We start from the raw sequence: 57,671 nt of genomic DNA, 5'->3' as shown, positions 1-57,671 counted from the left end.
CGGTGTTGTTGTTGATAGCCGACGTCAGCGCGGTCGACTGCTGCAGCAGCGTCTCGGACGTCTTGCCGAACTGTTGTGCGAGTGTGCGCAGCTGGGCGACGTCGGCGCCCCACAAGTTTCCTGCCATCGTGCATCCCCCTTAGACCTGCATCAGCCTAACCGGCTGCGGCCGGGACCTGGTGCATTCCGGCGTGAGTACCTCACCTGCACCAAGGTAGCCGGAGCCGCGGCAACCGGCGATGGGGTGATGTCCCCATCGCCCTCAGCCCGGGCAGGCGGAGCCGGCTATCCGCCGCTGCGCTCCGTGAGCAGCGCGTGCTTCCGCTTCCGGAGGGCGTAGAACGCCCCGAAGGCAAAGGCCTGGGTGACGACGATGAGCACGATGGCGCCGACGATCTTGTTGCCGCCCAGGATCATGGTCAGCCCCACGATCGCAGACAGCAGCGCCAGCAGCGGAAGCAGCATGTAGCCCAGGACAAAAAGGGTTTCGGGTTTCTGCAGCATTCTCTTAGCCCTCCGTCCGGCGCCACACGCTGATGCGGTAGCGGGTGCCGTCGTCGGCGGTTTCCCAGCCGTCGGCCGGCAGGCTCGCGCCCAGGGTCCAGTCGTAGCCCAGGTCCGGGGCGAACGTGTCGCCCTCCGTCGTGGCGTCGATCGTGGTGATCACGGCGACGTTGGCGAGATCCATGGACTGCGCGTAGATGTTGCCGCCGCCGATGATCCAGACCATCTCGTGGCCGGGCGCGAACTGGGACTCCAGCAGCGCGTCGTCCAGGGATTTGACCGCGATGGCGCCTTCCGCCGCCGGGGTCCCGCCCCACTCTTCCTGCCGGGTGATGACGATGTTCGTCCGGCCGGGCAGGGGGCGGTACTGGTCGGGAAAGGATTCCCAGGTCTTGCGGCCCATGATCACGGGGTGGCCTGCGGTGAGCCGGGTGAAGTGCCGCATGTCCTCGGGCAGGCGCCACGGCATCCCGCCGTCCCTGCCGATGACACCGGTGCTGGTCTGGGCCCAGACAACGCCGAGCCCGGTCAGGGTGGCGAGCGTGTCGGAGAAGTCGGCGGGCGGCGCGCCCTGGAGGTCGTCGTTGCTCATACGGCTATCGGGGCCTTAATCGTCGGGTGGTGCTGGTATCCGACCACCTCGAAGTCCTCGAGGGTGTAGTCGAAGATGGAGGCAGGCTTGCGGGTGATCCTCAGCTGCGGGGACTCGTAGGGCTCGCGGGCGAGCTGCTTGAGGACCTGGTCCATGTGGTTGTCATAGATGTGGACGTCGCCCCCGGTCCAGACGAATTCGCCCGGCTCCAGGCCGGTCTGCTGGGCGACCATGCAGGTCAGCAGGGCGTAGGAGGCGATGTTAAACGGCACGCCCAGGAAGGTGTCCGCGGAGCGCTGGTAGAGCTGGCAGGAGAGCTTGCCGTCGGCCACATAGAACTGGAAGAACGCGTGGCACGGCGGGAGGGCCATGTCCTTGAGCTCGGCGACGTTCCAGGCCGAGACGATGTGCCGGCGGGAGTCCGGGTTGCTCTTGAGGTTCTCGATGAGCTCGGCGATCTGGTCGATGTGGCCGCCGTCGGGCGTGGGCCAGGAGCGCCACTGGACGCCGTAGACCGGGCCGAGCTCGCCGTCGGCGTCGGCCCATTCGTTCCAGATGGTTACACCCTGGTCCTGCATCCATTTCACGTTCGTGTCCCCGCGGAGGAACCAGAGCAGCTCCACGGCGACGGACTTGAAGTGCACGCGTTTGGTGGTGACCAGGGGGAAGCTCTTGCTGAGGTCGAAGCGCAGTTGGCGGCCGAACACGCTCAGGGTCCCCGTCCCGGTCCGGTCTGATTTGTGCGTGCCGTGGTCCAGGACGTCGCGCAGCAGGTCTTCATAGGGGGTTGGAATGCTCACGGTCCCAGTCTACTGAGAAGTCGCCGCCGCTCCGTATCCGTCTTGCTGGCTGAGCTTCGTCCGCAGGATTGCCAGCAGCGCGGCGTCGTCGAAGCCGGCGCGCCGGCCCTCGGCAATGTAGTGCTCGACGGCGGCGGTCACCTCCGCGACGGCGGTGCCCGGCGCGGGAGCGCCGGCCAGGGCCCCGGCCTGCGTTTCGTTCGCCGGCGTCCCGGCGACCACGGTGCCGTTGCGCCGCCTGGTGTCGATCAGCCCCGACTGCTCCAGCTCCCGGAAGGCCCGGGCGACGGTCCCGGCCGCGATCCCGAGGTCCGCGGCAAGGCGCCGGACCGTTGGCAGGCGGGTGCCCGGCTCCAGTGCTCCGAGGGTGATCAGCGCGGAGATCTGAGCCCGGATCTGTTCGTAGGCCGGTATGGCCGAGTCCAGGTCCACGGAGATCCCGGCCGTCACGCGGAGACGTCCGTCCTCGGCAGGGGAGCCGGGGCGGGCCGGGCCGGGCCGCGCACCGGGATGACGGCGATGACCGTGGCCGCGACGCCCAGCACCGCGCCGGCCGCGATCGCCGGCCACCAGGTTGCCGCGGCCGGGTCGGTCTGCCCGAAGGCGGCCCGGCCCAACACGGCCGCCCAGGCGTTGCTCTGGGTCAGCAGCAGGACGCCGGCCTGGGCGGTGAGGGCGGCCGCCAGGGTCCGCACCACCCGGTGGACGGTGATGGCGCGCAGGGCGGGGTCCAGGCCGGCCGGGGCGTCGGCAACGCCCCGGCGGCGCCGGGCCAGGAGCAGCACCGGCAGGGCGACCGCACCCACTCCGGCCGTGAGCAGCCCGGCCGGCACCCAGCCCGGGCCCTCGGCGAGGCGGGCCTGCCCCAGTGCCGTGACAAGCAGGACGACGAGGAAGGCCAGCAGCGCCAGGACGGCCGTGGTCAGCAGGGCCGGGCTCACCGGTGGCCGGGGCCAGCCGCGCGGGGCTTCCGGAGTGCCGTAATTGTGCTGCAGCAGGAGCTCCCCGGCGGCAATGACGAGCAGGACCAATACGGCCATCAGCGCCACCAGGCCCGCAAAACCGTAGCCGGCGGCCGCGAGGGCCTGGGCGAGGAAGGCCCCGGTCAGCAGCGGCACCGCGGCCGCCAGCCCCAGCAGCGCCCCGAGGGAGGAGACGAGCCGGGCCGCCGGATGCTGCCGGCCGGCGGCGATCCCCGGTTCCGGTCGGTTCCGGGCGCCCAGTCCCGCGGTCGCAAGCCGCGGGGGCCGCCACCCCCACATGACGAGCAGGACCACGCCGCAGGCCAGGGCTTCCGGGTTCCCCCAGGACGTCATCCCCTGGGCCGGATCGGGCCGGGCCGCGAAGTTTCCGGCGACGGCCGCCAGCCCGGCGGCCACCGTGGAGACCGTCCGGAGCAGCCGGTTCATGGCGATGGTCCGCAGCACGCTGTTGTCGGCCGCGTCCAGGGACTCCAGCTGGCGGCGGCCGGCGATCAGCCACAACACCAGCCACGTCCCGCCGGCCAGCACCAGCAGGGCCCCTCCCAGCCAGAGGGCCACGTCCGGCCCGGGGATCCGGCCGTCACCGCCGCCGTTGAAGTGGCTGTATTCCCCGTCGCTGACCCGGGTGGGCGCCACGGCCGCGAATCCGGGGAGGGCGGCTGTGCGGGCGATGGCCGCGGCGGCGGTGAGGAAGATCGCGGCCGTGGTCAGGGCCAGCCTGCCCGGCAGGAAGTCCCGGATGCGCCGGACCGACAGCACGGCCTGCCGCCGCGTCCGCCGGGGACCGGGGTAACTCACCTGGCCGAGGGCGTGCACGGTCAGGCAGCCCAGGACCGGCCACGCCAGAGCCGGCAGGACCGTCCCGGCGCTGGTCAGGGCGCCGCCGGCGGACGGATTGGCCGGAATGATGCCCACGTTCATCGCCGCCTGGAGGGAGCTCGCCAGCCAGCCGATGACGCCGACCCACAGCGCGTGCTCCGACACCGACGCCGGCGAGGTCCCGGTCCGCGGTGCCCAGACCACCCAGCGCAACACCACGTAGACGGCGACGGCGGCGAGGAGAGGGCCGAGCAGCAGCAGCGGCGGCAGGCTGGACTGGAGCGGCATGAAATCCCCCAAAGATTCTGCGGCAATGTATCAAGTGTTTGATACAAACTATGGCCGGCAGGGTGGAGGGTCAAGGACCTCAGTCGTCGAACGGCCTGAACCGCTCGACCGCGACCACCTTGTTTTTGCTGTGGTGCGCCACATGGCACACGACGATCTCACCGGGGGCAAGGAACGGGTCAGAGTCCGGGAGCAGGGCGCGCAACCGGGACCCCATGTGCTTGCCGAGCTGGGCGAACACGGTGGGGAGGGCGGGGCGGTGCGTGCACAGGGCCACGGCCCGCTGCTTGTCGAAGAGGCCCTCGACGGCGGCGGCCGTCTTGTGCGGATGGCGGCCGTGCCGGTGCTCGGTCAGGGCTTCATTCAGCTTCACCTTCGCGTCGGACGCCTTGGCGTACGGGGCGATGGTGGCAACACACCTCAGCCACGGGCTGGAGACGATCCGCATGGGCTTCCAGGCCTGCAGCAGCCGTCCCACTGCCTGCGCCTGCCGCAACCCGGTGACGGCCAGGGGCCGGTCCCCTTCGGCTTTGGACCAGGAGGAGCGCGGCTTGGCCTTGGCATGGCGGACGATCACGAGCGGCCAGGTCTTCAGTTCGCCGCGGGCGTGGGCGGCCGCCAGGTGTTCCAGCGGGGCCACGTCGCTGGGGTTGCTCAGCAGGCGGGCCGCCTTCTCCGGCGAGCACCACATGACGCTGTCCACTTCCTTGCCGTCGGGCAGGAGGGGGGCCCCGTCGACGTCGACCGCCCAGTAGTGGACGACCTTCAGCCCGACGGGGACGTGATAGTGGATGGCCGGCAGCGGGATGCCCAGCGGTGCCTTGAGCCCGATTTCCTCCTCGACCTCGCGGGCGGCGCACTCGGGCAGCGTCTCGCCGGGGTCGATCTTGCCCTTGGGCCAGGACCAGTCGTCATAACGCGGGCGGTGGATCAGCAGGACCTCGAGTTGGTCCTTGTCGCCCGGGGCAACGCGCCACGGCACCGCCCCGGCAGCCACCACCGCAATGGCTTCGTCGGCGTGGTCTGTCTGGTCGGCAACCAGTGAATCGCTACTCAATGCCAGAGCCCCTACCGCAGACCGGCGGAACGCTGCCGCGAGCGGGAGTTGAGCAGCCAGGACTGGATGTCTTCGAGCTCCTGCCCGTCGTCGGTGACGTGGTGGCGGGTCCAGACCGCCTGGTTGTCCAGGTGCCAGCTGGCGGTGCCCGGATCCATGTAGCGGCGCAGCAGGTCCATGACATAGGTCGTGTCGTCCCCGCTGGTGAGCTGGACGAGGGCCTCCACGCGCCGGTCGAGGTTGCGGTGCATCATGTCCGCCGAACCGATGTAGACCACCGGGTCCCCGGCATTGGCGAAGGCGAAGACGCGGGAGTGCTCCAGGAACCGGCCCAGCACGGAGCGGACCGTGATGTTCTCGCTGAGCCCCGGCACGCCCGGTCGCAGGGAGCAGATGCCGCGGACGATGATGTCCACGGGAACGCCGGCCTGGGACGCCCGGTACAGGGAATCGATGATGGCTTCGTCCACCATCGAGTTGACCTTGATCTGGACCCGGGCGGTGAGGCCCGCCCGGGCGTTCCTGATCTCGGTTTCGATCCGGTCGATGAGTCCCGACCGCACCGACCGGGGGGCCACCAGCAGCCGCTTGAAGGTCGACTTCGGGGCGTAGCCGGACAGCTGGTTGAAGAGCTTCGAGAGGTCCTCGCCCACCTGCTCATTGGCCGTGAGGAGGCCCAGGTCCTCGTAGTAGCGGGCTGTGCGCGGGTGGTAGTTGCCGGTGCCGATGTGGCAGTAGCGGCGGAGGCCGTCCACTTCCTGGCGCACCACGAGGGAGAGCTTGCAGTGGGTCTTGAGGCCCACGATGCCGTAGACCACGTGGACGCCGGCCTGCTCCAGCTTCCGGGCCCAGGAGATGTTGGCCTGCTCGTCGAAGCGGGCCTTGATCTCGACCAGGGCCAGGACCTGCTTGCCGGCCTCGGCGGCGTCAATCAGGGCGTCGACGATCGGGGAGTCGCCCGAGGTGCGGTACAGCGTCTGCTTGATGGCCTGGACCTTCGGGTCCGAGGCCGCCTGCTCCAGGAACGCCTGCACCGAGGTGGAGAACGAGTCGTAGGGGTGGTGCAGCAGGATGTCCCGGCGCCGCATGGCCGCAAAGACGTTCGCCGCCTTCGACGTTTCGGACTCGTTGAGGTGCCGGGAGGTGTGCGGGACGTGCTTGGGGTAATGCAGGTCGGCGCGGTCGATACCGGCGATGACCGAGAGCCCGCGCAGATCCAGCGGAGCCGGGACCGAGTAGACCTCGGATTCCTCCACGCCCAGCTCGCGGATCAGCAGCGCCCGGATGTTCGGGTTGATGTCGTTGGTGACTTCGAGCCGGACCGGCGGGCCGAAGCGGCGGCGCAGCAGTTCCTTTTCGAGGGCCTGCAGCAGGTTCTCGGCGTCGTCCTCTTCGACCTCGAGGTCCTCGTTGCGGGTGACACGGAAGGTGTGGTGCTCCAGCACCTCCATCCCGGCGAAGAGCTGGTCCAGGTGGACGGCGATGACTTCCTCAAGGGCGATGAAGCGAGCCACCCGGCCCGGCACGGAGCCGGCGCGCGGGCCGTCGACCGAGATCAGCCGGGGGAGCTGGTCCGGGACCTTGAGGCGGGCGAAGAGTTCCTTGTCGCTGATCGGGTTGCGCACCACGACGGCGAGGTTCAGGGAGAGCCCCGAGATGTACGGGAAGGGGTGGGCCGGGTCCACGGCCAGCGGGGTCAGGATGGGGAAGACCTTCTCGGCGAACATGGCGCTGAGCTGGTCCTTGGCCTGGGAGTCGAGTTCGTCCCAGTGCATGAGGTGGATGTGCTCGTAGGCCAGCGCCGGGCGGATCTGCTCGGCGTAAACGCGGGCGTGACGCTGCTGCAGCCGGTGGGCCTCCTCGCCGATCTGCTCCAGGACCTGCACCGGGCTGAGCCCGGCGGGCGAGGGGACGGCCAGTCCGGTGGCGATCCGCCGCTTCAGCCCGGCGACCCGGACCATAAAGAACTCGTCCAGGTTGGACGCGAAGATGGACAGGAAGCTGACCCGTTCCAGCAGGTGCAGGTCCGGGTCTTCGGCGAGTTCCAGCACGCGGGCGTTGAAGGAGAGCCAGCTCAGTTCGCGGTCCAGGAAGCGGTCCGGGCTGAAGTCGCCCTCCGGCTCCAGGTTGGGCGCGAATTCCGGAATGTCGATCCGGTCCTGGGTGGCACGTGAGGCAGGCACTTCGGAAGAGCCGAACTGGGCGCGCGCGGGTCGGACTTTGTTGTTCGACGTGGCGGCCTCAGACGTGGCTGTCCGGGCGGAATCCCGTTGCATGGTCTCTCCTAATGCTGGCTCGATTTAGCTTCAACCTTACAAGCAATCAGCCTGCGAACAGCTTTCGCGGAGTCCAGATTTCCCCGGGCGGAGACAAGATGTCCGCCGACTGGATTAACGCCCCTCCAGCGGGGCATACATCACGTCGACGTCCCAGCGGGTGAAGCCCAGCTTCCGGTACAGCGAAACGGCCGGGGCGTTGTCCGCATCGACGTAGAGCATGACGGCGTGCAGGCCCTGGCGCTGCAGGTGCCGGATGCCGGCCACGGTCAGCGCTTTCCCCAGCCCGGTGCCCTGCGCCTGGGGCGTGACGCCCACGACGTACACCTCGCCGATCGCCGGGTGGTCCCCGTGCCGGGGGTGCACCTTGGTCCAGTGGAAGCCGAGGATCCGGCCCTTGGCATCGACGGCGAGCAGGAAACCGGCGGGATCGAACCACGGCTCGGCCATCCGGGCGGCCAGATCGGCGCGGGTCATGTTGCCCTGCTCGGCGTGGTGCGCGAAGGCGGCCCGGTTCGCGGCGAGCCAGGCGTCCTCATCCCGGCCCGGGACGAAGGCGCGCAACGTCACCCCGTCCGGCAGCGGGACGTCGGGCAGCTCCGCCGTCGAGCCGGCGAGCCGCATCTTCCACAGCTCCCGGACCGGGCCGTAGCCGTAGCGGGCGGCGAGGTCGGCCGCGGCCTCGTGGTTGCCGTGGGACCAGGCCTTCAGGCCGGCGAAGCCGCGGGTGGCTTGGAGTTCGCCGACCAGCCGGGTCGCCACGCCCTGGTTGCGGTAGCTGGGGTGGACGGCAATTTCCAGCACGCCGGTACCGTCCGGTTCCTCGATCACGACGGCGACGCCGGCCAGATCCTGCGCCGTCGCCGGGTCGGAGCTCTCGTCGGGCCAGTACAGGGCGAGGGTCAGCACCGCATGCGTGCCGGGGCCCCCGTCGGCGTCCGCGGTCCGGAGCGTCACAAGCGTCTGCTCGGACAGCGGCGGATTGCCATCGGATTCCTCCGCGGCGGCCGCGAGGGCTTTGACGTCCTTCAGGAGCTGCGGCTCCGCGGCTCCCCTGGCGGCGAGGACGGACCAGTTCTCAGGGTGCGCAGGACTCATGGTGCAAGGCTATACGCTGCCGCGCGGGCGGGGCCGATTTTGCTGATTCCGGAACTGTTACGTATAGTCGATATCTCGTCCGGCTGTTCGGTCCAGAACTTGTTTCTGGGTCCCGCTGGCCGGGCGGCGAGGGGGATCCACCACTGGGGTGGCCTCGATACGTTCGACCCGTATGTCCTCCACTGAAGAAACGGAAAGCCCCGGACTGATGTCCGGGGCTTTTCCGTGTTCCTGGCCGCCAGCCCCGAACTGCGGGGCGGGGGCAGATCAGGGCGGATCGGCGCCGCATGTGCGCCCTAATCTGCCCGCAGGCTTCGGAAATCCGCCTCGGCGTAAAGGCCGTCGGTGCGTCATGCAACCGGCTGCGGGCTCACCGAACGGGATGACGTCCGGGGCACTTTGACACGGACACGCCGCGGACACCGGGCCCAAGGGGCCGGAATCATGCCCAAAGTCGCCCCGGACGGCAAGCGGCGGGGTATGAAGGTCCCTTCGACACGGGGGTGATGGCCTATGCCGCCGCTCTGCGGGGCTGAAGTGCGGGCTGAGGTGCAGGGCGCGGTTGCCGGGTCAGGCTTCGGTGAGTTCTTCCTCCGGATGCCGGACCAGGGTCAGGCGGTAGCCCACGTTGCGGACCGTGCTGATCAGGTTCTCGTGGTCGGCGCCGAGTTTGGCCCGGAGGCGCCGGACGTGGACGTCGACCGTGCGGGTGCCGCCGTAGTAGTCGTAGCCCCAGACCTCGGTCAGCAGCTGCTGGCGGGTGAAGACCCGGCCGGGGTGCTGCGCCAGGTACTTGAGCAGTTCAAATTCCTTGAAGGTCAGGTTCAGCGGTGCGCCGTTGACCCGGGCGGTGTAGCTGGCCTCATCGATGACGACGCCGGCGGCCCGGATCTCGGTCGGCGCGTCGTCCTGGTCCGGCACGGCCCGGGCGACGCCCAGGCGGATGCGGGCCTCGACCTCGGCGGGTCCGGCGGATTCCAGCAGGATGTCGTCGACCGCCCACGCCGAGGATACGGCGGCCATGCCGCCCTCGGTCAGGATCAGCATGAGCGGGGCGCTCAGGCCGGTGGCCTTGAGCAACTGGGTCAGGGAGCGTGCGCCGACGAGGTCTTTGCGGGCGTCCAGCAGGACGATGTCGCAGGGGTCGGTCTCCAGCAGCGCCGTCGGCTCGGCGGGGAGAATATGGACCCGGTGGTTCAGTAGTTCCAGTGCAGGCAGGACGTCCACCGATGAGCCGGTGCTGTTCGTCAATAACAGGATGTGCGACATGTTTCCTCCAAGGGGTGTCCGCGCATCGTTGGGCGTCTGTAGCTGAGACCGAGTATACCCAAAGGCCCCTTGCCGGACATGCCCCGGTCACCCGCGTCCGGTTCTTTTGCGACACAAAACGGTCACATAGGGCAGGATTGATCCGTCGGGGCCTGCCGCCCCAGGACGCAAGATCAGGTCGAAGTGGGTCCGCAGTGAGCGAAAGTACAACGATGGCCGGAAGACGGATGACGCAAACACACATGTCTGGTAACCAGTGAGGGCTTGGTCCATCGGCGTCATCGGCCTGGCCGGACTCGCCGCGATCGTCGGCGCGTCCTACACCTCGCCGGAGGCACTCCTGGCGGTGGGGGTGCTGACCGCCGCCGCCGTCGGAATCGGCTGGCCGCACTTCCTGGGCATCCCCGCCAGGAAGACCCTCGCCGTGCTGATCGGCCTGCCGGGCGTGGGCGCCGCCATCGCCGCCACGTACGTTTCCGCCCCGGGTTTTCTGGACTGGACGCCGTCGTTCATGGCGGCAGGGGTGATGGCGATCTTCGTGATGCAGCTGATCCGCGGCACCGGCCAGTCGCAGCGCCTGGAGTCCATTCTCGGTTCCTCCGCCGGTGTCCTGTTGTCCTGCCTGGGCGCGGGGTGGATCGCGTGCGCCCGCTTCAACGGCGTCCGTGAGATGGTCCTGGTCGCCGCGATCAGCGCTGCGGTCGCCCTGCTGGCGGGCCTGATCCGCTGGCCGGACCGGGTGGTGGCGCCGCTGGGCGTCGTCGCCGCCGGCCTGGCCGGACCGCTCGCGGGACTGGTCTTCTCCGACATCGCCGTGATCCCGGCCGCGATCGCCGGCGTGGTGGTGGGCGCCGTGCTGGTGAGTTTCCGCCGGCTGGTCATCCTCCGCGGTGAATCGCTAAGCTTTGCGGCAGCCCTCGGAATCGGGCTGGGCCCGGTGTCCGCGGTCGGTTCGCTGGCGTACTTCATAGACAAACTACTCATCTTCTAAGGCGCTAGGATGGCATCATGTCCGTACTTGCATTTGAAATCTTCTTCCTTGTCCTCCTTGGCGTTGCCAGCCTGGCCATGGCCTGGTTTGCCGGCTTCGTGGTCTACCGCCTCTTCAAGGGCCAGAAGTAACAGCCAGAAATTACTAGCCGTCTTCGTTTCCAGAGGTAGCTGCTGTGCCGATTGAAATACCTACAGATCTGACCCCGGAAATCGTTCCGCTGTCCTGGCTCATTGGTGAGTGGGAGGGCCGAGGCCGGCTGGGGGCCGGGGAAGAGGATTCCGAGCACTTCCTGCAACACGTCTCCTTCACGCACAACGGCCTGCCGTACTTGCAGTACCGTGCCGAGAGCTGGCTGACCGACGACGACGGCACCAGGCTGCGTCCGCTGACCGTCGAAACCGGCTTCTGGGCCCTGGAGCGCAAGCAGCGCGAGGAAGACGGCGGCCCCGGGCTGATCCCGGCGGACATCGTTCCCGTGCTCAAGAGCGCCGACGAAGTCGAGGCCCTGCGCAACAAGGACGGCGGCTTCGACATCTCCGTGTCCATCTCCCACCCCGGCGGGATCTCCGAGCTGTACTACGGCCAGATCAAGGGCCCGCAGATCCAGCTCAGCACCGACATGGTGATGCGCGGCAGCCACTCCAAGGAATACACGGCCGCCACCCGGATCTTCGGACTCGTGGACGGCAACCTGCTCTGGCGCTGGGACGTTGCCACGGGCAAGGCTCCTGCCGGCGGCAGCGGCCTGGAAGCCCACGCATCCGCCATCCTCCACAAGGTCACCTGAGCGGTGCACGCTGCGCCGCACCGCCCGTGGTGAGCGCTCACTGATTTTCCTTTGTCCGTAGCGACCGCAGGGAGTACCACAGTGAATGCCACAGCCGCCATGCCTGGGAACACCGTCGATTTCAGCGACCTCAAGGCCGTCTATTTCAACGGCACCCTCAAGAAGTCCCCGGAGAAATCCAACACGCAAGGCCTGATCGACGTCAGCCGCCGGATCATGGACAAACACGGCGTCAGCACACGGGTCATCCGGACCGTGGACCACGACATCGCCAGCGGCGTCTACCCGGACATGCGCGAGCACGGCTGGGCCAGCGATGAATGGCCGGAGCTGTATCCGGCCGTCCGGGACGCCGACATCGTCATCGTGGCCGGACCGATCTGGCTGGGCGACAACTCCTCGCAGACCAAGAAGCTGATCGAACGCCTCTACGCGCACTCCGGCGAACTCAACGACAAGGGCCAGTGGGCGTTCTACCCCAAGGTGGGCGGCTGCCTCATCACCGGCAACGAGGACGGCATCAAGCATTGCGCCATGAACGTCCTGTACAGCCTCCAGCACATCGGCTTCACCATTCCGCCGCAGGCCGACGCCGGCTGGATCGGCGCCGTCGGGCCGGGCCCGAGCTACCTCGACGAAGGCTCCGGCGGTCCGGAGAGCGACTTCACCAACCGCAACACCACGTTCATGACGTGGAACCTGCTGCACCTGGCCCGGATGCTCAAGGACGCCGGCGGCATCCCGGCCTACGGCAACCTGCCGGAGGCCTGGAAGTCCGGGACAAGGTTTGACTTCGAGAATCCGGAATACCGCTAGCCCGTTAGGACTTCTACTTCATATGACTATCAAGAGCCCCCTGCTGTCGCGCCCTGGCGCCGTCGAAGCCGGCGGCGCTGACGCCGGCGTCGCCTCCCACTACGGCGAACCGCTGCGCGAACAGCGGGCGCTGGCCGCCGGCACCGCCGTCGTGGACCTGTCCCACCGCGGTGTCGTCACCGTCACCGGGCCGGACCGGCTGAGCTGGCTCAACACGCTGTCTTCCCAGCAGCTCACCGGCCTGGCGCCGGGGCAGTCCAGCGAACTGCTGCTGCTGAGCGTGCAGGGCCGGATCGAATTCGATGCGCGGGTGGTGGACGACGGCGCGACCACCTGGCTGATCGTCGAGACGGCCGAGGCCGCTCCGCTGGCCGAGTGGCTCAACAGGATGAAGTTCATGCTCCGCGTCGAGATCGCCGACGCCTCGGCGGACTGGGCCGTGCTGGGATCCACCCGCCGGGTGCCGGAATGGTCCGGCCTGCTGGTCTGGGAAGACCCCTGGCCGCATGTCGGCGCCGGCGGCTACTCCTATGCCGTGGTCGCGGAGGACGCCCACCCCGGGCTGGAACGGCCCTGGTTCGAATACCTCGTCCCGGCCGCCGGGCTGGAAGCCACGGTCGGCGACCGCCCGCTCGCCGGAATCTGGGCCGCCGAGGCGCTGCGCATCGCAGCCTGGCGGCCGCGCTGGGGTGCCGAAACCGACGACAAGACCATCCCGCACGAACTGGACCTGCTCCGCACCGCCGTGCACCTGAACAAGGGCTGCTACAAGGGCCAGGAAACCGTCGCCCGGGTCCACAACCTGGGCCACCCGCCGCGCCGGCTGGTGTTCCTGCAGCTCGACGGCTCCCAGCACACCATGCCCGCCGTCGGCAGCGAGGTCCGGTCCGGGGACCGGAAGGTCGGCACCGTGACCTCGGTGGCGCAGCACTACGAAATGGGGCCGGTGGCCCTGGCCGTGGTCAAGCGGTCGGTCGCGCCGCAGGAAGTCCTGACCGTCCTCGACGGCGAAGAGCCCTACACCGCGGCGCAGGAACTCATTGTGGCCCCCGACGCCGGCCAGGTCGTGGGCCGCCAGACCGGCTTCCTGCGGGGAACCCGATGACCGACACCACCCCGCCGGACGACGAGACGCTGGCCCTGGCGCACAAGCTCTTCGACGCCGCCCGCCAGGGGGACTCCCCGCTGCTCGCCGGCTACCTCGCCGCTGGAGCCCCGGCCACCCTGACCAACGAGGCGGGGGACACCCTGCTGATGCTCGCGGCCTACCACGGCCACGCCGACACCGTCCGGCTGATCCTGCAGCACGGCGGAGACGCCAACAGCGCCAACGACCGGGGCCAGACGCCGCTCGCCGGCGCCGTATTCAAGGGCTACACGGAGGTGGCGCAGGCGCTGCTGGAGGCCGGCGCGGACCCCGACGCCGGCACACCCTCCGCCCGCGCCGCCGCGCAGATGTTCGAACGCAAGGACATCCTGGCCCTGCTGGGCTGAGCCCGTCCAGGGCCTCGGCCGCGACGAACTCCTTAGAACTACGAGCGCCATTCTTTCAATCCGTAAGGAACCCATGGAAAACGTCGCCAGGCCGTGGCCGGCACTCTGGTCCCTGGTGATCGGTTTCTTCATGATCCTGATCGACACCACCATCGTGTCGGTGGCGAACCCCCGCATCATGGAAGGCCTCAACACCGACATCAACTCGGTGATCTGGGTCACCAGCGCCTACCTCCTCGCCTACGCCGTGCCGCTGCTGATCACCGGCCGGCTCGGGGACAGGTTCGGCCCCAAGAAGCTCTACCTCACCGGTCTGGTGGTCTTCACCGTCGCCTCGCTCTGGTGCGGACTCTCCGGCGACGTCCAGACGCTCATCATGGCCCGGGTGCTCCAGGGCTTCGGCGCGGCGATGATGACGCCCCAGACCATGGCGGTCATCACCCGGATCTTCCCCCCGGACCGGCGCGGCGCCGCGATGGGCATCTGGGGCGCGACGGCCGGCATGGCCACCCTGGTGGGGCCGATCCTCGGCGGTGTCCTGGTGGACGGGCTCGGCTGGGAATGGATCTTCTTCATCAACGTCCCGGTGGGCATCGTCGGCTTTGTCCTCGCGCTGCGCTTCGTCCCGGCGCTGAGCACCCACCCGCACAAGTTCGACATCCCCGGCGTGGTGCTCAGCGCCGTCGGGCTCTTCCTGCTGGTCTTCGGCATCCAGGAGGGCGAGACCTACAACTGGGGCACCATCACCGGACCCATCACGGTGTGGGGGCTGATCCTTACCGGCATCGCCGTGCTGGTGGTGTTTGTGGTGTGGCAGAAGGTGAACAGGGGCGAGCCGCTGCTGCCGCTGTCCCTGTTCAAGGACCGCAACTTCTCCCTCGCCAACATCGGCATCACCACCGTGGGCTTCACCGTCACCGCGTTCACGCTGCCGCTGATCTTCTACTTCCAGGTGGTCCGGGGCCTGACCCCGACGCAGTCGGCGCTGATGATGGTGCCGATGGCGCTGATCTCGGGCGGCCTGGCCCCGGTGGTGGGCAGGATCATCGACCGGGTCAACCCGAAGTTCATCACCGCGGCCGGCCTGGTCCTGATGTCCGTGGCGCTGTTCTGGAACGCCTTCCTGATGCACCCGGACACACCCATCTGGCTGTTCCTGCTGCCCAGCGCGGTGCTCGGCTTCGCCAACGCCGGCATCTGGGCGCCGCTGAGCACCACAGCGACCCGGAACCTCCCGCCCCGGCAGGCGGGGGCCGGCGCCGGGGTCTACAACACCACGCGCCAGATCGGGGCCGTCCTGGGCAGCGCCGCGATCGCGGTGCTGATCCAGGCGCGGCTCGCGGCGGAACTCCCGGCGGCCCCGGGAGGGGCCGGGGAGGCCGGTCCGATGTCGTTTGGCGGCGCCCTTCCCGGGGCTTTGCAGGAGGGCTTCTCGACGGCGATGGGCCAGTCCATGCTGCTGCCCGCCGCGGTCATCCTGCTCGGCGCGGCGGTGGCGCTGTTCTTCGCCAAGCCCCAGCCGATGCAGGGCTGGGCCATGGCCCCCAAGTCTGCGGCGACGGCCGCCGGCGCCCGGGATGCCGGGGCACCGTCCCGCTGACGCTGTACGGACGTCCGGCTCAGCGGCGGCCGGCTCAGCCCAGCAGGACGCTGGTCTGGATGCCGCCGGCGGTGAAGCCCAGGCTGCGGGCGATGGCCAGCGAGCCCTTGTTGCTGACGTCGGAGCGCCACTGCAGGGTCAGCCCGGAGGCGAGTGCCTCGTGCGCCGCGATGGAGGCAGCCAGGGAGCCCAGCCCCTGGCGGCGCCATTCCGGGGCCACCAGCACCCCCATCTGGGCCAGGATGCCCTCCCACTCGGCGTAGGCCCCGCACGCCACGGGGGTCCGGTGCCCGTTCTCCGCGTGCAGGATCGTGAAGCGGTGCTCCAGGCCCGAGAGGCCCACCTCGTTGACGTCATCCGGCGGGCAGGCGGCCTCCAGCTCGATCGCGTCCGGATGGCCGTGCGAGACGGTCAGCTCCTCCGCGGGCTGCCGCAGCGGCAGGTCGTCCGCGAAGAACAGTGCGGCGGCGCCGAGCCCGTGGCCGCCGTGGTCCCGGGTGATGGTCAGCAGGGTGACATGCTGCGCGAGTTCCTCGTCGGACAGCCCGACGGCGGCGTCCAGCGCCCACTGCGGGCCCACCAGGGCCGAGTTGCCGAACAGCCGGACGAACTGGACGGCGCGGGCCGTGTCATCGGCGCGGGTGATGCGGACCCCCGCGGCGGCCGCGAAGGCGCCGTCGTCGAGCCCCAGGCGGCGGGCCCACGCGAGCAGGATGATGTCGACCGAACCGGGCTCAAGTGTCATGACTCCACCCTACCCACGGGCGCGCCGGGCTCGGCGCGGAGGATCAGGAGCTCAGCCGAAGAGGACCGCGGCCTCGTCGTAGCGGTGCTTCGGGACGGTCTTGAGGTTGCCGAGCGCGGCGTCGAAGCCCACATGGACGATGTCGGTGCCGTTGAGGGACACCATGGTGCCCCAGCGTTGTTCCACGACGGAGTCAATGGCCGCCATGCCCAGGCGGGTCGCCAGCACCCGGTCGAATGCCGTGGGGACCCCGCCGCGCTGGATGTGGCCCAGGACGGTCGCCCGGGTTTCGATGCCCGTCATGGCTTCCAGCTCCGGGGCCAGCCGTTCGGAGATCCCGCCCAGCCGCGGACGGCCGAAGGTGTCCAGCCCGCGTTCGGAGTGCGGTGTTTCCTGGTTATCCGGAACGAACCCCTCCGCGACGACGACGAGCGGGGCGCGGCCGCGGTCGCGGGCCGAGGTGACCCATTCGGCGATCTGCTCCATCGAGGCTTTCTGCTCCGGGATCAGGATGGCGTGGGCGCCCGAGGCCATGCCGGCGTGCAGCGCGATCCAGCCCACGTGGCGGCCCATCACCTCGGCGATCATGCAGCGGTGGTGGGACTCTCCCGTGGTGCGCAGGCGGTCGATCGCCTCGGTGGCGATCTCGACGGCGGTGTCGAAGCCGAAGGTGTAGTCCGTCGCGTCGAGGTCGTTGTCGACGGTCTTGGGGACGCCGACGATCTTCAGGCCGGCGTCGGTGAGCCGCTTGGCCGCGGCCAGGGTCCCCTCGCCGCCGATGGCGATGAGTGCGTCGATGCCGAGCCGGTCCATGTTGGCCTTAATGACCTCGGGCCCGCCGTTGTTCTCAAACGGGTTGGTGCGGGAGGTGCCCAGGATGGTCCCGCCCTGCTTGGCGATGCCGCGGACCATGGTGCGGGGGATATCGATGATGTCGCCCTCGACAACGCCGCGCCAGCCGTCCAGGAATCCCACGAATTCGTGGCCATGGACGGCGATGCCCTTCAGGACGGCGCCACGGATGACGGCGTTCAGTCCGGGGCAGTCTCCGCCGCTGGTGAGGATTCCAATTTTCATGTTTCGGCTCAAATCCTGGCTCGAAGGGTTACAGGCAGAGCGCCACGCTGAGCTCACCTAGAGTCTAATGGGGCATGTGGGGCAGGACACAAACCATGACAACAACCAAGTGCCCCCGCCGGCGGCAGGGGCACTTGGGTTCACGCGGAGGGCCTCAGGGCCGGTTCGGGCGCTTCGCCAGGAACGACTCGAGGACGATGGCGTTCCGCTGGTCCGGCAGGAGCAGCCAGGCCACGAGATACAGCACGAAGGCCGGTCCGGGAAGCAGCGCGAAGAGCAGGAACGCGATCCGGACGAACGCGACGTCCACGTTCAGCTTGGCGGCGATCCCGCCGCAGACACCGCCCAACCAGCGCTGCGGACCACGTTTCAGGCCGAGGCCCCGGACGGTGCTAAAGAACTTTTCCATGGCTCAAGCCTTCCCTGTCGGTGCTGCTTTGTCACGTTTGTCGCGACCGCGGGCCGAGAGCAGCCCGCCGATCACGAGTGCCGCCCCGGCGCCGATCATCAGGCCGATCACCACGTAGGTGCCGTTGAGTGCCACGATGCCGAGCTGGGCGACGATGATGAGGACGGCGAGGGCCACCACGATCAGCCCCCAGACGATGGTGCCGACACGGGCCGGGGAATCCTCCGGCGGCTCCGGGGGAGCGGACCGCGCGGGAGCGGCAGGGCCGCGGTGTTCCGTGCTGCCGGTCGGTGCGTCATAGCTGCTCATGTCAGTTCCCTTCCCTGATAGTCACGTTGCTGAAAGTGCCGTCGATCTCCACGATCAGCGTCTCTCCCGGCTTGTCGGTGTTGTAGTAGCTTCGCTGGTTGGTCATGCCACCATGGTTCTCGGTGCCCTCATTGAGGTTGCCCATGGTCATGTCGGCGCGGATCTGCACCGGGACGTCATCCGGGATGACCACCGTGAGGTTGCTCGCCGTCGCGTTGACGGGGACCACGACGTCGGTCCGTAGCGGCGGATTGATCGCGAGCCTCGTCAGGTCCACGGTCCCGGTGCCGGCCGTGATGTCGAAACCGGCCCGGGCCTGCTCGACGCTCACCGGTGACCAGTCGGCGTTTTGGGGGCGGAAGCGGTCGGCGTTGGGAAGCAAGTTGAAGATGCCGCCAACAATCAGGGCGACCACGGCGAAGAACCCAAGGATCCCCGACGTGCGGCCCCGCAGGCCGGCGACGAGGATGCCGAGCCCCAGGACGACTGCGGCGCTGGCCCAGACGACGGCGTTGCTGGAGGTGCCGAGGTCGATCACGTTCGCGACGTCGAGGGCCTTGAGCCCGCCGCCCACCAGCAGGGCGAGGCCTGCGGTGACCGCGACGGCGGGGGCCCCGGGGCCGAAGTTCCGGTCCTTGGCCGGCGGGACGGGCCCGCCGCCCGGCACCGGCTGGTAGCCGCCCCCGGGGGGAGGCGTGGGGCCGGCAGGCGGAGGCGTGCCCCAGGCCGGGCCGGGCACCGTTGTCTCGCCGTAGCGGGGCAGCGTGGCCGACGCGCCGTAGCCGGTCGTGGCGAAGGGGGCCGTCGGTGCTGAGGGCGTTGCCGGGTTTGACCGGTCTGACCGGTCTGACCGGTCTGACGGGTAGGCCGGGGTGATCGGGTTCGGCGGATAGCCGGGGTTTGCCGGGCCGCCGGTCTGGGGGCTCGAGGACATGGACGTGACTCCGTTCCGGGACTTGTTGCGCTGTGTCAGGTAGTAGATGAGGTAGATGGCGCCGCCGACCCAGAAGACGGTCCAGATGAAGGCGCCGAAGCCATAGCGGTCCCAGCCCCAGACGCCCGTGCCCAGGCTGGGGAAGCCGATGATGGTGGTGATCAGGGCGCCGGTCATTCCGGACGACCAGCGGCCGGCGGCGGCCTCCTGGACGTGGATGCGGCCGTCGGGTTCGGGCAGGAGTGCCCAGGCGATGCCGTAGAGGAGGACGCCGACGCCGGCGAAGACTGCCAGGACGACCAGGATGCCGCGGACAATCAGCGGGTCGATGCCGAGGCGCTGGGCAATGCCGCTGGCGACGCCCCCCACCCAGCGCTCGCGGCCCCGGTAGACGCCCTGGCTGCGGGTCCAGTCGAAGAAATTCTGCGGCTGGCTGCCGGCCGGCGGGGGTGTCGCGCCGTAGTAGGACGGCGGGGGCGGTGGGGGCAGCGGAGGCGTCCCCGCGCCGCCGGAGCCTGCGGAAAAGTCCAGGGGGAGTGTGGCGGAGGTGTCCAGCGGAAGGGTGGCGGAGGTGTCGGCCGCGGGCCGCTGGTCCGCGGCGGAACCGCGGGGGGCCTCGGCGCCGGCGCCGGCCGGAAAGTCCAGGGGGAGGGTCGCGGAAGTATCCAGCGGAAGGGTGGCGGAGGTGTCTGCCGGCTGACCGGCCGGCCGAGCTGCGGATTCTCCGGCGGCCTGCCCTTCGGACGGCTCTGTATTTTGCCCGTCGGACGGCCCTGCTTTTGGCCCTGTAGTTTGCCCTTTATTGGTCCCTGCGGGCCGTCCGGCGTTGCCGCCCGAAGGGACGGTGCCTTCATCGGGGTGCTCAGTGTGCGGATTCATACTTCGATCCTCCCGTCCGCCGCGAATCCGCTCTACTGGGGACCACCCTGAACTGTCCCTGAGTCACCCCCGGTTAGGGCTGAAAACGGGTCCGGGGAACCCTGATCCATGTTTGGATTGAGTCATGACAACCGCCGCTTCCCGCCCGCCGCTGGTCCGCGGCAGCGACCGGGTGATTGCCGGGGTCTGTGCCGGCCTCGCCCGGCACCTGGGCTGGCCGGTGCGCATGGTTCGCCTGGGCATGGCGGTCGCCGCGCTCGCCGGGGGCGCCGGGGTCGCCTTCTACGCCTGGCTCTGGATCATGGTTCCCACCGCGGACGAAAGCGCCAAACGCAATGCCCGCCAGCCGGCGTCGCCGATTGCCCCGGCGGTCGCGCCGGCAGGGGCGGAACCCGCCGATTCCTGGTGGAGCAGTGTCACCGGCATGCGCTACGGCAAGGAGATCCTGCTCGGCGCGGGCCTGCTGCTGGCCGCCGGCATCCTGATCGCCCGCATGCTCGGTGTGGATGTTCCGCTCGGGACGCTCATCCCGGTAGCTGCCATCCTGGGCGGCGCGGCCATCGCCTGGATGCAGCTGGACGAGACGCGCCGGGCAGGCCTCGTGGACAAGACCAAGGCGGACCAGGCCGGCGGCTGGGCCCGCCTTGCGGCCGGGCTGGCCCTCGTCGTGAGCGGTGTCCTGATCATGGTGTCCGGCTCCGGGTCCTGGGAACAGACCTGGCTTGCCCTGCTGTCCTCGGTGGCGGTGCTCGGCGGCGTGGCCCTGGTCCTCCTGCCCTGGGGACTGAAATTCTGGCGCGACCTGGAGACGGAGCGGGCCGGCCGGGTCCGCGCGACCGAGCGGGCCGAGATCGCCGCCCACCTGCACGACTCCGTGCTGCAGACGCTGGCCCTGATCCAGCGCCGCGCCGGCAACGAGACCGACGTCGTCCGCCTGGCCCGGGCCCAGGAGCGCGAGCTGCGGGGCTGGCTGTACCGGGACCCGGGCAAGGAAGCCGGTCAGCTCTCCGAGGGCATCAAGACCGCGGCGGCGGAAGTGGAAGACTCCCTGGGCCACGCCGTCGAGGTCGTCACGGTGGGTGACTGCGCTATGACCGAACGCCACGAGGCACTGGTCCAGGCCGCCCGTGAGGCCATGCTGAACGCGGCCCGGCACGGCGGCGGCGCCGTATCGGTGTACCTGGAAGTCACCGACGGCGCAGCGGAGGTCTTCGTGAAGGACCGCGGTCCCGGCTTTGACCTGGATGCCGTCCCCGCCGACCGGCTGGGGGTCCGCGAGTCGATTGTCGGCCGGATGAACCGCCACGGCGGCACCGCCACCATCAACAGCACCCAGGACGGCACCGAGGTGCGGCTCAGGCTGCCCCTCTCAGCGGGAGCACCCGCCGGGGCTGCCGCCACGAACAGCAACGGAGAGGCAAGACTGTGAGCAGCACCGAAGCGGGGAGCCCGGCCCAGGGGATCCGGGTGGTGATCGTGGACGACCACGCCATCTTCCGGTCCGGCCTGAAGGCGGACCTGGACCCGGACATCGTCGTGGCGGGCGAGGCCGGCACGGTGGAGGACGCCGTGGCCGTGATCGCCGCCGTGCGTCCCGACGTCGTGCTCCTGGATGTGCACCTGCCGGGCGGGCTCGGCGGCGGCGGACGCGAAGTGCTGGCCGGCTCCGCGCCCTTGCTGGGCAGCACCCGGTTCCTGGCCCTCAGCGTCTCGGACGCGGCCGAGGACGTCGTGTCCGTGATCCGGGCCGGGGCCCGCGGCTACGTCACCAAGACCATTTCCGGGGCAGAAATTTCCGACGCCGTCCGCCGCGTCGCCGGCGGGGACGCCGTCTTCTCGCCCCGGCTGGCGGGATTTGTGCTGGACGCCTTCGGGACCGCCCCGGCGGACATTGCCGACGACGAGCTGGACCGGCTCTCCGCCCGCGAACTCGAGGTGATGCGGCTGATCGCCCGCGGCTACAGCTACAAGGAGGTCGCGAAGGAGCTGTTCATCTCGATCAAGACCGTCGAGACCCACGTCTCGGCGGTGCTGCGAAAACTCCAGCTCTCCAGCCGGCACGAACTCACCCGCTGGGCCGCCGAACGCCGCCTCCTCTAACCAAAGATGCGCTATCACCTAGGGTCCTTATCGCACGGGAATAAGGACCCTAAGTGATAGCGCATCGGGGGTTTGGGCTGCTACTTTGCCTTGCCGAGGAAGTCCTGCAGCCGGGCGACGCCTGTGGCGAGGTCCTCGTCGCCCAGGGCGTAGGAGAGGCGCAGGTAGCCGGAGGGGCCAAAAGCCTCGCCCGGAACCACGGCCACCTCGACCTCGTCCAGGATCAGCGTGGCCAGCTCCGCCGACGTCGACGGCCGGACCGGACCGTTCGCGGACGGGAACTCCTTGCCGAGCAAGGCGCGGACGTCCGCGTAGACGTAGAAGGCGCCCTTCGGCGTCGGGCATTCGACGCCCTCGATGGCATTCAGTCCGGCGACGATGGCTTTGCGGCGGCGGTCGAAGGCGAGTTTCATTTCCTCGACGGCGGTCAGCGGACCGGACACTGCGGCGAGGGCGGCGATCTGCATGATGTTCGAGACGTTGGACGTGGCGTGCGACTGCAGGTTGGTCGCGGCCTTGATGACGTCGGCCGGTCCGATCATCCAGCCCACGCGCCAGCCGGTCATGGCGTAGGTCTTCGCAACCCCGTTCAGGATGACCATTTTGTCGCCCAGTTCCGGGACGGCCGTGGCAATCGAGGTGAAGGGCACGCCGTCGTAGGTCAGGTGCTCATAGATCTCATCCGTGACCACCCACAGGCCCTTGGCGGCGGCCCACTGGCCGATTTCCCTGACCTGCTCCGGCGAGTACACGGCGCCGGTGGGGTTGGAGGGGGAGACGAAGAGCAGGATCTTGGTGCGGTCCGTGAGGGCGGCCTCGAGCTGCTCCACCGTGACCAGGTATCCCTGCTCCGGTCCGGCGAATACGTCGACCGGCACGCCTCCCGCCAGCCGGATGGCCTCCGGGTACGTGGTCCAGAACGGCGTGGGGACAATGACCTCGTCGCCCGGATCGAGCAGCGTGGCGAAGGTGTTGTACACGGCCTGCTTGCCGCCGTTGGTGACCAGCACCTGGGCGGCCTCGCACTTGTAGCCGGAATCCCGGAACGTCTTGGCCGCGATGGCCTGCTTCAGTTCCGGCAGCCCGCCCGCCGGTGAGTAGCGGTGGTACTTGGGCTGGCTGGCGGCTTCGATGGCTGCCTGCACGATGTATTCGGGGGTCGGGAAGTCCGGCTCGCCGGCGCCGAAGCCGATGACCGGGCGGCCGGCCGCCTTCAGCGCCTTCGCCTTGGCATCAACAGCCAACGTGGCGGATTCGGCTATGGCGGAAATACGCTGTGAAACGCGGGCGGCAGTCATCGCGGGTCCATTCTTCGCTGGCAGCTTCGGTGGCTGTTGGTGGGATTCGACGGAACCTACTCTATGCTGTTCACCGGATCGTCCGCGGTGCCGGCGTGGAAATGTGACTGCATGTGGGTCAGATGGTTTTTACAGCCGGTTTACCGCCTCGTTTTTCCCTGTTTTCGGGGCGGGGCGGGACGGTCCGGCAGGGCCGGTTCGACGTAGGCGCAGTTGTTGCGTAGACTGGTTCTCCGGTGTTGAAAACACGATGATGGTCTGCGCCTCAGGAAAGTCTGGGGAAACAGGCCGGAACTGGTTTTCGCTCCATAGGGTAGTGGCGCAATTGGTAGCGCAGCGGTCTCCAAAACCGCAGGTTGCAGGTTCGAGTCCTGTCTGCCCTGCGCAAGCTGTTCCGGTTTCTCCGGAGCAAGCGCAGCAACCATGGTTCAGTTCAGAGCCGGGTATCCGACATTGCGAGGATGAGTGAGGACCAGGTGACCGAAACGGCTGCAAGCAGCTCCAGTGGCCGCCCCGCCAAGAATGCCCCCAAGGCAGGCTTCTTCGCTCGAATCGCACTCTTCGTCCGCCAGGTCATCGGGGAACTGAAGAAGGTCGTTGCACCGACCCGCAAGGAACTGATCAACTACACCCTCGTGGTGCTGGTGTTCGTGGTCATCATGATGCTCATCGTCACCCTGCTGGATCTGGCCTTCGGGACCGCAGTGGGCTGGGTCTTCGGTGGCACGGGCCCCGGGGACAACTAAGGCGACCGGTCCGCAGACTGCGTGGATTACCACCGGGATTCCGGGGGTTCCGCGGGGTGTGCGGAATTGAGTCATTTAAATAGGCATGTTAGGCAATGAGGAAGCAGGAGACCAAGTGTCTGAGCAGGAGCTCGAGGTAACTGAGACTGAGCTGGATAAGAGCCAAGACGCCGCGGCGGAAGCCGGGGAAGAGTCCGAGGCTGTGTCTGCTGCGCCCGAATCCGACGTCGCTGACGAGGCCGTTGACACGGCAGAGGCCGCCGCTGGCGAGTCCGCCGAGGTAGACGAGTCCGCCGACGTCGACGAGGCAAACACCGTCGCCGAGGCCGGCGAAGAGGCAGCCGAAGGCGACGACGAGTCGGCTGACGCGCTGGCCGCCGCTGCAGCCGCCGCCGAGGTCGATCCGGCCGACGAATTCAAGGCCAAGCTGCGCCGCCAGGAAGGTGACTGGTACGTCATCCACTCCTACGCCGGCTACGAGAACCGCGTCAAGGCCAACCTTGAAACCCGCATCCAGACCCTGGACATGGAAGATTACATCTTCGAAATCCAGGTTCCGATGGAGGAAGTCGTTGAGATCAAGAATGCTCAGCGCAAGGTCATCAACCGCGTCCGCATCCCCGGTTACGTCCTGGTCCGCATGGACCTGACGGATGCCTCCTGGGGCGCCGTCCGCCACACCCCCGGCGTCACCGGCTTCGTGGGCAACGCCCACAACCCGGTCCCGCTGCGCCTCGACGAGGTCTTCTCCATGCTCGCCCCGGTCTTCGAAGAAGAGCAGGCCGAGAAGGGCAAGCCGGTCAAGCACGCCGCCGCGCAGATCGACGTCGACTTCGAGGTTGGCGAGTCCGTCATCGTCAAGGAAGGTCCCTTCGAGACCCTTCCGGCCACGATCTCGGAAATCAAGGTGGATTCCCAGACCCTCGTGGTGCTGGTCTCCATCTTCGAGCGCGAGACCCCGGTCACGCTGGCATTCAACCAGGTCAGCAAGATCTAGCTACCCCCACAGAATTCGCCCCGGACTGCCCGCTTTAGCAGCCTGGGGCGGCCGGCCGCCTCGCCATGGCGGCCAACAACCTGAGGCACGCTCCTGTGTCCCAGGACGTAATTGAGAGAAGGACCCTACATTGGCTCCCAAGAAGAAGGTCACCGGCCTCATCAAGCTGCAGATCCAGGCAGGTGCCGCTAACCCGGCCCCGCCCATCGGTCCTGCGCTTGGCCAGCACGGTGTCAACATCATGGAATTCTGCAAGGCGTACAACGCTGCGACGGAAGCCCAGCGCGGCAACGTTATTCCGGTTGAAATCACGGTCTACGAGGACCGTTCATTCACGTTCATCACCAAGACCCCGCCGGCTGCAGAGCTCATCAAAAAGGCTGCAGGCGTCGCCAAGGGTTCGCCGACCCCGCACACCGTCAAGGTTGCCAAGCTGACCCAGGCCCAGGTAAACGAGATCGCCACCACCAAGATGGAAGACCTCAACGCCACCAGCCTGGAAGGCGCCGCGAAGATCATCGCCGGCACCGCCCGTTCCATGGGTATCACCGTCGAGGGCTAATAGCCTTCCCCGCCGGGCAACCGGCACCACCTAAACATTGAGATGTTGGAAAGCGGTACGGACAAACCGTACGGACTTCCAACTGTGGCAGGGCCCAGCGCGGTCCGCAGACCACAACTGCACAAGGAGAATAAGCAGCATGGCAAAGCGCAGCAAAGCATATGAGGCAGCCGCAGCCAAGATCGACGCGGAGAAGTTCTACGCGCCGTTCGAGGCAGTGACGCTCGCCAAGGACACCAACCCGTCCAAGTTCGACGCCACCGTTGAGGTTGCATTCCGCCTGGGTGTCGACCCGCGTAAGGCTGACCAGATGGTCCGCGGCACCGTTATCCTGCCGCACGGCACCGGTAAGGTCTCCCGCGTCCTCGTTTTCGCAACGGGCGACAAGGCTGAGGCTGCAATCGCTGCCGGCGCCGACTTCGTTGGTTCCGATGACCTGATCGAAAAGATCGCAGCCGGCTGGACCGACTTCGACGCCGCCGTCGCCACCCCTGACCTTATGGGCAAGGTTGGCCGTCTCGGCAAGGTCCTGGGCCCGCGTAACCTGATGCCGAACCCGAAGACCGGCACCGTGACCGCTGACGTCGCCAAGGCTGTCAACGACATCAAGGGCGGCAAGATCGACTTCCGCGTCGACAAGCACTCGAACCTGCACTTCATCATCGGCAAGGTTTCCTTCGACGCCCTCAAGCTGGCCGAGAACTACGCAGCCGCTCTGGAAGAGGTCCTGCGCCTCAAGCCGTCCGCTTCCAAGGGCCGCTACATCCAGAAGGCCACCGTCGCCACCACCTTTGGCCCGGGCATCTCGGTTGACCCCAACGTCACCAAGGTCCTGACCGAGGTCTAAGCTTCACCGGATTCACAGCAGCAACAGAGAAGGCCGTCCCGCATCCGCGGGGCGGCCTTTTCTGCGTTCCGGGGCACCGGCTACGCTGTCCCGGTGACTGCAGCGCCGTACCGCATAGAACGCCTCGTGATTCCGGACGCCCTCGACTCCCCGGACGCCGGAGACTTCCTCGAGTTCAGCACGCTCAGCGACGCCCTGGTGCTGGAGGTCTGGGGGAACCTGGACCGCGCCACCCCGCCGGGGGCCCGGCTCCGCTACTGGCGAGACGATGCCTACAAACGCATGCAGCTCTTCTTCGTCCGCACGGGCGGCCGGATGGTCGCGCGGTCCTGGCTCCGTTACGGGCTGCAGGACAACGTGGGCAGCGCACTCCTCCATGTGGACGTCCTGAACGACTTCACCGGCCGCGGGATCGGACGGGCCCTGCTGGCCCATGCCGAGGCCCTGGCGGTTGCGGACGGACGCACTGTCCTGATGACTTTCACGGAGCACCCCGCCGACTTCGACGCCGAGGGTCCGGATGTCCTCCGGCCCGCCACCGGGACCGGAGCGCTGCCGGCAGCCGCGCGCGGTGTCCGGTTCGCGCAGCGGGCGGGCTACCGGCTGGAACAGGTGGAGCGTTTCAGCTCCCTCGACTTGCCGCCGGCTCCGGGGCTGCTGGACGCCCTCGAACGGGAGGCACTGGCCAGGGCGGAACCGTACGAGCTGGTCACCTGGACGGACCGTTGCCCGGAGGAGTACGTGGAGCAGCTCGCCGTGCTGATGTCCCGGATGAGCACGGACGCTCCGACGGGCGGGCTCAGCTACGACGAAGAGACCTGGGACGCCGCCCGCGTCCGGCACGTTGAGGACACCTGGAAGCAGGCCGGGAACGTCTCGCTGGTCACCGCCGCCCGGCACCGCGACAGTAACGAACTGGCGGCGTACTCGGTGCTCGAACTGGCGCCCGGCAAACCGTGGCTGGCGGACCAGGACGACACCCTGGTCGCGGCCGGCCACCGGGGGCACCGGCTGGGCATGCTCGTCAAGATCCGCAACCTCCGCCGCCTGCTCGCCGGGTACCCGGCGGTGGAACGTGTCACCACGTTCAACGCCGCGGAGAACGACCATATGCTCGCCATCAACGTGGCGCTCGGATTCCGCCCCGCCGGCTACGACGGCGAATGGCAGCGGACCGCCGACGCCGCCGGCCGCGGGTCGTAGCCGGTCCGGCGCACGTCGTTGATGGAACGCCGGCGCAAACCGGCATATGCTGACCGTGAAAGCCCTGTTTATTGCAGGAAATCCGGTACCCGTAGATGGCAGAACAGCTGGGGATGATGCCCGTTATGGCAAACGACGTACGGATTGAACAGCTGTGGATCCCCGATTCGCTGGACGGGCCGGACGCCGCCGACTTCATTGCCGCCGTCGAGGTGGGCCGCAAGGTGCGCATGCAGACCTGGGGCAGCGACGATCTCGCCTACGCGCCGCTGGAGAAACTGCTGGAAATGGCGGACCCCTACGAGCGCCAGGTGATTCTGGTGGCCAGGATCGGCGGGGAAATCGTCGGGACCGTTGACATTGCGCTGCCGCTCTCCGAGAACCTCGACCTGGCCGAATTCGCCCTCGACATACTGCCGGAGTTCCAGGGCCGGGGCGTGGGCCGGCAGCTGCTCGAGGCCGCGGAGCACTTCGCCCGCGACGAGGGCCGCCACACCATCCTGATCGACACCAACCATCCGAGCTCCTCGCTGGGGGACAGCGAAGCCGGCCAGCTGGTCCCCGGCACCGGCCTCGGCTTCGTGCCGGTGAACAGCAGGGAAGTGGAGTTCGCCCGGCACAGCGGCTACACGCTCCAGCACATCGAACAGTTCAGTGCCTGTGCGCTGCCGCTGGACAGCGCGCTCGTGGAGGAGCTGCAGACCGAGGCAGAGGAAGCCAATGCCGGCCGCTACCGCGTGCACCATTGGACGGACCGGTGCCCGGAGCAGTGGCTCGAGGCGGTCGCTGCGCTGGAAAACAGCGCGGGCGAAGACGGCGTGCCCGGCGTCGACGATACGGACATGGTGTTCGACGGCGGGATCCTCCGGGAGGCGGAAGAGGTCGCCATCGCGCAGGGCCGCCGGACGGTAGTCACCGCCGTCGAACACATCGAAAGCGGCGAACTCGTCGGCCTGACGACCATCAGCGTCCTCGCGCTGCGCCCCGACGTCGTGTTCCAGGACGACACGGTGGTGCTGCGGGAGCACCGCGGCAACAAGCTGGGCCTGCTGATCAAGGTCGCGAACATGGAGCGGCTCTCCGAGCAGTTCCCGGATGCCCGGGTGCTCTACACCTGGAACGCGCCCGAAAACCGGTACCTGCTCAAGGTCAACCAGCAGCTGGGGTTCGCCACCGCCGGCGTGACGGGGATCTGGCAAAAGGAGCTCCCCAACTTCGGCCCCAGCAACAGCTGAACGGCGCCCGGGGCGCCCGATTTGGAGCACGCGCCCCGGTTCGCGTAAGCTGGGGGGACCAAAGACCGTCGGTTGTTGGAAATCCACTCTCCCAAGCAAGACTCACTTCTGCAGTCGCGCCGGGAGGGCCAGTGGATCTCCAGACGAAGGACCCTGAACATAGGGCGGCCGGCGCAGGTGAACGAAGCAAAGCTCCGCAGTCATGTACTGCGTCGAGACAAGCCCCGTGCATCTGCGCGGGGCGTTTTTTAGTTTTTAGCTCTTTTGAGCGGGGACCGGGAAACACCGGCACTATCCCCGGAAGGAGGGTTATGGCAACGCCTAGCAAGGTTTCAGCAGTAGCTGAGATCACTAACGATTTCAAGGAATCGAACGCCGCTGTCCTGACCGAATACCGCGGGCTCACCGTTGCACAGCTCAAGCAGCTGCGTGTCTCTCTCGGCCAGGACACCAAGTTCTCGGTCGTCAAGAACACCCTGACCGCTATTGCAGCCAAGGAAGCTGGTGTCGAAGCATTCGACGGCCAGCTCGCCGGCCCCACTGCAATCGCGTTCATCAAGGGTGACGCAGTTGCCGCTGCCAAGAGCCTGACGGATTTTGCCAAGACCAACAAGCAGCTGGTTATCAAGACCGGTTACTTCGAGGGCAAGGCACTGAACGCCAGCGAAGTTGCTGCCCTGGCAGCACTCGAGTCCCGCGAGCTGCAGCTCGCCAAGGTTGCAGGCATCCTCAAGGCTCCTGCTGCCGCCGCTGTACGCATCATCGACGCGCTGCGCCTCAAGCTTGAAGAAGAGAACGGCGCACCGGCTGAAGCCGAGGCGCCCGCCGCTGACGAAGCTCCGGCCGACGCAGCAGCTGAAGCTCCGGCTGACGCTGCCGCTGAAGCTCCGGCCGACGCCGCAGCCCCCGAAGAGAACTAACTCTCTAAACCAGACTCCGGTGCGAAGGCACGGCTCCGGCCGCCGAGCACCACTATAGGAAGGACGCCACACCATGGCGAAGCTCACCAACGAAGAGCTCATTGAAGCTTTCAAGGAACTAACCATCATCGAGCTCTCTGAGTTCGTAAAGCTCTTCGAAGAGACCTTCGAAGTTACGGCTGCTGCTGTTGCAGTTGCTGGCCCCGCTGCCGGCGGGCCTGCCGAAGAAGAAGAGCAGACCGCATTCGACGTCATCCTGGAGCACCCGGGCGACAAGAAGATTGCAGTCATCAAGGAAGTTCGCGCGATCACTTCCCTGGGCCTCAAGGAAGCAAAGGACGTTGTTGACAGCGCTCCGAAGGCTATCCTCGAAGGTGTCACCAAGGAAGCTGCCGAGAAGGCTGTTGCACAGCTCGAAGAAGCCGGCGCTCGCGTTACCCTCAAGTAACTCGCCGCTTCAGGAACTGTCCGGGAACCACGCGTTCCCGTTCCGCTCCGGGAAACCCCGTCCACTCCGGTGGGCGGGGTTTCCTGCGTTAAGGGCACGCGAGACTTCGCCGGCGCTCCGCCGGCCAGCCGCCCCTCCAACAGCAGCGCGGGGTCAGTTCCGGGCCATCCCGAGCGACGGGATGGGCCGGAACTGACCCCGCGTTGTTTTGTTAACCCGGGGGCGACCTTATCCCGGGGGAGGTGTTAACCCGGTCGGGCTAGATCGTCGGGGGCGGGTCGGGTCGGGTGGCTCAGTTGGGTTCGGAGATGTCCGCGACGACGGCAGCGAGGGCCGCGGTCAGGGCGTCGGCGTCGACGAAGGCGCTGAAGCCGTGTTCCCCGGCACCCATGGAAATCCTGCGCCCGGTGATGGTCCGGTCCGCGTACACCGGCCAGGCCACCGTGCTTCCGAGCGGGGTGATCGTGCCGCGCTCATAGCCAGTGGCGGCCAGGGCGACGTCCGCCGCCGGAAGAGACAGCTTGTTCACTCCGAGCAGCGCGCGGAGTTTCGGCCAGGAAATCTGCCGGTCGCCCGGAATCAGGGCGAACAGGAAACTGCCGTCCTTGTGTTTGACCACCAGGGACTTCACGATATCCCCGGGCTCGATCCCCAGGATCCGGGCCGTCTCCTCCAGGCTGTTCGCGGCCAGGCGCTCCACGAGCTGGACGCTGAGGCCGCGGGCGGCGGCGTCAGCCAGGAACCGCTCCCGGCCGGTGGCGCCGCCATCACCGGCGGCGCCACTACCGGCGCCGCCATCACCGGCGCCGCCATCACCGGCGCCGCCATCACCGGCGCCGCCATCACCGGCGGCGCCACCGCTGGCGGCACTACGTGCCGGGCCCTGCCCGGGCATCGCGGGGTCCGGCATGGCGCTCAGTCGCGGTACAGCAGGAGCGCTTCGCCCTGCCCGCCGCCGCCGCAGAGGGACACCGCGGCCCTGCCGGTGCCGCGCCGCTTCAGCTCGTGCGCGGCGTGCAGGGCGAGCCGGGCGCCGGAGGCGCCGATCGGGTGGCCCACGGCGATCGCGCCGCCGTGGATGTTGCACTTCTCCAGCGGGTAGTCGAGGTCCTTGAGGGACTGGACGGCGACGGAGCCGAACGCCTCGTTGATCTCGATGAAGTCCAGGTCCGCGGCGGACCAGCCGGCCTTGGCCAGCGCGCTCTTGATCGCGTTGGCGGGCTGGGAGTGCAGCGAGTTGTCCGGACCGGCCACCTGCCCGGGTTTCCCGACGACGGCGAGGTAGTCCAGGCCGTTGTCCTCGGCCAACTTCCGCGAGGACAGCACGAGGGCGGAGGCGCCGTCGGACAGGGGGGAGGAGTTGCCGGCGGTGATGGTGCCGTCCGTGACGAACGCCGCCCGCAGCCCGGCCAGCGACGTCACGGTGGTGTCCGGCCGGACGCCTTCATCGGCGGCCAGGATGACCGCGTCCCCCTTGCGCTGCTTCACGCTGATCGGCGCGATTTCGCCGTCGAACACGCCGTCCTTGGCGGCGCGGGCGGCGCGTTGGTGGGAGGCGGCCGCCACCTCGTCCTGGGAGGTGCGGTCGATGCCCAGCGTGAGGTTCTTGGTCTCGGTGGACAGGCCCATGGACTGCCCGTCGAAGGCGTCGGTCAGGCCGTCATGGGCCGCGACGTCGAGCGCCTGGATGGAGCCGTAGGTCCAGCCCTGCCGGGAGCCGGGGAGGAGGTGCGGCGCGCGGGTCATCGACTCCTGGCCGCCGGCGACGACGACGGTGGCGTCGCCGCTGCGGATCATCCGCGCCGCATCGATCACCGCGGTCAGCCCGGACAGGCAGACCTTGTTGATCGTCACGGTCGGAACATTCCAGCCGATGCCGGCGCCGATGGCGCTCTGGCGGGCGGGGTTCTGGCCTGCCCCGGCCTGCAGCACCTGGCCCATGATCACCGAGTCCACCTGCTCGGCCTTCACTCCGCTGGCGGCCAGGGCCGCGCGGATGGCGTGCGCGCCGAGCTCCACGGCCGTGAAGCTGGCGAGCTGCCCGTTGAGGCGCCCCTGGGGCGTGCGGGCGGCAGCGAGGATGACAACATCATTGTTGTCTGCAGAGTTGCTCATGGTTTTCTCTTCCGATCTTGAACGATGTACAGCAAGGTTATCGTGACCCCGGTCACCGGGCCATCCGCTGCCCTCACCGCCGGCCAAGCGGCGCCGCGCTCCGCGGGCGTTATACCCGATCCGGGCGCCGGGGCCGGTGCTTGCAATCCCGGACGAAGTGGGGTAGACAAGTAGGTTGCTTTGCCGTATCGTAGATATTTGCGTCTTCCCTGTTTACCTTCAGCCTTCATATAGCGGTGGGCTTAGCCTGGCAGCTGGGCCATCAATGTGCCGTCAACAACGGCACCAGCATGGTCAGCGCGGGTCCCGGGTCATATAGCGGAACCGGATTGGTAGCACTGCGGAGTCACTCCGCAGGGTGCATAACGGGGGAGATCTGAAAACGCCTGAAGGTCTGTGGAAGGATCCCTCTTGGTCGCCTCGAGCACCTCTAATGTAAACAACGCTGCAACCGCTATCAATGCCGACAGCACCGACGGTGCAACCCGCCGGCTCTCATTCGCAAAGATTCACGAACCTCTTGACGTTCCGAATCTGCTTGCCCTGCAAACGGACAGCTTTGACTGGCTGGTCGGAAACGAACGCTGGCAGGCACGCGTAGCCAAGGCCGTAGAAGAAGGCGACCTCAGCGTCGCCACCTCCTCGGGTCTGTCCGACATCTTCGAAGAGATCTCCCCGATCGAGGATTTCCAGGGCACCATGTCCCTGAGCTTCTCGGAGCCGGAGTTCGCTGATCCGAAATACACGATGGCTGAGTGCAAGGACCGGGACGCAACGTACTCGGCTCCGCTGTACGTCAAGGCCGAATTCATGAACAACAACACGGGCGAAATCAAGCAGCAGACCGTGTTCATGGGTGACTTCCCGCTGATGACCGAGAAGGGCACCTTCGTCGTCAACGGCACCGAGCGTGTCGTTGTCTCGCAGCTGGTCCGCTCCCCGGGCGCCTACTTTGAGCGCACCGCCGACAAGACCAGCGACAAGGACATCTTCACCGCGAAGATCATCCCGTCCCGCGGCGCCTGGTTCGAACTCGAAATCGATAAGCGCGACCAGGTCGGCGTTCGCCTCGACCGCAAGCGCAAGCAGTCCGTCACGGTGCTGCTGAAGGCCCTCGGCTGGACCGAAGGCCAGATCCTCGAAGAGTTCGGCCAGTACGACTCCATGCGCGCAACGCTGGAGAAGGACGCGACCGAAACCCGCGAAGACGCCTTGCTGGACATCTACCGGAAGCTGCGACCGGGCGAGCCGCCCACGGTCGAGGCTGCCCAGTCACTGCTGGACAACCTGTACTTCAACTCCAAGCGCTACGATCTGGCCAAGGTTGGCCGTTACAAGATCAACCGCAAGCTCGGCATCGACCGCTCCCTTGGTGACAAGGAAGCGTCTGTCCTGCACGTTGAAGACATCGTCGCCATGATCAAGTTCCTCGTTGCCCTGCACGCCGGTGAGAAGACCCTCACAGGCAAGCGCGACGGCCAGGACCACGAGCTGCGCGTTGAGATCGATGACATCGACCACTTCGGCAACCGCCGCATCCGCGCCGTCGGCGAGCTCATCGAGAACCAGGTCCGCACCGGCCTGTCCCGTATGGAGCGCGTTGTCCGCGAGCGTATGACGACCCAGGACGTCGAGGCCATCACGCCGCAGACGCTGATCAACATCCGCCCCGTCGTGGCAGCGATCAAGGAGTTCTTCGGAACCTCCCAGCTGTCCCAGTTCATGGACCAGAACAACCCGCTGTCGGGTCTGACCCACAAGCGCCGCCTGTCGGCGCTTGGCCCGGGTGGTCTGTCCCGTGACCGTGCAGGCATGGAAGTCCGAGACGTTCACCCGTCGCACTACGGACGTATGTGCCCCATCGAAACCCCTGAAGGCCCGAACATTGGCCTGATCGGTTCGCTGGCTTCCTACGGACGCATCAACCCGTTCGGTTTCATCGAGACCCCGTACCGCCTGGTGGCCGAGGGTGTTGTCTCCGACGAGGTCCAGTACCTCACGGCCGACGACGAGGCAGAGGTCCTGATTGCACAGGCCAACGCTCCGCTCGACGGGAACAAGAAGTTCGCCGAAGAGACCGTCCTGGTCCGCGCCCGTGGTGGTGGAGGCGAGCCCGTGCTGGTCCCCGCCGGCGAGGTCGAGTTCATGGACGTTTCCCCGCGCCAGATGGTGTCCGTGGCTACCGCCCTGATCCCGTTCCTCGAGCATGACGATGCTAACCGCGCACTCATGGGTGCCAACATGCAGCGCCAGGCCGTGCCGCTGGTCCGTTCCGAGGCGCCGTTCGTCGGTACCGGCATGGAACGCGCCGCAGCCGTCGACGCCGGTGACGTCACCATCGCGAAGAAGGCCGGTGTGGTCACCGAGGTTTCCGCCGAGCTCGTCATCATGCTCAACGATGACGGCACGGAAACCAACTACCGCATCAACAAGTTCGCCCGCTCCAACCAGGGCAACTGCTACAACAACCGCGTTCTGGTGAGCGAAGGCCAGCGCCTGGAGGTCGGCGGCATCATCGCTGACGGCCCGGCAACGGACCAGGGCGAACTGGCCCTCGGAAAGAACCTGCTCGTGGCATTCATGTCATGGGAAGGCCACAACTTCGAGGATGCCATCATCCTGTCCCAGCGGATCGTGGCCGAGGACGTCCTGTCCTCCATCCACATCGAGGAGCACGAGATCGATGCCCGCGACACCAAGCTTGGTGCCGAGGAAATCACCCGTGACATCCCGAACGTGTCCGAGGAAGTCCTGGCAGGCCTGGACGAGCGTGGCATCATCCACATCGGTGCCGAGGTCGAAGCCGGCGACATCCTGGTCGGAAAGGTCACGCCCAAGGGCGAGACCGAGCTGACCCCGGAGGAACGCCTGCTGCGCGCCATCTTCGGTGAGAAGTCCCGCGAAGTGCGCGACACCTCGCTGAAGGTTCCGCACGGCGAGTCCGGCACCGTCATCGGTGTCCGCGTCTTCGACCGCGACAACGACGACGAGCTGCCCCCGGGCGTCAACCAGCTGGTCCGCGTCTACGTCGCTGCCAAGCGCAAGATCACCGACGGCGACAAGCTCGCCGGCCGTCACGGCAACAAGGGCGTTATCTCCAAGATCCTTCCGATCGAGGACATGCCCTTCCTTGCCGACGGTACCCCCGTTGATATCGTCCTGAACCCGCTGGGTGTTCCGGGCCGTATGAACGTCGGCCAGGTGCTGGAAACGCACCTCGGCTGGGTTGCCAAGACCGGCTGGAAGATCGAGGGCGAGCCCGAGTGGGTCAAGCAGCTGCCGAACCTGCCGCGCGAGAGTGGCTCGACCACTGTTGCAACGCCGGTCTTCGACGGTGCGCGTGAAGAGGAAATCACTGGTCTCCTCGACTCCACCAACGTCACCCGCGACGGCGTCCGCCTGATCAACTCCTCAGGCAAGACCCGGCTGTTCGACGGCCGCTCCGGCGAGCCGTTCCCGGATCCGATCTCGGTCGGCTACATGTACATCCTGAAGCTCCACCACCTGGTGGACGACAAGATCCACGCGCGCTCCACCGGCCCGTACTCCATGATCACGCAGCAGCCGCTGGGTGGTAAGGCACAGTTCGGTGGCCAGCGCTTCGGTGAAATGGAAGTGTGGGCGCTCGAAGCTTACGGCGCCGCCTACACGCTCCAGGAGCTCCTCACGATCAAGTCGGATGACATCCATGGTCGTGTGAAGGTCTACGAAGCCATCGTCAAGGGCGAGAACATCCCCGAGCCGGGCGTTCCTGAGTCCTTCAAGGTCTTGATCAAGGAAATGCAGTCGCTGTGCCTGAACGTGGAAGTTCTTTCCACGGACGGAACCACAATTGAAATGCGTGACTCTGATGACGCAGTCTTCACGGCTGCGGAAGAACTGGGCATCGATCTGTCTCGTGCAGAGCCCAGTTCCGTAGAAGAGGTTTAGCAGAGGCCGTACGACGGCGGGTTCCCACCCGCCGTCGTACGCCCCTCCCTCTTCCCGTAACCCAAGACTTCAGAATTTAGAGAACAAGAGAGAACAGGGACCATATGTCCAGCGAATCCTCCTTCGGCCTCATGCAGATCGGCCTCGCCACCGCGGAAGACATCCGTGGCTGGTCTTACGGCGAGGTTAAGAAGCCGGAAACCATCAACTACCGCACGCTCAAGCCTGAGAAGGACGGCCTCTTCTGCGAGAAGATCTTCGGCCCGTCCCGCGACTGGGAGTGCTACTGCGGTAAGTACAAGCGCGTGCGCTTCAAGGGCATCATCTGCGAGCGGTGTGGCGTTGAGGTCACCCGCGCAAAGGTCCGCCGTGAGCGCATGGGCCACATCGAGCTGGCCGCCCCGGTCACGCACATCTGGTACTTCAAGGGTGTTCCGTCCCGCCTGGGCTACCTCCTTGACCTGGCACCGAAGGACCTCGAAAAGGTCATCTACTTCGCCGCCTACATGATCACGAGCGTCGACGCCGACAGCCGCCACGAAGAACTGCCCAACCTCCAGGTTGAGCACGACATCGAGAAGAAGCAGCTGATCGACAACCGCGACTCGGACATCGCCACGATCGCCCGCGACCTTGAGAACGAGCTTGCCCGTCTCGAAGGCGAAGGCGCCAAGGCTGCCGACAAGAAGAAGGCCCGCGACTCCGCTGACCGCCAGATGGCTAACGTCCGCAAGCGCGCGGATGCTGAAATCGAGCGACTCGAGCAGGTCTGGGACCGCTTCAAGAACCTCAAGGTCGCTGACCTTGAAGGCGACGAAGGCCTGTACCGCGAACTGCGCGACCGCTACGGCATGTACTTCGAAGGCTCCATGGGTGCCGAAGCGATCAAGAAGCGTCTTGAGAACTTCGACATGCAGGCCGAGTCGGACATGCTCCGCGACATCATCGCCAACGGCAAGGGCCAGCGCAAGACCCGCGCCCTGAAGCGGCTCAAGGTGGTCAACGCGTTCCTGACGACCAACAACAGCCCGCTCGGCATGGTGCTGGACGCCGTCCCGGTGATCCCGCCGGAACTGCGCCCGATGGTCCAGCTGGACGGCGGCCGCTTCGCGACCTCCGACCTCAACGACCTCTACCGCCGCGTGATCAACCGCAACAACCGCCTCAAGCGCCTGCTTGATCTCGGTGCTCCGGAGATCATCGTCAACAACGAGAAGCGCATGCTTCAGGAAGCCGTTGACAGCCTGTTCGACAACGGCCGCCGCGGCCGTCCGGTCACCGGACCGGGCAACCGCCCGCTGAAGTCCCTGAGCGACATGCTCAAGGGCAAGCAGGGTCGTTTCCGCCAGAACCTCCTGGGTAAGCGCGTTGACTACTCCGGCCGTTCCGTGATCGTCGTCGGCCCGCAGCTGAAGCTGCACCAGTGTGGCCTGCCGAAGCAGATGGCACTGGAGCTCTTCAAGCCGTTCGTGATGAAGCGCCTGGTTGACCTCAACCACGCCCAGAACATCAAGTCGGCCAAGCGGATGGTTGAGCGCTACCGCCCGCAGGTCTGGGATGTCCTCGAAGAGATCATCACCGAGCACCCCGTGCTGCTGAACCGTGCACCCACCCTGCACCGTCTCGGCATCCAGGCGTTCGAACCGCAGCTTGTTGAAGGTAAGGCAATCCAGCTTCACCCGCTGGTCTGTGGCGCCTTCAACGCTGACTTCGACGGCGACCAGATGGCAGTCCACCTGCCGCTGAGCCCCGAAGCCCAGGCTGAGGCCCGCATCCTGATGCTGTCCTCGAACAACATCCTGAAGCCGTCTGACGGCCGCCCGGTGACGCTGCCTTCGCAGGATATGATCATCGGCCTCTACCACCTGACCACCAAGCGTGTCGGTTCAGCTGGCGAGGGCCGGATCTTCTCCTCCGTCGCGGAAGCCATCATGGCGTACGACCTGCACGAGCTGCACCTGAACTCCCAGGTCAAGATCCGTCTTGAGGGCTTTGTCCCTTACGCCGGCTGGGAAGCTCCGGAAGGCTACGAGCCGGGTCAGACCGTGCTCGTCCAGACCTCCCTGGGCCAGGTCCTCTTCAACGAGACGCTGCCGGCGGACTACCCGTGGGTTGAGAACGTTGCCGATAAGGGCGAACTGTCCACCATCGTCAACGACCTCGCCGAGCGCTACCCGAAGGTGGTCACGGCGGCAACGCTGGACAACCTGAAGGATGCCGGTTTCTACTGGGCCACCCGGTCCGGTGTCACCGTCGCCATCTCCGACATCGAGGTGCCCAAGGACAAGCCGCGGATCCTCGCCGGTTACGAGACCATGGCCGCCAAGATCCAGGGCCAGTACGACAAGGGCCTGATCGACGACGACGAGCGTCGCCAGGAACTGATCGAGATCTGGAACAAGGCAACGAACGAGATCGCCCAGGCGATGCGTGACAACCTGTCCCCGATGAACACGATCAACCGCATGGTGTCCTCCGGCGCACGTGGTAACTGGATGCAGGTCCGGCAGATCGCGGGTATCCGTGGCCTGGTGGCCAACCCTAAGGGTGAGATCATCCCGCGTCCGATCAAGTCCTCGTACCGCGAGGGCCTGTCGGTGCTGGAATACTTCATCGCCACGCACGGTGCCCGTAAGGGTCTGGCTGACACCGCGCTGCGTACCGCCAACTCGGGTTACCTGACCCGTCGTCTGGTGGACGTGTCGCAGGACGTCATCGTCCGCGAAGAGGACTGCGGCACCGAGCGCGGTCTGATGACCGCCATCGCGGTCGCTGACTCCAACGGCGAGCTGGTCCTGGACGAGAACGTCGAGAACAGCGCGTACGCCCGTACCCTGGCCGTGGATGTCGTTGACTCCAAGGGCAAGGTCCTGGCAGCGGGCGGCACTGACTGCGGCGACGTCGTCATTGCCGAACTGTTCGCCGCCGGCATCACCGAGGTCAAGGTCCGCTCCGTACTCACCTGTGAGTCCAGCGTCGGCACCTGCGCCCTGTGCTACGGCCGTTCACTGGCCACGGGTAAGACCGTCGACATCGGTGAGGCAGTCGGCATCATCGCCGCACAGTCCATCGGTGAGCCGGGTACCCAGCTGACCATGCGTACGTTCCACACCGGTGGGGCTGTTTCCTCCAGCGGTGGCGACGACATCACCCAGGGTCTGCCCCGTATCCAGGAGCTCTTCGAAGCCCGTACTCCGAAGGGTGTCGCACCGATTGCTGAAGCAGCCGGCCGCATCACCATCGAAGAGTCCGAGCGCCAGATGCGCCTGGTCATCACCCCGGATGACGGATCCGAAGAGATCGCTTACCCGGTCCTGCGCCGTTCACGTCTTCTCATCGAAGACGGCGAGCACGTCAGCGTCGGCCAGAAGCTCATCAACGGTCCGGTCGACCCCAAGCAGGTTCTGCGCATCATGGGCCCCCGTGCCGCGCAGAAGTTCCTGGTTGACGAGGTCCAGGGCGTGTACCGCAGCCAGGGCATCGGTATCCACGACAAGCACGTCGAGGTTATCGTCCGCCAGATGCTGCGCCGCGTCACGGTCATCGAGTCCGGCGAATCGGACCTGCTGCCCGGCGAGCTCGCCGAGCGTAGCCGCTTCGAAGATGCCAACCGCCGTGTTGTGTCCGAGGGCAAGACGCCGGCTTCCGGCCGTCCCGAGCTCATGGGTATCACCAAGGCGTCCCTGGCGACCGAGTCCTGGCTGTCCGCAGCTTCCTTCCAGGAGACCACCCGCGTCCTGACGCAGGCGGCCATGGAAGGCAAGAGCGACCCGCTGCTCGGCCTCAAGGAAAACGTCATCATCGGTAAGCTCATCCCGGCCGGCACGGGTCTCCCGCGCTACACTGAGGTCACCGTGGAGCCCACTGAAGAAGCAAAGGCCAACCTGTTCACCGGCCCCAGCGCGTTCAGTGATTTCTCCTACGATTCCCTGGGCGGCGACGGAGCTCCTGAGTTCCACGCCATCCCGCTGGATGACTACGACCTGGGCAGCGACTTCCGCTAAACAGGTAGCTTTCCCAAGGATGGTCCCGCACCGCAAGGTGGGGGACCATCCCCTTTAACCCATCGACTGCTCCGGTACCGCCCTTTTGGAGCCCCATAAGGGCGGTACCGGAGCAACCGATGGGGGAGGAGGGGGCATGGTTCCGCGCCGATTAAGGGCCGGGACCCGTCCGTGTTAGACTTGAGACTAATTGTTATCGTGGCAGTGGATGAGTGCGCCGGTAGAAGCTGAAAGGCTGAACCAGGTCGACGTTTCCGGTTTGCAGGGTTCTTGTGCAACGTATGCCACATTTTCGCATGCCTAGGGGCAGTTCAGGATGAAAGTCCGTGGGCCCCGGCGTGCGGTCCGACTATTAAGGCTTCGCCTCAGCTGCTCTGGAGAGAACTTCAAAGCTCGAGCGGCGGGGCGCAGCGACAAGAGAGCGGCTGCCAACGGCCGCTCCGGATAAAACGGAGAACACGAGAGTGCCTACGATTAACCAGCTGGTCCGCAAGGGCCGCACGCCTAAGGTCAAGAAGACCAAGGCCCCCGCGCTTAACGGCAGCCCGATGCGCCGCGGTGTTTGCACCCGCGTGTACACGACGACCCCGAAGAAGCCGAACTCGGCTCTGCGTAAGGTTGCACGTGTGCGCCTCAACGGCGGCGTTGAAGTCACCGCGTACATCCCCGGTGTAGGCCACAACCTGCAGGAGCACTCCATTGTGCTCGTCCGTGGCGGCCGCGTTAAGGACCTTCCGGGTGTCCGTTACAAGATCGTCCGTGGCGCCCTCGATACCCAGGGTGTCAAGAACCGTAAGCAGGCTCGTAGCCGCTACGGCGCAAAGATGGAGAAGAAGTAATATGCCTCGCAAGGGTCCGGCCCCCAAGCGGCCGCTAGTTCTAGATCCCGTTTACGGCTCCCCGCTGGTCACCCAGCTGATCAACAAGGTGCTCGTTGACGGCAAGAAGTCCACCGCAGAGCGCATCGTTTACGGTGCACTCGAAGGTGCTCGTGCCAAGTCCGGCGGCGACCCGGTTGCAGCCCTCAAGAAGGCCATGGAGAACGTCAAGCCTTCCCTCGAGGTCCGCTCCCGCCGTGTCGGTGGCGCCACCTACCAGGTTCCGGTTGAGGTCAAGCCGGGCCGCTCCACCGCACTCGCCCTGCGCTGGCTGGTTGGCTACTCCAAGGCCCGCCGCGAGAAGACCATGACCGAGCGCCTCCAGAACGAGATTCTGGATGCCTCCAACGGTCTCGGTGCCGCTGTGAAGCGTCGCGAAGACACCCACAAGATGGCCGAGTCCAACAAGGCCTTCGCACACTACCGCTGGTAATACTTCCCGGACGCCGCCGGCTCTACAGAACCGGCGGCGAACGTGCAGTTCATCCGAAAGGGAGACACCGTGGCACAGGACGTGCTTACCGACCTTAGCAAGGTCCGCAATATCGGCATCATGGCCCACATTGATGCCGGCAAGACCACTACTACCGAGCGCATCCTGTTCTACACGGGTGTGAACCACAAGATCGGCGAAACGCACGACGGCGCTTCGACGACTGACTGGATGGAACAGGAAAAGGAACGCGGCATCACCATCACGTCTGCCGCCGTGACCTGCTTCTGGGAAAACAACCAGATCAACATCATCGACACCCCCGGCCACGTGGACTTCACGGTTGAGGTTGAGCGCTCCCTGCGCGTCCTCGACGGTGCAGTTGCCGTGTTCGACGGCAAGGAAGGCGTGGAGCCGCAGTCTGAGACTGTCTGGCGCCAGGCTGACAAGTACAACGTCCCGCGCATCTGCTTCGTCAACAAGATGGACAAGCTCGGCGCTGACTTCTACTTCACCGTCGACACCATCATCAGCCGCCTCGGTGCCAAGCCGCTCGTCATGCAGCTGCCGATCGGCGCCGAGAACGACTTCATCGGCGTCGTCGACCTGCTTTACATGCGCGCACTGGTCTGGCCCGGCGACTCCAAGGGTGACGTCACCATGGGTGCCAAGTACGAGATCCAGGAGATCCCGGCTGACCTCAAGGAAAAGGCCGAGGAGTACCGAGCAACCCTCATCGAGACCGTTGCAGAGTCCTCCGAAGAGCTCATGGAGAAGTACCTCGAAGGTGAAGAAATCACCGAAGAGGAGCTCAAGGCCGGCATCCGCAAGATGACGATCAACTCCGAGCTCTACCCGGTCTTCTGTGGCTCCGCGTTCAAGAACCGCGGCGTCCAGCCGATGCTTGACGCCGTCGTGGATTACCTGCCGAACCCGCTCGACGTCCCGCCGATGATCGGTCTCGATCCCCGCGACGAAGAGAAGCAACTGACGCGCAAGCCGTCCTCCGAGGAGCCGTTCTCGGCTCTGGCGTTCAAGATTGCTACGCACCCGTTCTTCGGTCAGCTCACCTTCATCCGCGTGTACTCCGGTCACGTGGAAGCAGGCTCCCAGGTGGTCAACTCCACCAAGGGCAAGAAGGAGCGCATCGGCAAGCTGTTCCAGATGCACGCCAACAAGGAAATGCCCGTTGACGGCGCTACCGCTGGCCACATCTACGCAGCGATCGGCCTGAAGGACACCACCACGGGCGACACCCTGTGTGATCCCAGCAACCAGATCGTCCTGGAGTCCATGAGCTTCCCGGAGCCCGTGATCTCCGTTGCGATCGAGCCGAACACCAAGGGTGACCAGGAGAAGCTCTCCACGGCCATCCAGAAGCTCTCCGCTGAGGACCCGACCTTCCAGGTCTCCCTCAACGAGGACACCGGCCAGACCATCATCGCCGGCATGGGCGAGCTCCACCTGGACATCCTGGTGGACCGCATGCGCCGCGAATTCAAGGTCGAGGCAAACGTGGGCAAGCCCCAGGTTGCCTACCGTGAAACCATCAAGCGTGCTGTAGAGCGTCACGACTACACGCACAAGAAGCAGACCGGTGGTTCCGGCCAGTTCGCAAAGATCCAGATCGCGATCGAGCCGCTGGACACGTCCGAGGGCGAGCTGTACGAGTTCTCGAACAAGGTCACCGGTGGACGTATTCCGCGCGAATACATCCCCTCGGTTGACGCCGGTATCCAGGATGCGCTGAACGACGGCGTCCTCGCCGGATACCCGGTTGTCGGCATCAAGGCCACGCTGATTGACGGCGCGTACCACGATGTTGACTCCTCGGAAATGGCGTTCAAGATCGCCGGCCGTATGGCTTTCAAGGAAGCCGCACGCAAGGCGAACCCCATCCTGCTCGAACCGCTGATGGATGTCGAGGTCCGCACCCCTGAGGAATACATGGGTGAAGTTATCGGTGACCTCAACTCCCGCCGTGGCCAGATGCAGTCCATGGAAGATGCCCAGGGCGTCAAGGTCATCCGTGCGCACGTCCCGCTGTCCGGCATGTTCGGCTACATCGGTGACCTGCGCTCGAAGACCCAGGGCCGCGCTGTGTACTCCATGACGTTCCACAGCTACGCCGAGGTCCCGAAGGCATTCGCCGACGAGATCATCCAGAAGACCCGCGGCGAGTAGCCTCCAAAGGCTCTCGCAGGGACAAACTCGGGTGCGTCTCCGTCAACGGAGATACACCCGGTGCAGGTGGCCGGTTCCGGTCAGCCGCTTTTCCGGGCAGGCCGGGCGGCCATCTGCACCGACAGAGTCGAGGGACTAGTATTAGTTCCTGAATCTGCAATTTCATCAATCCAAAGCCCCCCAAGTAGACTTACTGAAGTTTCGCCGCGATAAGCGCGGTCGAAGGGTAAGTCATTTGAAAACGTTCTAGGAGGAACCTGTGGCAAAGGCAAAGTTCGAGCGGACTAAGCCGCACGTCAACATCGGCACCATTGGTCACGTTGACCACGGTAAGACGACGCTGACGGCCGCGATTTCCAAGGTGCTGTACGACAAGTACCCGACACTCAACGAGCAGCGCGACTTCGCGTCCATTGACTCTGCTCCCGAAGAGCGTCAGCGCGGCATTACCATCAACATCTCCCACGTTGAGTACCAGACCGAGAAGCGCCACTACGCACACGTAGACGCTCCGGGTCACGCTGACTACATCAAGAACATGATCACCGGCGCTGCACAGATGGACGGTGCAATCCTCGTGGTTGCCGCCACTGACGGCCCGATGGCTCAGACCCGCGAGCACGTCCTGCTCGCCCGCCAGGTTGGTGTCCCCTACCTGCTGGTCGCACTCAACAAGTCGGACATGGTCGATGACGAAGAGCTCCTCGACCTCGTCGAAATGGAAGTTCGCGAGCTGCTTTCGGCTCAGGGCTTCGATGGCGATGAGGCTCCGGTCGTTCGCGTTTCCGGTCTGAAGGCTCTCGAAGGCGACCCGGTTTGGGTCAAGTCCGTCGAGGACCTCATGGAAGCTGTCGACAACTCTGTGCCGGACCCGGTACGTGACCGCGACAAGCCGTTCCTGATGCCGATCGAAGATGTCTTCACGATCACCGGCCGTGGCACCGTTGTTACGGGCCGCGCCGAGCGTGGAACCCTCGCCATCAACTCCGAGGTCGAGATCGTCGGCATCCGCCCGGTCCAGAAGACCACGGTTACCGGTATCGAGATGTTCCACAAGCAGCTCGACGAAGCATGGGCCGGCGAGAACTGTGGCCTCCTGCTCCGCGGTCTGAAGCGCGACGATGTCGAGCGTGGCCAGGTTGTCGTCAAGCCGGGTTCCATCACCCCGCACACCGACTTCGAGGCTAACGTCTACATCCTCTCCAAGGACGAAGGCGGCCGTCACAACCCGTTCTACTCCAACTACCGCCCGCAGTTCTACTTCCGCACCACGGACGTAACCGGCGTTATCACCCTGCCGGAAGGCACGGAAATGGTTATGCCTGGCGACAACACTGAGATGACCGTTGCGCTCATCCAGCCCATCGCCATGGAAGAGGGCCTCGGCTTCGCTATCCGCGAAGGCGGCCGCACCGTTGGTTCGGGACGCGTTACCAAGATCCTCAAGTAATACTTGCTGATCTGAGTTAGACCTCTGATCGGGTCGGCCGTCTGACGGCCCCCGTGAAGCAAGGAACAGCCCCGCTGCACTCGCAGCGGGGCTGTTCCTTTTTGTTCTCCGGGTGCCTGCCCCGGGTCCCTGCCCGGCGGCGGGACCAAGGCCCCTTCCGGGCTGGGCGAAGATCCGCCGCTTGAACCCGCGCGGACGATGTGGAGGATCCCCGGTCCTGGGAACGGGCCCTGTGGACAGGGCTCCGCTGAACGCCCACCAGTGCTATATTTTATCTAGTCATTGGATTTAATGGGAGCTGGGCGAGTACTGTCAGCCGGAGTCAGAAGGATATCCATGTCGACCGCTGTCCACCCCCTGCTGGCAATACTCCTGGTTGCGGTCGCCTTAGTGCTGGGCCTCCGCAGGGGGAGGGCGCGGGAACGCCGGCACCACGCTGACGCGAACAGCCAGGCCTTCGCGGCCGGCTTTCGCGCCGGGCACCTCCAGGGCTGGCGGGACGGCCAGACCGCCCGGGAGACGGGGGCGTCGACCATCCCGCCGGCGGCGGCAGCGGCTCCACCGCCTGCCGCGCCGGTGCCGCTGGCGGCTCCACCGCTGAACCCGCCAGGCCGGCCAACACCGCCGGTCCGGCATGCCGGCGCGTTTCCGTACGAGCCAACATCGACGCTCCCGCCGGCAGCGCACGATCAGCGCTGGCCCCTGCCCGCGCAGCGGCCGGCTCCGGCGCAGGTGGCTCCGGCCCCTGCTCCGCGGGAGTCCGCCGCGGACCGGGCTGCCCGAAAGGAGAAACGGGACCGGCAGAACATCAACATCACCCTCTACGTCGCCAGCCTCCTGCTGGTGGCTGCCGGTGCCCTGTTCATCGGCACCGGCCTCCCGGCAGTCCTCCGCTTCGCCGGCGTTGTCGCCATCACCGCGCTGTTCTATGCCGGCGGTCTGGTCCTGCATGCGAGGGCCCCGCGGCTCCGGCCGGCCGCCGTCGCCTTCGCCGGAACCGGCCTGGCCCTGATCCCGGTGGCCGGCCTGGCCATGTACAACTTCACCCTGCCCGACGGCCCCGCCGCCTGGCTGGTCACCTCGTTCATCGGCACTGTGGCCTACGTTGCCGCCGCCGTCCGGATGGACAGCAGGGTTCTCGCCTACCTGTCCCTGACTTTTGTCGTGTCGACGGCGTGGTCCGGGATTTCGGTCGTGGGCGGAGCCGTGCTCTGGTACTTCGCGGCGCTGATCGCCATCGCGGTCGTCCTGACCCTGCTGGCGCTGACGCGTCCGCGCTGGATGCCGTCGGTGTTCGTCAAACCGCTGATGGACCTGCACCCGTTCGTGGTCCCCGCCGTCGCAGCCGCTGCGACCTTCCTTCCGATGCTGCTCGGCAGGGGCGAGTACGCGTTCATGATGTTCCTGTGTGGAACGTACTTCGCCCTGATGGCGGCGCTCCCGCAGAGCCGGTTCCGGGTCGGCCAGTACTACGGCGCCCGGGTCAGCCTTACCGTGGCGGCGGCGGCCGCGGTCTGGGCGTCGAGCGACAGCCTGCCGTGGATGGTGCTGACCGCCCTCGTGCTGGCGGCCCTCCAGTCCGTGCTGCTGGCGTCCGGACTGACGCTGGTTCCGGCCGCCCTGCTGGGCTCCGCCGGCCGCCGGCGGGCCGACGCCCTCGGCACCTTCGGACTGCAACTGCTCCTGACCCTGCTGTGGGGCGCGGCCACCCTGTTCACTAACACCGTCGACCCCGCCATCGCCCCCACCGTCGACATCCCGGTGTGGCTGCCGCTGCTGCTGGCGTTGCTCACCGGCATGGCCCTCGCCGTGGGCCTGGAAGGGATGGCGGAAGGGGCCCCCGTGGCAGCCCTTCTGGTGGTTGCGGCATTCGGCGGCCGCGCCGGCGTCTGGAGCCCGGCCGTGTTCCTGTTGCTGGTCGCGCTGTTCTGGGCCGTGCGCTCCCTGCCCCCGGCGGAGCCCCTGCGCCGGCAGTTCGTGCTCGCCGCCCGCATCGCAGCCACGCTGGCCGTTCCCGCGGTGGCCGCGGCCATGACGGGCGGCAGCGCTGTTCCGGTGCTCTCCGCTTTCCTGCTGGCGCTCGTGGCGCAGCAGCTCGCCACGGCAGCCCTGGTCCGTGCGGGCGTGCCGTCGCTGGCCCCGGACTCGAGCCTGGCGGTCTTCTCCCTGGCGGCACTCCCGGTCCTCGCCGCGCTGGCCGTCGTGGACGACTCGCCGGGACGGACGCTCGCCGGCGCCGCCGTCGTGCTCCAGCTCCTCACGTCCCTGGGCATCGGCTGGGCCCTCTCCGGGGAAGCTGCGGCAGGGACTCCCTGGCGGTCCGGGGTCCGCGAACTGCTGCCCCTGGGCATGGCGGCGGCGCTGGCCGGCCTGGCGCTGACCGGCGTCTCGCTCCGGAGCGCCAACGCCAGCCTGGCCCTGACCGTGCTCTACCTCGTGGCAACGGCGCTGCGTCGCGGTGCCCTGCAGCAGCGGTGGAGCTACTGGTGGATGGCCCGGGGGACCGGCACCGTCCTGGTCCTGACGGGTTTCCAGCAGCTGCGGCAGGAGACCGGTCCGCTGATGATCGGCGGCGAGGAACTCATGGGTGCTTCACTGGCGGTGCTGGTGCTGGGCCTGCAGCTGGCGTTCCCCCTGCTGGCAGAGCTCAGGCGCCGGGCTCCCGACGGCGTGGTCGCCGACGCCGCCGCGGTGCTGATGCTGCAGGCCGTCGCACTGGCCGGTCTCACGGCATCCGGCCTCCAGCCGCAGCCGGCCGGTGGCTGGCAGCTGACCGCTGCCGTCGTCGTGATCGCCCTCGGCGCGGCGGCGGCGGGGTTGGTGCTGCGAACCCGCCCGCGCACGGCGGTGTTTGCCCCGGCGGCACTGGCGGTGCTGCTGCTGGCCCGTGCGGGTTCGGCGCTCGACGTCGAGCTGGTGCTGGGCATCTTTGCCGTCTTCAGCGCCGCGATGGTGGTGGCCGCCACCTCGCGCACGGCCAAGGGCGGCTACTTCGCATCCGCCCGGGTACTGACCCTGGCCCTGGCGCTGGTCCTGAGCTACGACCTGACGGTCTCGGCCACCGCCGTCTCGGTGACCCTCGGGCTGGTCCTGGCCGCCCAGCACGTGATCCGCTGGCTCATGCGGCACCGCCTGACGGAAGTCCCCTTCCAGCAGGCGGCGGTGTGGATCACGCTCGCGGCCCAGACAGTGCTTCCGCTCGGCTACCTGGCGGCAGCGCCGGACGACGGCGGCCGCTGGGTCATCGTGCTGCACGCGGCCCTGCTGCTGGTCTCCGCAGCCGTGGCCAGCCGGGTCTTTGCGGCCCGCGGGGCGGCCTACCTGGCGGTCTATGCCGCCGTGTTCGGCACCGTGGCGCTGGGGCCGCTGGTGCCGTTCGACGGCGGCACCTCAGCCGGCGGTCTGCTGGACCAGCCGGTCCTCAGCCACGACGGGGTCGTGGTGATGCTGCTTGTGCTGTCCCTGGCCGCCACCGCCGCGGGGCTGCGTTTCCGGCGGAACGCGCGGGCCGACGTCGAACGCTGGCTCTGGCTGGCGGCTTCCGGCGCTTTCGTCCTGACCGCCCTGGTGCTGGCTCCGCGCGCCGCTGACTGGCTGACCGGGGCGTCGGTCCTGGCGCTGGCAGCGGTCTGCTTCGCGGCGTCGCACCTGGAACGGTGGCCGGCGCTCTACGTGCCGGCCGTCGCGGCGGCCCTGTTTGGTGCCACATTGTCCGGTGCCACGCTGTCGGCCTCCGTGCCACCGGACGCCATGCCGGGCGCCTGGGGCAGCTACCTTCCGTGGCTGGCGGGCTGCGCCCCGGCGGCGGCAGCACTGTATGCCGTCCGGTGGCTGCGCCGCGAACCGCTGGCCGCCGATCCGGTCCGCCGCTGGTCGCTGGTGTCGGCAGCGGTCCTGGGTCTTGGCCTCGCCGCGGCCGCCGGGCTTCGGTGGGACGAGACGGCCTGGGCCGGGGCCGCGCTCGTGGCCGCCGCCGCCGCGGTCTGCTGCGCCGAAGCGCCGGCGAGAGCCCGCAGGGCCGGAGCGGAACTGGGACTTTTCGCCACGACGGCGGCGGTGCAGCGCGCGGTGCTGTTCACCGGACTCGGGGCAGGCTCCGAGTGGCCCGATGTGTTCTGGGCGCTGCAGTGGTACGTGGTCCTGGCCGGGGGGCTGGGTGCCCTTCGCCTGGCGTCCGGGAACCGCGGGCCGGGACACCGCAGGGCCGGGCGGGTGCTGTTGTCCGGCGGCGCCGGGCTGCTGACGCTGTCCGGGCTGGGGATCATCCTCGGCGGCGATGCGGTCCAGCAGCTGTGGGTCCTGGCGCTGATGGCCGTGGTGCTCATGGCCGGGCTGGCCTTCGGCGAACGGCTTTTCGTCTGGTGGGGTGCGGCAGGAGTCGCGGTGTGCATCATGTGGGCGATGCGCCAGTACACCTTCGCACTGCTGGCCCTCATTGCCGCGGCCCTCATCGTGCTGGCGGTCTGGAGGCTGAACCGCAGCAAGCCCGTCGCTGACGAGCCGGTACCGCACCGTGAGCCGGCGGACCATAGTTGACGGGGGCCGGGCGCTGATATCGTTGCTCCCAACGAAGGGAGCTCACCGTGAGCTGGTTAATTTTCCTGTTGGTGGCCGTTGCCGTCGTCGCCGCTGTCTTTTGGGCCAAGAAGCACTTCCGCAACGAGATTGAACGGGCCAAGCGCATCAACCGGGCCAACCGGGACAAATAGCGCACAAGCGTACAGGGCTGAACAGGCGGCCGGGCCACTGCCGGCCCGGCGCCGGCGGCTCCTGCCGGCTCAGGGCTTGCGGGCCCGGCTGAGTGCCTGGTACCAGTAATACGAATCCTTGGGCGTGCGTTCCTGGGTGTCGAAATCGACGTGGACCAGCCCGAAGCGCTGTGAGTACCCGGCCGCCCACTCGAAGTTGTCCATCAGGGTCCAGACGTAATAGCCCAGCAGTTCAACGTCCTCGGCGATGCCGCCCGGCGCGGTGGCATCCACGGCATGCCCCAGGTGGGATGCGATGTAGCTGATCCGGTCCGTATCCGGGATGGGGCCCGACACGTGCTCGGGCTCGGGGAAGCTGGCCCCGCTTTCGGTGATGTACAGCGGAGGCAGCGCCGCACCGTACCTGTCCTTCAGCTCGCGCAGCAGCGGGCCCAGGTGGTCCGGTGCCACCGGCCAGCCGAAGCCCGTTTTCGCGTATTCCGGGAACGCCGCCATATGGAAAGGCATCTTCAGCATCGCGTCCGCGGTGCCCGCGGGGCTCTCGCCCGCGCCGCGGCCGGTCGCGACCTTCACGGGGTAGTAATAGTTCAGCCCGTAGAAATCGAGGGGCTGGTGGATGGCCCGCAGGTCGGCGTCGGAGATCTTCCCCATCGAACGGAACCACGGCTTGGCGATGAGCGGCACCTTCGGGTAGCTGCCCAGGAGGATCGGATCCGCATAGACCCGGTTCAGGACCAGGTCGAAGATGTTGGCCAGGAAGCGGTCCGTCACCGACCGGGACGCGGGCCGGACGGGGGAGTGCAGGTTGGTGACGCCAACGGCGCCGGTGACCCCCTCCGCGCGCAGCGCCTGCACGGCCAGGCCGTGCCCCAGGAGCTGGTGGTGCACGGCGGGCAGGGCATCGAAGAGCAGGTCGTGGCCCGGGGCGTGGAGCCCGAGGGCATAGCCGTTGAGCGTGACCGAGACCGGTTCGTTAAGCGTCACCCACTGTGCGACCCGGTCACCGAAGCGGCGGCCGGCCGCCGCGCTGTACTCGGCGAAGCGTTCTGCGGTGGACCGCCGCAGCCAGCCGCCGCGGTGTTCCAGCGGCAGCGGGGTGTCCCAGTGGTACAGGGTGGCCATGGGGGAGATGCCGGCTTCCAGCAGCTGGTCGATGAGCCGGTCGTAGAAGTCGAGCCCCGCGCTGTTGAACGGACCGGTCCCGTCCGGCTGGATCCGGGGCCAGGAGAGGGAGAAACGGTAGGAGTCGATGCCGAGCGTGCGCATCAGTTCGACGTCTTCCGCGGTGCGGTTGTAGTGGTCGCAGGCGATGGCGGGGGAGTGGCCGTCCCGGATGGTGCCGGGCTTTTCGACGAACGCGTCCCAGCCGGAGGGTCCGCGGCCGCCGGCCGCGAGGGAGCCTTCAATCTGGAAAGCGGCCGAGGCAACTCCCAGCTGGAAATCGGGGCGCAGGCGCGCGGCAAGGGCCTGAACTGCTACGGAATCCTGCACAGTCATGCCCCCATCATCCCCACGGTGCCCGCCGAAGGCAACGGGCGGACGTCCTGTCCCGCCGTCGTCCGTTCCGAAAGGGCGTGACAAGCCCGGCGGCCGGCCGGCGAATGCCCCACCCCACCCGGCCGCCGATTCGCTTCTGCCCGGCAATTCCGGCATACTAGATGAGTTGTTCAAGCGCTCTTTCGCGTCCCGATCCGGATAATGCCGGGTGTCAGGGTCCAAGTAGGAGACCAAACATAACCCACGCCCCAAGGAATTGCGGTCGAGTCGCGTGAAAAAGCGCGACACGCCCGACCGCGGGGGTCGGTTACGTCGGCAGGTTGAGGAACCCGGATTTATCCGGATTCAGCTTGTGCGGCGGGTGGTAGTTACGACTTCAATTGCTTCGGCAGCCACATGCAACACGCAAGTAAACAGAGCAGCCCTCACTGGAGCAGCACTAACGAAAGAGAGTCAGGCGACATGGCGGGACAAAAAATCCGCATCCGGCTGAAGTCATACGACCACGAGGTCATTGACTCTTCAGCACGGAAGATCGTTGAGACGGTCACGCGCGCAGGCGCCACGGTAGTAGGCCCTGTGCCGCTGCCGACGGAGAAGAACATCTACTGCGTCATCCGCTCTCCGCACAAGTACAAGGACAGCCGTGAGCACTTCGAAATGCGTACTCACAAGCGTCTGATCGACATCATCGACCCCACGCCGAAGGCTGTTGATTCGCTTATGCGTCTCGACCTGCCGGCCGACGTGAACATCGAAATCAAGCTGTAGGGAGGTGCTGAGAAACTATGACCGCAACCCGTAACGTAAAGGGCCTGCTGGGCACGAAGCTCGGCATGACCCAGGTCTGGGACGAGAACAACAAGCTCATCCCCGTCACTGTGGTCCAGGCTGACTCGAACGTCATCACGCAGCTGCGCAACGCAGACACTGATGGCTATGTCGCCGTTCAGATCGGCTACGGCCAGATCGATCCCCGCAAGGTCACCAAGCCGCTGGCTGGTCACTTTGAAAAGGCAGGCGTCACGCCTCGCCGTCACGTCGTCGAACTGCGCACTGCAGATGCTGACTCTTACGAGCTGGGCCAGGAGCTCTCCGTAGAGCTCTTCGAAGCCGGCCAGAAGATCGACGTCGTTGGCACCACCAAGGGTAAGGGCTTCGCCGGTGTTATGAAGCGTCACGGCTTCCACGGCGTTGGAGCTTCCCACGGTGCCCACAAGAACCACCGTAAGCCCGGTTCAATCGGTGGCGCATCCACCCCGAGCCGCGTCTTCAAGGGCATGAAAATGGCCGGCCGCATGGGCGCCGTTCGTCACACCACGCTGAACCTCACGGTCCACGCGGTTGACGTCGAGAAGTCGCTGCTCCTGATCAAGGGCGCCGTCCCCGGCGCCCGCGGCCAGGTCGTACTCGTACGCACCGCCGTGAAGGGAGCCTAGTTCAATGACTAGCACTGTCAAGGTTGACCTGCCTGCAGAGATCTTCGACGTACAGACCAACGTGCCGCTGATGCACCAGGTCGTCGTTGCCCAGCTCGCTGCTGCTCGCCAGGGTACCCACAAGACCAAGACCCGCGCCGAGGTTTCCGGTGCAGGTCGCAAGCCGTTCAAGCAGAAGGGCACCGGCCGCGCCCGTCAGGGTTCAATCCGTGCTCCTCACATGACCGGTGGTGGCGTTGTCCACGGCCCCACGCCGCGTGACTACAGCCAGCGCACCCCCAAGAAGATGATTGCTGCTGCCCTGCGCGGCGCTCTCTCTGACCGCGCCCGTAACGGCCGCATCCACGTTGTTGCTGAACTGGTTCCCGGCACCAAGCCGTCCTCCAGCGCCGCACTGGCTACCCTGCGGGATGTCTCCGAGCGTAAGAACCTGCTCGTTGTCATCGAGCGCGCCAACGATGTTGCTGCACTCTCCGTGCGCAACCTCACGGATGTTCACGTTCTGTACGCAGACCAGCTGAACACCTACGACGTTCTCGTCTCCGATGACGTTGTCTTCACCAAGGCTGCCTACGAAGCATTCGTTGCTTCCAAGGCAGTGGCAAAGAACGAGGAGGATGCCAAGTGAGTGCAGCCACCATCAAAGACCCGCGCGACGTCGTGCTTGCACCCGTCGTCTCGGAAAAGAGCTACGGCCTGATCGATGAGGGAAAGTACACCTTCCTGGTGGACCCCCGCTCGAACAAGACCGAGATCAAGCTGGCCGTGGAGAAAATCTTCTCCGTCAAGGTCGACTCGATCAACACCATCAACCGTGCCGGTAAGCGCAAGCGGACCAAATTCGGATGGGGTACCCGCAAGAACACCAAGCGTGCAATTGTGAGCCTCAAAGAAGGCACGATCGACATCTTCGGCGGTCCGCTCTCGTAGCGGAGACCACTTTAACGAGGAAATTAAATTATGGGAATCCGTAAATATAAGCCGACTACCCCGGGCCGTCGCGGCTCGAGCGTAGCGGACTTCACTGAAATCACGCGGTCGACGCCGGAAAAGTCGTTGGTACGTCCCCTCCCGAAAAAGGGTGGCCGTAACAACACCGGTAAGATCACGACCCGTCACAAGGGTGGTGGCCACAAGCGCCAGTACCGTCTGATCGACTTCCGTCGCCACGACAAAGACGGCGTCAACGCCCGCGTTGCCGAGATCGAGTACGATCCGAACCGCACGGCTCGCATCGCACTCCTGCACTACATTGATGGCACCAAGCGGTACATCATTGCCCCGAACAAGCTGTCCCAGGGTGACACCGTAGAGGCAGGTGCCGACGCTGACATCAAGCCCGGCAACAACCTCCCGCTGCGCAACATCCCGGTCGGTACCGTAATCCACGCAGTCGAACTGCGTCCGGGTGGCGGCGCCAAGATGGGCCGCTCCGCCGGCGCATCGATCCAGCTCGTTGCTAAGGAAGGCCGTTTCGCCCAGCTGCGTCTGCCTTCCGGCGAAATCCGCAACGTTGACGTGCGCTGCCGCGCAACCGTCGGCGAGGTCGGCAACGCCGAGCAGTCGAACATCAACTGGGGTAAGGCCGGCCGTATGCGCTGGAAGGGCGTTCGCCCGACCGTCCGTGGTGTCGCCATGAACCCGGTTGACCACCCCCACGGTGGTGGCGAGGGTAAGACGTCCGGTGGACGTCACCCCGTCAACCCGAACGGTAAGCGCGAAGGCCGCACCCGCCGTCCCAACAAAGAGAGCGACAAGCTTATTGTTCGTCGCCGTCGTACTGGCAAGAACAAGCGATAGGAGCCTGGACACATGCCACGCAGCCTGAAAAAAGGTCCTTTCGTTGACCAGCACCTCTTTGTAAAGGTAGCCAGGGAAAACGAAAAGGGCACCAAGAACGTCATCAAGACCTGGTCCCGCCGCTCGATGATCGTCCCCGACATGCTCGGCCACACGATCGCCGTACACGACGGACGCAAGCACATCCCCGTGTTTGTCACTGAGTCGATGGTCGGGCACAAGCTCGGCGAATTCGCTCCCACGCGGACATTCCGCGGCCATGTCAAGGACGACCGTAAGGGCAAGCGCCGCTAGGCGCCTGCACTTACGTCAAAGACGAGAGAAGGAAAGCAATGGAAGCCAAGGCAATTGCGCGTCACATCCGCGTAACGCCTATGAAGGCCCGGCGCGTCGTCAACCTTGTTCGTGGTAAGCAAGCGAATGAGGCTCTGGCAATTCTGAAGTTTGCCCCGCAGGCAGCTTCAGAGCCGGTATTCAAGGTAGTTCAGTCGGCAATCTCCAACGCCCGGGTCCTCGCGGACCGCGACGGCGTGGCGTTTGACGAGGGTGACCTCATCATCAGCGAAATGTATGTTGATGAAGGCCCGACCATGAAGCGGTTCCAGCCGCGAGCCCAGGGTCGTGCATTTCAGATCAAGAAGCGCACGAGCCACATCACCGTGGTAGTCGCTACCCCGGAGAAAGAGGAGGCTCGCTAAGTGGGACAGAAAGTTAACCCGCACGGGTTCCGACTCGGCATCACCACCGATCACGTATCGCACTGGTTTGCTGACAGCACCAAGCCCGGTCAGCGGTACAAGGACTTCGTTCGCGAAGACATCCGTATCCGCCAGCTCATGTCCACGGGCATGGAGCGCGCCGGTATCGCCAAGGTCGAAATCGAGCGCACCCGCGACCGTGTCCGTGTGGATATCCACACGGCACGTCCGGGCATCGTTATCGGCCGCCGCGGTGCAGAAGCAGACCGCATCCGCGGCGAGCTCGAAAAGCTCACGGGCAAGCAGGTCCAGCTGAACATCCTCGAGGTCAAGAACCCCGAGATGGAAGCACAGCTTGTTGCCCAGGGCGTTGCTGAGCAGCTGACTTCCCGCGTGGCGTTCCGCCGTGCGATGAAGAAGGCCATGCAGTCCGCACAGCGTGCAGGTGCCAAGGGCATCCGTATCGCTTGCTCGGGTCGACTGGGCGGCGCAGAAATGTCCCGCTCGGAGTTCTACCGCGAAGGCCGTGTGCCCCTGCACACCCTCCGCGCGAACATCGACTACGGCTTCTACGAGGCCAAGACCACCTTCGGCCGCATCGGCGTGAAGGTCTGGATCTACAAGGGTGACGTCACCGCCAAGGAACTGGCTCAGCAGGCAGCTGCTGCTCCGTCCCGCGGCCGTGGTGCCAGCGACCGCCCGGGCCGCCCGGGTGGCGCTGACCGTGGTGACCGCCGTCGTCGCACTGACCGCCCGGCCGAGGCTGCACCCGCTGCTGCCGAAGCTCCGGTGGTTGAAGCAGCTGCACCGGCAGTAGAAGGAGGACAGGCTTAAATGCTTATCCCACGTCGAGTCAAGCACCGTAAGCAGCACCACCCGGGTCGTTCCGGCGCTGCTACGGGCGGCACCAAGGTCTCCTTCGGTGAGTGGGGTATCCAGGCTCTGAGCCCGGCATACGTCACGAACCGTCAGATCGAGTCTGCCCGTATCGCGATGACCCGCCACATCAAGCGTGGCGGAAAGGTCTGGATCAACATCTACCCGGACCGTCCGCTGACGAAGAAGCCTGCCGAAACCCGTATGGGTTCCGGTAAGGGTTCTCCGGAATGGTGGGTCTCAAACGTCAAGCCGGGCCGGGTTCTCTTCGAGATCTCAGGTGTCGATGAAGAAACGGCCCGCGAGGCATTGCGCCTGGCGATCCACAAACTCCCGTTGAAGGCACGCATTCTGCGTCGCGAAGGTGGTGAATAGAAATGTCAGTAGGATCCAAGGAACTTGCATCCGCACAGCTGGACGGTTTCGACAACGAGCGACTCGTTGAGGAACTCCGTAAGGCCAAGGAAGAGCTGTTCAACCTGCGTTTCCAGTCCGCCACCGGTCAGCTGGAGAACCACGGTCGACTGCGCGCGGTAAAGAAGGACATCGCACGCATCTACACCGTTCTCCGTGAGCGCGAGCTGGGCATTCGTGCCGAGGTTGCCGCACCGGTTGTGGAAGCCAAGGAAGAAAAGAAGTCCAAGAAGGCTGCAACCAAGAAGGCCGACAAGGCTGAAACGGTTGAGACCGAGGAGGACTCCAAGTGAGTGAAAAGGACGAAAACGTGACGGAAACTGTTTCCGGCGCAGCTACGGCTGACGAGCGCGGTTACCGTAAGACGAAGCGCGGCTTTGTGGTCTCGGACAAGATGGAAAAGACCATCGTTGTCCAGGTCGAGGACCGTGTGAAGCACGCCCTCTACGGCAAGGTCCTTCGCCGCAACACGAAGATCAAGGCTCACGACGAAGAGAACAGCGCCGGCATCGGCGACCTCGTTCTCCTCGCCGAGACCCGCCCGCTCTCCGCTACCAAGCGGTGGCGTCTGGTGGAGATCCTCGAGAAGGCCAAGTAACACCTGCAGCCTGGCTGTCAGAGCAACCCCCGTTCCCTTCTGGGAGCGGGGGTTTCTCCGTTGGCGGGGGAGTCGCGGCGCCGGGTTCCCCGCCGGCTTGGTGCCACGGGCCGCGCGTCCCGCCGGCGCGCCCGCGCTGCACGCGTCACGACAACGGGCCGCGCATCACGCGTCACGCCCTGAGTGCCACAGGCCGAGCGTCACGCGTCACGCAGGGCAGGGTTTCGGCCCGACCTCGACGCCGGAGGGCCGGGATTCCGGGGGAGTGCGGCTCGAGCGGGGCCAAAAGACTGCCGTGCGTGACGACGTCGGGCGCTGCTGTGCCGTGTTGGCCTGTACAGCTCCGGTCGGCCCTGCTGCCGGCGGACCCACGCCGCGGGCCGGGCGTCCTGCCCGCGCGCCCGCGCGTCACGCCCGGCGGGCCACGGGCCGCGCATCCTGCGACACGCCCACGCGTCACGCAGGGCAGGGTTTCGGCCCGACCTCGACGCCGGAGGGCCGGGATTCCGGGGGAGTGTGGCACCAACGGGGCCAAAAGACTGCCGTGCGTGACGACGTCG

The 57,671-nt window shown here is 66.7% G+C and carries 54 protein-coding genes and 1 tRNA gene (1 of these 55 running past the window's edge); 36 read left to right on the top strand and 19 right to left on the bottom strand.

Going from position 1 to position 57,671, the window contains the following annotated elements; translation table 11 throughout:
* From J2W14_RS19625 to J2W14_RS19580, 10 genes are all read right to left on the bottom strand, one after another.
* Positions 1–127, bottom strand: partial view of a hypothetical protein gene (locus tag J2W14_RS19625; protein ID WP_307465648.1) — the beginning only. The gene continues 890 nt to the left of window position 1, outside the view; only the first 127 of its 1,017 coding nucleotides appear in the window; the start codon lies at positions 125–127; the stop codon falls past the left edge of the window.
* Positions 128–285: 158 nt separating this feature from the next.
* On the bottom strand, positions 286–504 hold the full coding sequence (locus J2W14_RS19620; RefSeq protein ID WP_307465647.1) for an NF038396 family protein: 219 nt from the start codon (positions 502–504) through the stop codon (positions 286–288).
* A gap of 4 nt (positions 505–508) precedes the next feature.
* Positions 509–1,096: a dihydrofolate reductase gene (locus J2W14_RS19615; RefSeq protein WP_307465645.1), complete on the bottom strand. Its 588-nt coding sequence runs from the start codon at positions 1,094–1,096 to the stop codon at positions 509–511.
* Positions 1,093–1,896, bottom strand: a complete 804-nt coding sequence (locus tag J2W14_RS19610; protein WP_307465643.1) for a thymidylate synthase — start codon at positions 1,894–1,896, stop codon at positions 1,093–1,095. The genes J2W14_RS19615 and J2W14_RS19610 overlap by 4 nt, the downstream gene beginning before the upstream one ends.
* A 9-nt stretch (positions 1,897–1,905) precedes the next feature.
* On the bottom strand, positions 1,906–2,346 hold the full coding sequence (locus J2W14_RS19605; protein ID WP_307465641.1) for a GntR family transcriptional regulator: 441 nt from the start codon (positions 2,344–2,346) through the stop codon (positions 1,906–1,908).
* A complete protein-coding gene (locus J2W14_RS19600; protein WP_307465639.1) occupies positions 2,343–3,986 on the bottom strand; it encodes a hypothetical protein in 1,644 nt (547 codons plus the stop codon). Before J2W14_RS19600 ends, J2W14_RS19605 begins: the two co-directional genes overlap by 4 nt.
* A gap of 79 nt (positions 3,987–4,065) precedes the next feature.
* The gene (locus J2W14_RS19595; protein ID WP_307465637.1) at positions 4,066–5,043 is read right to left on the bottom strand and encodes an NUDIX hydrolase; all 978 of its coding nucleotides are present in this window, start codon (positions 5,041–5,043) and stop codon (positions 4,066–4,068) included.
* An 11-nt stretch (positions 5,044–5,054) separates the two neighbouring features.
* Positions 5,055–7,319 (bottom strand): RNA degradosome polyphosphate kinase, encoded by a 2,265-nt coding sequence (locus J2W14_RS19590; protein ID WP_307465635.1) that lies wholly within the window; start codon positions 7,317–7,319, stop codon positions 5,055–5,057.
* 114 nt (positions 7,320–7,433) lie between these two features.
* On the bottom strand, positions 7,434–8,417 hold the full coding sequence (gene mshD / locus J2W14_RS19585) for a mycothiol synthase (RefSeq protein ID WP_307465633.1): 984 nt from the start codon (positions 8,415–8,417) through the stop codon (positions 7,434–7,436).
* Positions 8,418–8,987: 570 nt separating this feature from the next.
* Positions 8,988–9,686 (bottom strand): winged helix-turn-helix transcriptional regulator, encoded by a 699-nt coding sequence (locus tag J2W14_RS19580; protein ID WP_307465631.1) that lies wholly within the window; start codon positions 9,684–9,686, stop codon positions 8,988–8,990.
* Positions 9,687–9,942: 256 nt separating this feature from the next.
* Between J2W14_RS19580 and J2W14_RS19575 the strand changes: the two genes are divergently transcribed.
* The 6 genes from J2W14_RS19575 (at position 9,943) to J2W14_RS19550 (ending at position 15,377) form a co-directional block, all read left to right on the top strand.
* Entirely contained in the window at positions 9,943–10,677 is a 735-nt protein-coding gene (locus J2W14_RS19575; protein WP_307465629.1) for a permease, read from the top strand.
* A gap of 175 nt (positions 10,678–10,852) precedes the next feature.
* Complete coding sequence (locus J2W14_RS19570) at positions 10,853–11,467, top strand: FABP family protein (protein WP_307465627.1); 615 nt, start codon at positions 10,853–10,855, stop codon at positions 11,465–11,467.
* Between the two features lie 99 nt (positions 11,468–11,566).
* The gene (locus J2W14_RS19565; RefSeq protein ID WP_307465691.1) at positions 11,567–12,283 is read left to right on the top strand and encodes a flavodoxin family protein; all 717 of its coding nucleotides are present in this window, start codon (positions 11,567–11,569) and stop codon (positions 12,281–12,283) included.
* Between the two features lie 22 nt (positions 12,284–12,305).
* Positions 12,306–13,388 carry a CAF17-like 4Fe-4S cluster assembly/insertion protein YgfZ gene (gene ygfZ, locus J2W14_RS19560; protein WP_307465625.1) on the top strand — a complete coding sequence of 361 codons (1,083 nt, stop codon included), beginning with the start codon at positions 12,306–12,308 and terminating at the stop codon, positions 13,386–13,388.
* Positions 13,385–13,777 carry an ankyrin repeat domain-containing protein gene (locus J2W14_RS19555; RefSeq protein ID WP_307465623.1) on the top strand — a complete coding sequence of 131 codons (393 nt, stop codon included), beginning with the start codon at positions 13,385–13,387 and terminating at the stop codon, positions 13,775–13,777. The genes ygfZ and J2W14_RS19555 overlap by 4 nt, the downstream gene beginning before the upstream one ends.
* A 73-nt stretch (positions 13,778–13,850) precedes the next feature.
* A complete protein-coding gene (locus J2W14_RS19550; RefSeq protein ID WP_307465620.1) occupies positions 13,851–15,377 on the top strand; it encodes a DHA2 family efflux MFS transporter permease subunit in 1,527 nt (508 codons plus the stop codon).
* 34 nt (positions 15,378–15,411) lie between these two features.
* Here J2W14_RS19550 and J2W14_RS19545 read toward each other — a convergent pair whose 3' ends face one another.
* From J2W14_RS19545 to J2W14_RS19525, 5 genes are all read right to left on the bottom strand, one after another.
* A complete protein-coding gene (locus J2W14_RS19545) occupies positions 15,412–16,122 on the bottom strand; it encodes a GNAT family N-acetyltransferase (protein WP_307465618.1) in 711 nt (236 codons plus the stop codon).
* 51 nt (positions 16,123–16,173) lie between these two features.
* The gene (locus J2W14_RS19540) at positions 16,174–17,199 is read right to left on the bottom strand and encodes a 6-phosphofructokinase (protein WP_307465616.1); all 1,026 of its coding nucleotides are present in this window, start codon (positions 17,197–17,199) and stop codon (positions 16,174–16,176) included.
* 154 nt (positions 17,200–17,353) lie between these two features.
* The gene (locus J2W14_RS19535) at positions 17,354–17,608 is read right to left on the bottom strand and encodes a PspC domain-containing protein (RefSeq protein ID WP_307465614.1); all 255 of its coding nucleotides are present in this window, start codon (positions 17,606–17,608) and stop codon (positions 17,354–17,356) included.
* Between the two features lie 3 nt (positions 17,609–17,611).
* Positions 17,612–17,917: a hypothetical protein gene (locus tag J2W14_RS19530; RefSeq protein ID WP_307465612.1), complete on the bottom strand. Its 306-nt coding sequence runs from the start codon at positions 17,915–17,917 to the stop codon at positions 17,612–17,614.
* 1 nt (position 17,918) lies between these two features.
* Positions 17,919–19,730, bottom strand: coding sequence for a PspC domain-containing protein (locus J2W14_RS19525; protein ID WP_307465609.1), 1,812 nt, complete (start codon positions 19,728–19,730; stop codon positions 17,919–17,921).
* A gap of 124 nt (positions 19,731–19,854) precedes the next feature.
* Here J2W14_RS19525 and J2W14_RS19520 point away from each other — a divergent pair, with 124 nt between their 5' ends.
* Entirely contained in the window at positions 19,855–21,159 is a 1,305-nt protein-coding gene (locus J2W14_RS19520; RefSeq protein WP_307465607.1) for an ATP-binding protein, read from the top strand.
* On the top strand, positions 21,156–21,830 hold the full coding sequence (locus tag J2W14_RS19515) for a LuxR C-terminal-related transcriptional regulator (protein ID WP_307465605.1): 675 nt from the start codon (positions 21,156–21,158) through the stop codon (positions 21,828–21,830). Before J2W14_RS19520 ends, J2W14_RS19515 begins: the two co-directional genes overlap by 4 nt.
* Positions 21,831–21,910: 80 nt before the next feature.
* On the opposite strand, the gene J2W14_RS19510 is transcribed toward J2W14_RS19515, so the two are convergent.
* Positions 21,911–23,128, bottom strand: a complete 1,218-nt coding sequence (locus J2W14_RS19510) for a pyridoxal phosphate-dependent aminotransferase (RefSeq protein WP_307465603.1) — start codon at positions 23,126–23,128, stop codon at positions 21,911–21,913.
* 310 nt (positions 23,129–23,438) lie between these two features.
* Here J2W14_RS19510 and J2W14_RS19505 point away from each other — a divergent pair.
* From J2W14_RS19505 to rplL, 9 genes are all read left to right on the top strand, one after another.
* A tRNA-Trp gene (locus tag J2W14_RS19505) sits at positions 23,439–23,511 on the top strand.
* Positions 23,512–23,589: 78 nt separating this feature from the next.
* Positions 23,590–23,874 (top strand): preprotein translocase subunit SecE, encoded by a 285-nt coding sequence (gene secE, locus J2W14_RS19500; RefSeq protein WP_307465601.1) that lies wholly within the window; start codon positions 23,590–23,592, stop codon positions 23,872–23,874.
* Between the two features lie 115 nt (positions 23,875–23,989).
* Positions 23,990–24,871, top strand: coding sequence for a transcription termination/antitermination protein NusG (nusG, locus tag J2W14_RS19495; RefSeq protein ID WP_307465600.1), 882 nt, complete (start codon positions 23,990–23,992; stop codon positions 24,869–24,871).
* Positions 24,872–25,001: 130 nt separating this feature from the next.
* Positions 25,002–25,433: a 50S ribosomal protein L11 gene (gene rplK, locus J2W14_RS19490; RefSeq protein ID WP_024365990.1), complete on the top strand. Its 432-nt coding sequence runs from the start codon at positions 25,002–25,004 to the stop codon at positions 25,431–25,433.
* 139 nt (positions 25,434–25,572) lie between these two features.
* Positions 25,573–26,280 (top strand): 50S ribosomal protein L1, encoded by a 708-nt coding sequence (rplA, locus tag J2W14_RS19485; RefSeq protein ID WP_104061918.1) that lies wholly within the window; start codon positions 25,573–25,575, stop codon positions 26,278–26,280.
* 93 nt (positions 26,281–26,373) lie between these two features.
* Entirely contained in the window at positions 26,374–27,483 is a 1,110-nt protein-coding gene (locus J2W14_RS19480; RefSeq protein WP_307465594.1) for a GNAT family N-acetyltransferase, read from the top strand.
* Positions 27,484–27,608: 125 nt separating this feature from the next.
* On the top strand, positions 27,609–28,718 hold the full coding sequence (locus J2W14_RS19475) for a GNAT family N-acetyltransferase (protein WP_307465592.1): 1,110 nt from the start codon (positions 27,609–27,611) through the stop codon (positions 28,716–28,718).
* A 311-nt stretch (positions 28,719–29,029) separates the two neighbouring features.
* A complete protein-coding gene (rplJ, locus tag J2W14_RS19470) occupies positions 29,030–29,638 on the top strand; it encodes a 50S ribosomal protein L10 (RefSeq protein WP_307465590.1) in 609 nt (202 codons plus the stop codon).
* Positions 29,639–29,711: 73 nt separating this feature from the next.
* Positions 29,712–30,086, top strand: a complete 375-nt coding sequence (gene rplL / locus J2W14_RS19465) for a 50S ribosomal protein L7/L12 (protein ID WP_301226786.1) — start codon at positions 29,712–29,714, stop codon at positions 30,084–30,086.
* A 292-nt stretch (positions 30,087–30,378) separates the two neighbouring features.
* Here rplL and J2W14_RS19460 read toward each other — a convergent pair whose 3' ends face one another.
* Both J2W14_RS19460 and J2W14_RS19455 read right to left on the bottom strand, forming a co-directional pair.
* Positions 30,379–30,825: an aminoacyl-tRNA deacylase gene (locus tag J2W14_RS19460; RefSeq protein WP_307465689.1), complete on the bottom strand. Its 447-nt coding sequence runs from the start codon at positions 30,823–30,825 to the stop codon at positions 30,379–30,381.
* Between the two features lie 176 nt (positions 30,826–31,001).
* On the bottom strand, positions 31,002–32,201 hold the full coding sequence (locus J2W14_RS19455; protein ID WP_307465586.1) for an acetyl-CoA C-acetyltransferase: 1,200 nt from the start codon (positions 32,199–32,201) through the stop codon (positions 31,002–31,004).
* A gap of 411 nt (positions 32,202–32,612) precedes the next feature.
* On the opposite strand from J2W14_RS19455, the gene rpoB reads away from it, so the two are divergent.
* The 8 genes from rpoB (at position 32,613) to J2W14_RS19415 (ending at position 49,789) form a co-directional block, all read left to right on the top strand.
* A complete protein-coding gene (gene rpoB / locus J2W14_RS19450; protein WP_307465585.1) occupies positions 32,613–36,131 on the top strand; it encodes a DNA-directed RNA polymerase subunit beta in 3,519 nt (1,172 codons plus the stop codon).
* 104 nt (positions 36,132–36,235) lie between these two features.
* Positions 36,236–40,135: a DNA-directed RNA polymerase subunit beta' gene (locus J2W14_RS19445; protein ID WP_307465583.1), complete on the top strand. Its 3,900-nt coding sequence runs from the start codon at positions 36,236–36,238 to the stop codon at positions 40,133–40,135.
* 464 nt (positions 40,136–40,599) lie between these two features.
* Positions 40,600–40,974, top strand: coding sequence for a 30S ribosomal protein S12 (rpsL, locus tag J2W14_RS19440; RefSeq protein WP_011692814.1), 375 nt, complete (start codon positions 40,600–40,602; stop codon positions 40,972–40,974).
* A 1-nt stretch (position 40,975) separates the two neighbouring features.
* Entirely contained in the window at positions 40,976–41,446 is a 471-nt protein-coding gene (gene rpsG / locus J2W14_RS19435; protein ID WP_011692813.1) for a 30S ribosomal protein S7, read from the top strand.
* 69 nt (positions 41,447–41,515) lie between these two features.
* Complete coding sequence (gene fusA / locus J2W14_RS19430) at positions 41,516–43,630, top strand: elongation factor G (protein WP_307465581.1); 2,115 nt, start codon at positions 41,516–41,518, stop codon at positions 43,628–43,630.
* A 259-nt stretch (positions 43,631–43,889) separates the two neighbouring features.
* On the top strand, positions 43,890–45,080 hold the full coding sequence (gene tuf / locus J2W14_RS19425) for an elongation factor Tu (protein WP_069949303.1): 1,191 nt from the start codon (positions 43,890–43,892) through the stop codon (positions 45,078–45,080).
* A gap of 336 nt (positions 45,081–45,416) precedes the next feature.
* Positions 45,417–49,616: a hypothetical protein gene (locus tag J2W14_RS19420; RefSeq protein WP_307465579.1), complete on the top strand. Its 4,200-nt coding sequence runs from the start codon at positions 45,417–45,419 to the stop codon at positions 49,614–49,616.
* 47 nt (positions 49,617–49,663) lie between these two features.
* Positions 49,664–49,789, top strand: coding sequence for a hypothetical protein (locus tag J2W14_RS19415; RefSeq protein WP_307465578.1), 126 nt, complete (start codon positions 49,664–49,666; stop codon positions 49,787–49,789).
* A 69-nt stretch (positions 49,790–49,858) separates the two neighbouring features.
* Here the strand turns inward: J2W14_RS19415 and J2W14_RS19410 are convergent, their stop codons facing one another.
* The gene (locus J2W14_RS19410; RefSeq protein WP_307465577.1) at positions 49,859–51,286 is read right to left on the bottom strand and encodes a GH1 family beta-glucosidase; all 1,428 of its coding nucleotides are present in this window, start codon (positions 51,284–51,286) and stop codon (positions 49,859–49,861) included.
* 462 nt (positions 51,287–51,748) lie between these two features.
* On the opposite strand from J2W14_RS19410, the gene rpsJ reads away from it, so the two are divergent.
* Genes rpsJ through rpsQ form a run of 11 tightly spaced genes read left to right on the top strand, consistent with a single transcriptional unit; the run spans position 51,749 to position 57,111 of the window.
* A complete protein-coding gene (gene rpsJ, locus J2W14_RS19405; protein WP_024366135.1) occupies positions 51,749–52,057 on the top strand; it encodes a 30S ribosomal protein S10 in 309 nt (102 codons plus the stop codon).
* A 17-nt stretch (positions 52,058–52,074) separates the two neighbouring features.
* Positions 52,075–52,725 (top strand): 50S ribosomal protein L3, encoded by a 651-nt coding sequence (gene rplC / locus J2W14_RS19400; RefSeq protein ID WP_024366134.1) that lies wholly within the window; start codon positions 52,075–52,077, stop codon positions 52,723–52,725.
* A 4-nt stretch (positions 52,726–52,729) separates the two neighbouring features.
* Entirely contained in the window at positions 52,730–53,353 is a 624-nt protein-coding gene (gene rplD / locus J2W14_RS19395) for a 50S ribosomal protein L4 (protein ID WP_282379776.1), read from the top strand.
* The gene (rplW, locus tag J2W14_RS19390) at positions 53,350–53,655 is read left to right on the top strand and encodes a 50S ribosomal protein L23 (RefSeq protein ID WP_024366132.1); all 306 of its coding nucleotides are present in this window, start codon (positions 53,350–53,352) and stop codon (positions 53,653–53,655) included. The genes rplD and rplW overlap by 4 nt, the downstream gene beginning before the upstream one ends.
* A gap of 30 nt (positions 53,656–53,685) precedes the next feature.
* A complete protein-coding gene (rplB, locus tag J2W14_RS19385; RefSeq protein WP_069949299.1) occupies positions 53,686–54,525 on the top strand; it encodes a 50S ribosomal protein L2 in 840 nt (279 codons plus the stop codon).
* A gap of 12 nt (positions 54,526–54,537) precedes the next feature.
* The gene (gene rpsS, locus J2W14_RS19380; RefSeq protein WP_018773666.1) at positions 54,538–54,819 is read left to right on the top strand and encodes a 30S ribosomal protein S19; all 282 of its coding nucleotides are present in this window, start codon (positions 54,538–54,540) and stop codon (positions 54,817–54,819) included.
* 38 nt (positions 54,820–54,857) lie between these two features.
* Positions 54,858–55,223, top strand: coding sequence for a 50S ribosomal protein L22 (rplV, locus tag J2W14_RS19375; protein WP_069949298.1), 366 nt, complete (start codon positions 54,858–54,860; stop codon positions 55,221–55,223).
* Positions 55,224–56,057, top strand: coding sequence for a 30S ribosomal protein S3 (gene rpsC / locus J2W14_RS19370; protein ID WP_226760325.1), 834 nt, complete (start codon positions 55,224–55,226; stop codon positions 56,055–56,057).
* Positions 56,058–56,474 carry a 50S ribosomal protein L16 gene (rplP, locus tag J2W14_RS19365; protein ID WP_024366129.1) on the top strand — a complete coding sequence of 139 codons (417 nt, stop codon included), beginning with the start codon at positions 56,058–56,060 and terminating at the stop codon, positions 56,472–56,474.
* Positions 56,475–56,476: 2 nt separating this feature from the next.
* Positions 56,477–56,806: a 50S ribosomal protein L29 gene (gene rpmC, locus J2W14_RS19360; RefSeq protein WP_307465567.1), complete on the top strand. Its 330-nt coding sequence runs from the start codon at positions 56,477–56,479 to the stop codon at positions 56,804–56,806.
* Complete coding sequence (gene rpsQ / locus J2W14_RS19355) at positions 56,803–57,111, top strand: 30S ribosomal protein S17 (RefSeq protein WP_226760326.1); 309 nt, start codon at positions 56,803–56,805, stop codon at positions 57,109–57,111. Before rpmC ends, rpsQ begins: the two co-directional genes overlap by 4 nt.
* The last annotated feature ends 560 nt before the right edge of the window (positions 57,112–57,671 follow it).

The organism is Pseudarthrobacter oxydans (assembly GCF_030812335.1).
GTDB lineage: Bacteria > Actinomycetota > Actinomycetes > Actinomycetales > Micrococcaceae > Arthrobacter > Arthrobacter oxydans_B.
The sequence above is the reverse complement of the archived record's forward strand: the minus strand, read 5'-3'. Positions and strand labels throughout refer to the sequence as shown.

Bases quoted from the DNA above. Each gene is read 5' to 3' on its own strand.
- J2W14_RS19620 (WP_307465647.1), bottom strand. From the start codon at position 504: ATGCTGCAGAAACCCGAAACCCTTTTTGTCCTGGGCTACATGCTGCTT.
- J2W14_RS19615 (WP_307465645.1), bottom strand. From the start codon at position 1,096: ATGAGCAACGACGACCTCCAGGGCGCGCCGCCCGCCGACTTCTCCGAC.
- J2W14_RS19600 (WP_307465639.1), bottom strand. From the start codon at position 3,986: ATGCCGCTCCAGTCCAGCCTGCCGCCGCTGCTGCTGCTCGGCCCTCTC.
- J2W14_RS19590 (WP_307465635.1), bottom strand. From the start codon at position 7,319: ATGCAACGGGATTCCGCCCGGACAGCCACGTCTGAGGCCGCCACGTCG.
- mshD (WP_307465633.1), bottom strand. From the start codon at position 8,417: ATGAGTCCTGCGCACCCTGAGAACTGGTCCGTCCTCGCCGCCAGGGGA.
- J2W14_RS19580 (WP_307465631.1), bottom strand. From the start codon at position 9,686: ATGTCGCACATCCTGTTATTGACGAACAGCACCGGCTCATCGGTGGAC.
- J2W14_RS19565 (WP_307465691.1), top strand. From the start codon at position 11,567: ATGCCTGGGAACACCGTCGATTTCAGCGACCTCAAGGCCGTCTATTTC.
- ygfZ (WP_307465625.1), top strand. From the start codon at position 12,306: ATGACTATCAAGAGCCCCCTGCTGTCGCGCCCTGGCGCCGTCGAAGCC.
- J2W14_RS19555 (WP_307465623.1), top strand. From the start codon at position 13,385: ATGACCGACACCACCCCGCCGGACGACGAGACGCTGGCCCTGGCGCAC.
- J2W14_RS19550 (WP_307465620.1), top strand. From the start codon at position 13,851: ATGGAAAACGTCGCCAGGCCGTGGCCGGCACTCTGGTCCCTGGTGATC.
- J2W14_RS19545 (WP_307465618.1), bottom strand. From the start codon at position 16,122: ATGACACTTGAGCCCGGTTCGGTCGACATCATCCTGCTCGCGTGGGCC.
- J2W14_RS19540 (WP_307465616.1), bottom strand. From the start codon at position 17,199: ATGAAAATTGGAATCCTCACCAGCGGCGGAGACTGCCCCGGACTGAAC.
- J2W14_RS19535 (WP_307465614.1), bottom strand. From the start codon at position 17,608: ATGGAAAAGTTCTTTAGCACCGTCCGGGGCCTCGGCCTGAAACGTGGT.
- J2W14_RS19530 (WP_307465612.1), bottom strand. From the start codon at position 17,917: ATGAGCAGCTATGACGCACCGACCGGCAGCACGGAACACCGCGGCCCT.
- J2W14_RS19525 (WP_307465609.1), bottom strand. From the start codon at position 19,730: ATGAATCCGCACACTGAGCACCCCGATGAAGGCACCGTCCCTTCGGGC.
- J2W14_RS19520 (WP_307465607.1), top strand. From the start codon at position 19,855: ATGACAACCGCCGCTTCCCGCCCGCCGCTGGTCCGCGGCAGCGACCGG.
- J2W14_RS19510 (WP_307465603.1), bottom strand. From the start codon at position 23,128: ATGACTGCCGCCCGCGTTTCACAGCGTATTTCCGCCATAGCCGAATCC.
- secE (WP_307465601.1), top strand. From the start codon at position 23,590: ATGAGTGAGGACCAGGTGACCGAAACGGCTGCAAGCAGCTCCAGTGGC.
- rplA (WP_104061918.1), top strand. From the start codon at position 25,573: ATGGCAAAGCGCAGCAAAGCATATGAGGCAGCCGCAGCCAAGATCGAC.
- J2W14_RS19475 (WP_307465592.1), top strand. From the start codon at position 27,609: ATGGCAAACGACGTACGGATTGAACAGCTGTGGATCCCCGATTCGCTG.
- rplJ (WP_307465590.1), top strand. From the start codon at position 29,030: ATGGCAACGCCTAGCAAGGTTTCAGCAGTAGCTGAGATCACTAACGAT.
- rplL (WP_301226786.1), top strand. From the start codon at position 29,712: ATGGCGAAGCTCACCAACGAAGAGCTCATTGAAGCTTTCAAGGAACTA.
- J2W14_RS19455 (WP_307465586.1), bottom strand. From the start codon at position 32,201: ATGAGCAACTCTGCAGACAACAATGATGTTGTCATCCTCGCTGCCGCC.
- J2W14_RS19445 (WP_307465583.1), top strand. From the start codon at position 36,236: ATGTCCAGCGAATCCTCCTTCGGCCTCATGCAGATCGGCCTCGCCACC.
- rpsG (WP_011692813.1), top strand. From the start codon at position 40,976: ATGCCTCGCAAGGGTCCGGCCCCCAAGCGGCCGCTAGTTCTAGATCCC.
- J2W14_RS19420 (WP_307465579.1), top strand. From the start codon at position 45,417: ATGTCGACCGCTGTCCACCCCCTGCTGGCAATACTCCTGGTTGCGGTC.
- J2W14_RS19410 (WP_307465577.1), bottom strand. From the start codon at position 51,286: ATGACTGTGCAGGATTCCGTAGCAGTTCAGGCCCTTGCCGCGCGCCTG.
- rpsJ (WP_024366135.1), top strand. From the start codon at position 51,749: ATGGCGGGACAAAAAATCCGCATCCGGCTGAAGTCATACGACCACGAG.
- rplC (WP_024366134.1), top strand. From the start codon at position 52,075: ATGACCGCAACCCGTAACGTAAAGGGCCTGCTGGGCACGAAGCTCGGC.
- rplD (WP_282379776.1), top strand. From the start codon at position 52,730: ATGACTAGCACTGTCAAGGTTGACCTGCCTGCAGAGATCTTCGACGTA.
- rplB (WP_069949299.1), top strand. From the start codon at position 53,686: ATGGGAATCCGTAAATATAAGCCGACTACCCCGGGCCGTCGCGGCTCG.
- rpsS (WP_018773666.1), top strand. From the start codon at position 54,538: ATGCCACGCAGCCTGAAAAAAGGTCCTTTCGTTGACCAGCACCTCTTT.
- rplV (WP_069949298.1), top strand. From the start codon at position 54,858: ATGGAAGCCAAGGCAATTGCGCGTCACATCCGCGTAACGCCTATGAAG.
- rplP (WP_024366129.1), top strand. From the start codon at position 56,058: ATGCTTATCCCACGTCGAGTCAAGCACCGTAAGCAGCACCACCCGGGT.
- rpmC (WP_307465567.1), top strand. From the start codon at position 56,477: ATGTCAGTAGGATCCAAGGAACTTGCATCCGCACAGCTGGACGGTTTC.